The sequence below is a fragment of the Cyanobacterium sp. IPPAS B-1200 genome (genome assembly GCF_001747005.2).
Lineage (GTDB): Bacteria > Cyanobacteriota > Cyanobacteriia > Cyanobacteriales > Cyanobacteriaceae > Cyanobacterium.
Genome location: NZ_CP182899.1, coordinates 2,998,919 through 3,056,589 on the forward strand (window position 1 = coordinate 2,998,919; position 57,671 = coordinate 3,056,589).

Genomic DNA, 57,671 nt, shown 5'->3' on the forward strand with positions numbered 1-57,671 from the left:
TACAAGTTAGCGAAAGAATCCCCGCCATTGTTTTAACCGTTTTAATCGTCTTTTTAGGCATAAATCCCACATGGCTAACCATGCTTAATTAGGGTAATTGATAATTGATAATTGATAGTTGAGAATGGATAATTACTTTGTTACACATTTTCAATACTATTAATATTTTAAAATCCCTAATAATTCTATATTCCGATTTGTTTAGCACACCTTAATTAAAGGTAAAAAGTCCCTCAAAATTGGGGGATTTAGGGGGCAAAAAGTGATCTTTGTTATAACTGATTACTCGGACTTGATATAACAAGGGGCTTAAGCCCCTTGCCCCTTGCCCCTTGCCTCTTACCCCTTGCCCCTTGCCTCTTACCCCTTGCCTCTTGCCTCTTACCTCTTGCCCACCTTAATAACAATATTGAACAAAAAATCATATTAATTTAAAACCATGAATACCATCAACCAAACCAAATTACCCCCATCTAATCATCCCTTTGCTGAAATTGTCCATCGCCTTGAGGCTGGGCAGTCGATGTTACCAGATACCCCCGAAAACTTAAAACAAATTATCGGTATTTACAAAGCATACGCCATTCCTATGGACTTTTATTGGCGTGACTTACTCTACATTGCTGAGAAAGTTTTTCTTAATCCTTTTCCCTTTTTTAAATACTTTATATCTAAAGAATATTTAGATATGCCTAACCATTATGCAGGGGAAAATGCAGATTTACAAGTATGGCGAGGAAAAGCATCTGCACACCCAGAATTGCTGGAATTTATGAGTAAAGGTAAGACTACCAAAATGCCAAAATTATTTCATCATTTATTGCACGATCGCATTAATATGGAATTTGCAGAAGCCTGTATGAGAGCTATGTTTTGGCATGGAAAAGATATGAATATGGGAGGTTTTGATGCTTATTTAGACACTGAAGAATATCGTAACAATGCAGATATAGCTATTAAGGCTTACTTTAAATCTAACCCCGTTATGTTAGGTGTATATAAGCTATTTCCTGATATGTTTTTAGAACAGGTAAAACAATTATCTTATTATTCCAATTTAGGATTGTTTTGGGAGGTAATGTGTCCAGTATTTTTGGAAATGTCTGATTTATATGATGAAGGAAAAATGACTACCGTAAAAGAAGCCATGGACTTTTTAGTTAATGGTATTTTTGCGGTGGCGAGTCGCCCCATTTATCACCATGCCTATATCGGTGGAAAGTGTTATGAAATCATCCCCAAAAGTAAAGGCTTTAACTGGTTAAATGATGCCGCCTTACCCTATGTGGAATCAGTATTCTATCGCACCTCCCCCTTCCGTGGTACAAAATCCTACAATGCCCAAGCCCGTCAAGTGCCACAAAACCAAAAAGAATTTCACTATGGTATTTTATACGCAGATGTTTTTCCTGTGGGTGGTGCTGGTATTCCTCCCACTCTCTTGATGGATGATATGTTGCATTTCTTGCCCCCTTATCTGGTGGATTATTACCGTCAACATTGCCGAGGAGAAGAAGATATGTTAATTCAATTGGGGGTAACTTTCCAGCGCTCGATGTACAATGTAACTTCTGCGGTAATTCAAGCCCTACGCACGGCAACCTGTCATCCTTTAGATGATGAAAACCCAGAAAATTTATTAAAAAATCGTCAGTTTTATGAGCAACAATTAGACCGATTTTTACGCCCTGAAGCCCGTTTAAAGGATATTCAAAGTCCAGACTATCGTTAACATTTTAATCCCCCTAATTCTCTTTTCCTGTGAGTGATGGGGGGAAATACTGTGTAAAAAAGGTTAAGCAAAAAAGATGGTTAGACTGGATAATATAAAAACTTCTGTCCATTCTACCGTGGCGCCGTAGGTGTCTCCTGTATGCCCTTTTAGTTGCCAGTTAAACCAACCTCCCACAGCTAAAGCAGTGGTTAAACATAAAAAGTTGAGCAATAAAATAGTTTGCCATGGTTGATGGTAGATAAAAATTTGTAGCAAAATCAGGGGGATGATGAATAGACTACCCAGAAGCCAATCTTGGGGAAGATTTAAGGATTGTTTGAGAAATTGTCCTTTGCCTTTTTCTTTGAGATAAGGGTAAAGTGCGATCGCACTTAGTTGTGCCCAACGACTCCAGGAAGTAGCCAAAAGTATCGCCAGATAAATCATAGAAGTCATTTCACTGAGGGCAAATATCTTCAAACCGAGGACAAAAATACCAGCCATCACCCCATAAGCACCTGTCACACTGTCCGCCATTACTTCTAAACGTTTTTCCGGGTTTTGGGTTGCCAAACCATCCGCCGTATCCATTACCCCGTCTAGGTGTAACCCCCCTGTAATATATACCCATGCCCCCACCACTAATCCTGCTTTGGTAAGAGGGGGCATAGATAAACTCGAGAGCAAAAAATCAGTTACGATCAATAAACCACCAATCAATAACCCAATCCATCCTAACCATAGAGGTATTTTCTGAAAATTTAAATTTAGCCCTTTAGGAATTGGAATTATGGTGTAAAAGGCGATCGCACTTAGAAACGAATTAAGAATTATTATCATTAAGAATAAATAATTTCAAGAAAACTGAAAAAAAACGTTAAAATACCTGAACAAAAATGATATTTTAAGTTAAGATTGTGTCGTAGCATACCGTAAAAAATAAAAACATCTGATCTGAGAAAAGATCAAAAAGAGAAATCTTAAGACGGTGGATGAAAAAAATCAGGCTCATTGGTAAACCATAAAAACAAAACAGATAACTGATCTGTTTTTACCAAAGTCAGAAAAATTAAGGCGACCATAGACAACAGATAACCCTGTCAAACATAAGTGGCGATCGCCCTTTCATCATAACCATAAACACAATGATTAAATAAAAAGAAAATTGTGTCAACTTAAGAAAGAAAAAATAGAATTAAGTCAGAGTTTTTATTTATGTGTTAAGACATAGATTAATTGACTACCAAACAATATAGTAAGAGCGAAAAAAAAGGGTTAACAATTATGAAAAATCATCAGAACTATTGTCCACTACCAGCACCATGTATTATTGAGTCTGGCATTCTAGTTAACAAAGAAGACATCAAAAAATTAATAAATGACTTAACCCAAGTTCGCTATATTCACACCCTCGATGGCAGAGTACAAAACCAAGGAAAAGGATGGATACTAGAAGTATTCAACGATGCCACTCAAGCCACTATGGTAGTCAACAGCAGTCTCTACATCAACATTCAAAGTTTTGACTACCTACAAATCAATCAAGTATCTCCCCAAGAAGCTCATTTTAACCTCGTCCAAGACAATCGCACCCTTACCCTCATTCCCCTCGTAGCAGCCAGTCAAGACTCTTGTGCGGCAAAAGATTTCAGTTTTGAAAGTTTGGAAGCAATGCTCAACGAAGTTTTAGCCGCCAAACTAGACGTACAATTGGACGATGATTTTTAACCCGAAACTGTCAAGAAAAGTAGCACAGAGGGATAATTGACAATAAACCATGGACAATTGACAATAAAATAGAATTATTCTATTAACCATCCCGAAACACATAGTGAACTTTTCATACACCTCCGTTGCCTCCTGCTCTCATACCAAAGCTCGTGCAGGAATATTCCACACCCCTCACGGCATTGTTGAAACCCCCAAATTTATGCCCGTGGGTACGGTGGGTACCGTAAAAGGTATTACCCCCGCCCAACTAAAAGATGCCCATGCCCAAATGATTTTGGGTAACACTTACCACCTGCATATTCGCCCAGGGGAAGACATTGTCAGTAAAGCAGGGGGGTTACATGGTTTTATGAATTGGGAACAACCCATTCTCACGGATTCAGGGGGTTTTCAGGTATTTAGCCTTGCCAAAATGCGCAAAATTAGCGAAGAAGGGGTTAAATTTCGCTCTCCCAAGGATGGACAAATTATCAACATGACTCCCGAACATTCCATCCACATTCAAAATGCGCTCGGTGCCGATGTGATTATGGCGTTTGATGAATGCCCCCCCGCTACCGCTACAAGGGAGGAGGTAATTACTGCTACTGATAGGACTTACCGCTGGTTAAAACGCTGTATGGATGCCCACCAAAAGCCCGATACCCAAGCTCTTTTTGGCATTGTGCAAGGGGGAATTTTTCAAGATTTACGCAACCAAGCCGCCCATGATTTGGCAGGGTTAGACTTACCTGGTTATGCCATTGGGGGGGTAAGTGTGGGAGAAAAACCTGAGCTTATCCATGAAATTGTCCGTCAAACAACGCCCCTTTTACCCGTCCATAAACCCCGTTATTTAATGGGTGTGGGTACTTATAAAGAGATGGTAATTGCGATCGCCTCTGGTATCGATTTATTTGATTGTGTCATTCCTACCCGAGTGGGCAGACATGGTGCTGCCTTGGTGCAAGGGGAGCGCTGGAATATCAAAAACGCACGATTTAAAGAAGATTTTGGCCCTCTTGATCCAGAATGTAGCTGTTATACTTGTAAAAATTTTAGTAGGGCATATCTTAACCACCTCCTACGCGCCCACGAAATGCTGGGTTATATTCTCATTTCTCTCCACAACATCCACGAAATGATCAACTTTACCAATAAAATTCGAGCTTCCATCATTAACGATACTTTCCTCGAAGAATTTGGTCACTGGCTTTAATGTTAGAGGACGTAAAATCTTACGTCCATACAGGAGTAAGTTGAAATATTCGTACACAAAAAGTTCCATTATTCATTATTTCCCCCATTTCTTGGTCTGAGTTTTTCATCAAGCCCTAGGTAATCTTTTTATCAAAGAATAAAAAAAATTTTGTAGCTGAATAATCATAATTAAATTAAGTAATAAAATCCTAGAAAACAACTAGAAAAAGATAATAGATCAACATTAACTAAGATATAAATGGACGAATATAGATAAAATCAAAGAATAAAATTGTCCCAATTTGAAAAGAATGTTTTATCATGACATTAACGTTATCTAAACAAATCAGCAAACTGTAGCAATTTTTACTATTATAAAATTATGAACGAATCTTATAATAACGCCTTAGAAGAGCAATCTCTAAATCGTGATGAAAGAGTAAAACAACTCAAAAATACCATCGACACTTTGCACATTGCTGAACAAATTTCTCGTAATGGATATTTGATCACTAGCTCAGAGTTAGCTGATTTAATGGATATAAATGCCAGTGCCGTTACCAGTAGGGGAGAAGAATGGGCTTGGCGCAATTGGATTATTTCTAGGGTTAGGCGTGAAGGCAACCAAATTTTATGGCAATTAGAAAGGGTAGAAAAAATTTTAGATGATTAAATTCTCGTCAACCCAGACTCCATCATTAGAAGGCAAATTGTTGCCTTCCTTTTTTATTTGCTCAATCGGTTAGCCAGTCGTAGGATTTGCCCTGCCAACATGGCGGCTCCGAAACCGTTGTCGATATTTACCACTCCCATTCCCGTTGCACAGGAGTTTAACATAGTTAGTAAAGGGGCTACTCCTCCAAAACTTGTGCCGTAGCCGATGCTAGTAGGTACGGCAATGACAGGACAATTTGCCATACCAGCCACCACGCTAGGTAATGCCCCCTCCATTCCTGCTACCACAATCAACACGTCGGCGTTATCGATGATATGGCGATGGCTTAGGAGTCGATGGATTCCTGCCACTCCCACATCCCAGAGTCTTTCTACTTTAAAGCCACATAATTCGGCGGTAATGGCGGATTCTTGGGCTACGGGTAAATCGGCGGTACCTGCGGTGAGGATAGAGATTTTTCCTTGGTATGTTTGTTCTATTTGTCCGATCGCCCCTATTTTTGCCATGGGGTAATAGCGTAGATTAGGCACTTCGAGGGAGATAATATCTGCCACTTCTGGCTCTAATCGGGTGGTCATAATTAAAGGGCTACCGTGCGATCGCATGGCGTTCATAATTTGAATAATTTGGCTGGGGGTTTTGCCCTGACTCCAAATCACCTCGGGGAAACCCGTACGCAATTGACGATGATGATCAATTTTGGCAAAATCTTCTAAGGGTTGAAAACTTAAATACTGTAACTTTTCTAAACCCTCTTGGGGAGATACTTCCCCTTGGGCAATAGCCTGTAATAATTGTTCCAAGGAAGTGCGATCGCTCATTATAGCTATTCTCAAAAATTTAACTACCCCTATTATCAATTATCCACTATCAATTATCAATTACTAGATGAGTTTACCTGTCGTCTATCACCCCAATTATGTAACCCCTCTGCCCCAAGAGCATCGCTTTCCCATGCCCAAATTTAAGTTGCTCTATGAATTGCTACTCCATGATGGTATCACCACCCCAACCCTTACCTATGCCCCCTCCATGGCCACCGCCGAGACTTTACAATTAGTCCATCATCCCGACTATGTGCAGAAATATTGTGATGGTACATTAGATCCTAAAGCCCTACGACGCATAGGCTTACCGTGGAGCGAAGGGTTAGTAAAAAGAACCTGTACAGCGGTAGCAGGAACCGTTTTAACCGCCAAATTAGCCCTCGAACATGGTTTATGTTGTAACACAGCAGGAGGCACCCACCACGCCTTTCCAGAGTACGGTTCGGGGTTTTGTATTTTTAATGATTTGGCGATCGCCTCTCGTCATTTACTAGAAACTAAATTAGTAAAAAAAATTTTGATTGTTGATTTAGATGTTCACCAAGGAGACGGCACCGCCTACACCTTCAAAAATGAGCCGAGGGTGTTTACCTTTTCTATGCACTGTGATGCCAACTTTCCCTACCGTAAACAAACCAGTGATTTAGATGTTCCCCTGCCCATGGGCTTGGATGATGACGGTTATCTACAAATTCTCGCCTCCCATTTGCCCTCTCTTTTGCAAGAAATAAAACCTGATATAGTCCTCTACGATGGCGGTGTAGATACCCATAGGGGCGATCGTCTCGGCAAACTTTGCCTCACAGAAACAGGGATATATAGACGGGAAATGCAAGTTTTAAGCACCTGTTTAGCCCAAGGTTATCCCGTCGCCTGTGTAATAGGAGGGGGTTACAGTAAAGATATTAATGAGTTAGTTTATCGTCATTCTCTCTTGCATCGTGCCGCCCAAGAATGTCAGAAATTACTTTAGATACCTATTACCTATGAGTTAACTTAAAATAGAGATGATTAGCTTATCACTGTAGTTTAGACTAAGAAAAAATTGTAAGAGAATAAGTAAGCTAACAAAGATTAGCTCAAAAACGCTATAAATGAATTTAATAATGGCTTAAAAGTTATTTTTTTGGTCTTTTTTTAGTCTTAGATAAACGCTTTTTAACCGTAGGATAAACTTTAGCTTTGTTTCTTTTTCGACCTTTAGGCCAGCCATGGGATTTTCCCCGACTTTTAGGAGAAAGGGTAGGACTTCCAATGTCCATCAATAATGAAGTCATAGACAGAGCCACTCTTCCGGGGGTTAAATTCTGTTGAGGTTTTTGCCATGGCAGATGATATTCTTTGACTAAATCCTTGGATAACCATAACTGCCAAGTAATATTGACAATTAAATTGCTCCACCTTTGACAACTCTCAGGGGTGCGAAAATGGGGTAACGTCCAATGTAATCTTTGCTTGGCGAAACGATACCAGTGGTCCACACCAAATCGTCGGCTGTATTGAATCCAAATATTGGAAGAAGATAAAAATTGCTCTCCCACCCAGATTAACCACAGTGGGCGATGTAAAGCACCAGTTTTTTTCTGCTTCAATCGTTCAATTTTAAACAGGGTTAGCTTTTGTGAAGGGGCATTGTAGAAATGAAGTTCTTTCCATTTACTCATCCGTATTGTTCCTAGGGATGAGTCTTCCATTTCTAATATTTCATGGGCATGGGGAAAATGGTCACATTGATTTAATTTCAACTTTGCCCCATGTTTTTTCGGTCTGCCTCTACCGCTATAGGCTGGAGGATTACCATAAAGACATAGATTAGAACGTACTCTAATCAACTTACTGATTTCAATATCTGCGGTTTGCTTAATAAATTTGCCATTGCCATACTCACAATCCAACACCACCAATTTCGGTTTATTTTCTGGCAATTTTCTACACACTTGCCTTAGTTGCCATGTTGCTTTACCCAGAGGATTTTCAAAGGATGTGATTCTTTCATGTCTTAAAGGTAATGCCCAACTTCCTTTCTCATTCAATGGTGGTAACCAAGCGATGGTGCTATATCCTTGTCCTATGACCGATGAATTGATGGATGACGAAGAATATTGATAACCTCTATCTTTCATGGTGGGACTATCTTCAAACTTCCACTGAGTATGATCTATACCTAGTAATGTATATTCTAAGGTGTCTATTTCTTGAATATATCGTTTCATCAATTTGTTGCTGTTCGGACGACAATCTTTTATGGCTTCATAGGTACTACACCATTGCCGATGGAAAAAAGGTGATAAAGAAAAATCTGCCAAACTACGAGCATTTTCCGTGGTCATAACACTATCCATCAATTGAAAAGTGGCATCTTTACCTTTGACTAACATTTCATAGGTGTCATGACGGAAATTTTCCAGTCTGCTATATTTGTTCATAGAGAGAAGATTTTATTTTTGCTTATTTATATTTTCTCTCTATTTTTCTTTTATGTCTTGTCCTTCCTTGCTCCACTTTCCATTTAGTCTAAACTACAGTTATCAATGTATAACGATAAACCTTCAAAAACTGTTCCCCGTTCCCCATTCCCTCTTCCCAGCCCTGATTAGAATAGGATTTGGTATCAATTATTAACTAATTCCCTCAAAGATAATGCTTCCCTCACTAACTGAGAATTAGCATCGGGGTTATAACCATTTTCCGTGAGGTGACGTTTCCATATTTTTGTCCCTGGTTGCCCTGCAAAAATTTGCAACAGATGGCGCATGATAGTATTTAATTTTACATGGCGATCGCCCCAAGAATCCACATACTCTAAAACACTCTCAATAACTTCCTCTCTGGTTTTAATAGGGGTATCATCTCCATAAATTTCTTGGTCAAGGGAAGCTAAAACATAGGGATTATCACAGGCAACCCTCCCTATCATCACCCCGTCAACCATGGGAAATTGAGCCTTAATTTGTTCAAGGGTAGTAATACCGCCATTAATTTCGATGATGAGGTGAGGAAAATCCCGTTTTAGGTGATATACATCCTCATAACGTAGGGGAGGAATATTACGGTTTTCCTTGGGGCTTAAACCCTGTAGCCACGCTTTTCGGGCATGGACAACAAACCTCTGACATCCTGCCTCAGCAACAACTTTAACAAAGTTTGCCATATGTTCATAACTATCTTGGTTATCGATACCGATGCGGTGTTTTACCGTAACAGGAATATTAACAGCCTTCGTCATGGCTTCGATGCACTCGGCAACCTTTTGCGGTTGTGCCATCAAACAAGCTCCAAAATTTCCACTTTGTACCCTCGAACTAGGGCAACCCACATTAAGATTAACTTCGTCATAGCCCCAATCCTCGACAATTTTGGCACATTCTGCCAGTTGGGCAGGGTTGTCTCCCCCTAGTTGTAGGGCGACGGGTTTTTCAGCCAAGGAAAAATCTAATAATTTAGGGCGATCGCCATGTATAATGGCTTGAGTATTGATCATTTCTGTATAAAGTAGGCTTTTTTTGGTCATCTGACGCATAATGTAGCGAAAATGGCGATCGCTATAATCCATCATCGGTGCGACACTGACAAGATAACGAGGGGGAGAAGGAATGACCATAATGTAATGAAAAAGTGAAAGAATAAGCTATTTTGACCCAAAGAAAAGGGTACAATTAAGGATTGATAACTTCCATGATCGTATTGTTACCCAAAAAAGTCTATGGCTACCATTGAAAAGTTACAACCCGCCACCAAAGCCGATACCTTGATGTATCAACCCTATTATTCCAGAGAACAGCAGGAAATTCTACCCTATGCTCTCGCATTATATCAACAAGGATATTTAGAAGGGGAAAGAATTATTGATGGCGGTGATAGTATTCCTTTTGTAGCAATTTGGTATGTTTCTCGTTTACCTTCGGAGTTGACTAGATGTCGTTTACAGTTTGATGGCAGTGCTGATTTAAGTTATGAAATTAATTTACCTAATTCTGAATTTTTACAGTTTTTAATATTATTAATAAAAGAGTTTCAATCTTCCCGTAAAACAGATTTTTCTCAAAAATTTTATCGCAAACTATTACGTCTTGATGAAGAATGATTTAATTCTTAATTCTTAATTCTTAATTCTTAATTAGTCATTACCATTACCCAGTTTAGAAAGTCCACGGGGGCAGTAAATTCTATCTCTGCTTCGGGGGCTGGGCTACGGTTAATATTAAGAGAAACAACTTTACCGATGGGAATATCAGGGGGGAAAAGAGTGCTTAGATTAGAAGTAGTAATCAAATCTCCTTCCTCCACATCAGTTACTTTTTCGTAAAATTCCATAATGCCGATTTGGGTAGATTGCCCTTTGATAAAACCTTGATAACCAGTGCGGTTAAGGGTAGCGCCCACACGGCTATTATAATCACTAATGAGCAATACTCGGCTGGTATTGGGAGTAACTTGGGTAATTCTTCCTACCAAGCCACCAATGGCCATAACGGGATTATTCTCTTCGATGCCTTGATTTGCCCCAGCATCAATGGTAACAATTTGCCACCAAGAATCGGGGCTTCTGCCGATAATTCTCGCCGTTACTATGTTGTTTGGATTTTGGTTTTTATAATCTACTATTTCCCTTAATTGTCTATTTTGGATTTGCAATTGGTTAATTTCGTTTTCCAATTGTTGTACAAGGCGATCGCCATATAGCCTTTCTTGTTCTACACTAATGTCATAACGGAAAATAGAAGATGCACCATAAAGGACTTCATTTATTAATGCCCCTTGGGTTTGATAAAATGCAAATGCGATCGCCAAAGCCACCAAACTCCATATAAATTGACTACCTTTTTTGAGCCACCAACGCCGAATTATTCTCACAATACCATTAAATTTAGTAACAATTAAAACCTAAACTATCTATCACAAAAAATAATTTAAATCAACCTAAAACATATTTTCACTTTGTATATTTAAATATTTTCTATACTTAAAACTATGTAAAAATTTTATTTAAACAATGAACAAATTGTTTGTTATATAGTAACAAATAACTATATAAAAATAGCTATTTAGCAAATAAAGAAAATCAAAAATAGAGTTTTTAAGTAAATTAAGATCTTTTGCGACTAGCCCTTGCCAACCTGTCATAATCTTCCAAAACCTTACCAGTACCATAAACAACACACTGCAAAGGATTAGGGGCAATGTGAGTAATGATACCCGTTTCATTAGTAATTAAACTATCAATGCCTCGCAACAAAGCACCACCACCTGCGAGCATGATTCCCCTATCAATAATATCCCCCGCCAACTCAGGAGGAGTCCTTTCTAGGGTTTTCTTGATAGCCTCAACGATAACCCCCACAGGCTCAGAAATACAACCCCTAATTTCCTCAGAGGAGATAGTAACAGTTTTGGGTAAACCACTTACCATATATAAACCCCTGATTTCCATTTCCTTCTGATCATGATCACCAGGATAGGCCGAACCTAATTCTATCTTAATTTGTTCTGCGGTGCGCTCGCCAATAATAAGGTTATAAACCTTCTTGAGATGACGGACAATAGAATCACTAATTTCATCCCCCGCAACCCGCACAGAATCACTATAAACAATACCCTGATAACTCAATACCGCCACTTCCGTAGTACCACCACCAATATCCACAATCATACTACCCACAGCCTCCTCCACAGGCAAACCAGCCCCAATGGCAGCCGCAATAGGTTCATCAATAAATTCTATATTCTCAATGCCCCCAGAGCCTGAACTTTCCATGGCCTCCTCCACTGCTTTTCTTTCCACAGAAGTAATACCACTGGGTACACCAATAATAATACGAGAACGACTTAACGAATTATTACCCTTAACCTTCCTGATAAACTCCCTCAGCATCATCTCCGTAACCTTCACATCCGTAATCACCCCATCCTTGAGAGGACGGATAGTTTTTATAGAGGCAGGGGTGCGCCCTAACATATTTCTAGCACTTTCTCCCACAGCAACAGTGACTTGTTTTTCTATATCTACAGCAATCACAGAAGGCTCATTTAAGACAATATCTTTGCCTGGTACATAAATTAAGGTATTGGCTGTGCCTAAGTCAATGCCCATGTCTTGAGATTCAGAAAAACGATCAAAAAACCCCATTTTGCGATTAACTCCGAAATTTTATAACAATCAAGACAATATCTTAATCTAAATTCTAACTTTTTGTTTAATTCTAGGTGAAGTTAGGTAAATTTAGGGAGACAGAAATTACGTCAAGGATAATCAGTAATGATTTTGTGAGAATTTAAGTTTATGAATAATTGGTATAAGTTACAGTTCTCGGTATGATCAATAATGTAGATACCACTGGATCATAAGTAAAAAAAAGATGAAAGTCGCTCAAAATATTACCGAATTAATTGGCAAAACTCCTTTAGTGAGATTAAACCGTATTCCCCAAGCAGAAGGATGTGGGGCAGATATATTGGTAAAACTAGAAGGAATGAACCCATCAGCTTCGGTAAAAGATAGAATTGGGGTAAACATGATAAATGCGGCGGAAAAAGCTGGACTCATTACCCCAAATGAAACTATTTTAGTTGAGCCGACTTCTGGAAATACAGGAATAGCCCTTGCCATGGCAGCAGCCGCCAAAGGTTATCAATTAATTTTAACTATGCCTGAAACCATGAGTGAGGAAAGAAGATCTATGTTGAGGGCTTTTGGGGCAAAATTGGAGTTAACCCCTGGTAGTTTGGGGATGCGTGGTTGTATTTCTAGGGCACAGGAAATTGTGGAAATCATGCCCCATGCTTATATGTTGCAACAGTTTAATAACCCTGCGAATCCTGAAATTCATCGTCTTTCTACTGCCCTTGAAATTTGGGAAGATACTGATGGAAAAGTTGATTTTTTGGTGGCGGGGGTAGGTACTGGAGGAACAATTACAGGTATTAGTGAAGTAATTAAGAGCAAAAAGCCAGAATTTAAAACTATTGCAGTAGAACCTGTGAATAGTGCTGTAATTTCGGGAAATAAACCAGGTTCTCACAAAATACAAGGAATTGGGGCTGGATTTATTCCAGAGGTTTTGAGGGTTGATTTGATTGATGAGGTGATTACTGTCACCGATGATGAGGCGATTAATTATGGTAGAAGGTTGGCAAGGGAGGAAGGTATCCTCTCAGGTATTTCCACTGGGGCTGCGCTGGCTGCCTCCATAAAATTGGCTCAAAGACCAGAAAATAAGGATAAAATTATTGTGATGATTCAACCTAGTTTTGGCGAACGTTATCTTAGTACTCCTTTGTTTAAAGACTTTTAATAATTGACACTTGAATATTTGGGTGTTTAATTGTTGTTTTTACTATTGCCTATTACGGGATTTTTTTATTGAAGTCTAATTATTTTAAATTGATTTCCTGACACTTTATTGAGATTTCCTTTTATGGACTATTACCAAATTTTAGAAATACAATCTTCTGCTTCTGCCGAAGAAGTTAAACGGGCTTACCGTCGCTTGGTGAAGAAGTATCATCCTGATAGCCAAGAGGAAACGGCTAATCATGAGGAAATTATCAAGATTAATGCGGCTTATGAGGTGTTGGGAGATCAAAAAAATCGCTTGAATTATGATCGCACTTTAGCAAATAAACAATATAATTCGGTTAATTATCGACAATCTAAAAGTGAATCTGCTTCCCAATATTATCACGCCGAAAGGCGATCGCACCAAGCCCAAGATATATCTCAATTTGAATGGTTAAATAATGTTTATGCACCTTTAAACTATCTTATTGAGGAGATAATTAATCCTTTAGAAGATGAATTAGATGAACTATCAGCAGATCCTTTTGATGATGATTTAATGTCGATTTTTTGTAATTATTTAGATAATTGTCAAGGATATTATGAGCGGGGAAAATCTATTTTAAAATCTCAACCAAATCCCCGTCGATATGCTGGAGTAGCGGCCAATTGTTATTATTGTCTAAATCATATTAGTGATGCCATTGAGGAATTACAAAGGTTTACAATGAGTTACGATTATGACTGCTTACACACTGCCCAAGAGTTATTTAGATTAGCTATGGAAGTAAATGAAGAAGCCCGTTATATGGTTAACCAAACCAGTTATTAAGTATTAAAAAAAATTTATTTTTATGAATAATTATTCTGATGAGGTAGAGATATTAATAAAACTTAATTCGGTATATTTAGAGGAATTAACTAATATTTCTCAGAATAAACAAATCAGTCTTAATTCATTATTAAATGCGTTAATTGATGACTTTTTAGCAAATAAAAATAACTGCCAGAATACTCCAGAATCAAATTATAACGAGCAACAAATTAATGAAATAGTGCAAAGGGCGATCGCACCGTTAATTACCAGAATAGAAGAATTAGAAAATAATCATCTAAATAAACAAAGAAAATCAAAATCAAAAAATAGCAAAACACTACAACCTAGTAAAATAATTCCCGAAGAAAAAAGAAAATACTTACCCCGTCACGAAGTATGGCAAATTTTGAAAAAGACGAGCTTTGTCCAACACTCAGGGTACGATAACTTTTTGAAAGCTACCCCCCAAGAATTAGAAAGTTACGATATTTTTTTTGATACCGACAAAAAAAGATTTTATATCGAAGAAAAAAACCCCGATAGTAATTGAACATACCAGCGACGCTGCCCATTTAAACTAAAATTCGGATCTAAATCGATCAACCGCAAAATATTTGAACCCAAATAATTGACAACGGGTCAAACTTCATATTATGATCGTAAGTAATAAAGAACCATTTAAAAAAAATACAAGCAAAAATGTTTAAGAAAATAGGATTATTTTTATCTTCCTTAGTATTAGCCATGATGGTAGTAATCTCCGCAACTGCCCCCGCTAATGCTGCCACCGTAGAAGTTAAAATGGGTGCAGACAGTGGAATGTTGGCTTTCCAACCTGCTGAAGTAACCATCCAAGCTGGTGACACCGTAAAATGGATAAACAATAAACTAGCCCCCCATAACGTAGTATTTGATAGCTCTGCCCCTAATGCCGCAGCATTAAGCCATAAGGGTTTAGCATTTGCCGCTGGTGAATCCTTTGAGGCGACTTTTGATGAGCCTGGGGAATACAGTTACTATTGTGAGCCTCACCGTGGTGCTGGAATGAACGGAAAAATTATTGTTCAGTAGTATTTAGCAATAAAAAAACTATTGTCGAAACCCTCAATTATTTGGGGGTTTTTTAGTCTTCAAATTTATATCCTATCCCCACCACCGTTTTCAAAAAAATCGGCTGGGCTGGATTAATCTCAATCTTTTTACGTAAACGGCGAATGTGAGTATCTACAACCCTCTCATCCCCAAAAAAATCTGCCCCCCAAAGTTTATCAATTAATTGGGTGCGACTCCACACTTTATGAGGATAGCTGACGAAGGTGGACAGTAAATTAAACTCAAGGGCTGTTAAATCCAATTCCTCAATTTTTTCTCCCTCTAATTGTCTTGTGGCAGTATGTTCATCTAAATTGACGCTAAAATGGCTAGTCTGATATATTTGCGCCTGTTGCATTGCCCCATGGCGTAAACTACGACGCAACAAAGCCCTTACCCTTGCCACTAATTCTCTGGTGCTAAAGGGTTTTACTAAATAATCATCTGCCCCTGTAGAAAGCCCTACGATGCGGTCGATTTCTTCTCCTTTGGCGGTTAACATGAGAATATAGGGATCTTTTTCGAGGGGTTGATTTCGCAAACGGTTACACACTTCTAACCCGTCTAGTTTGGGTAACATCAAGTCTAAAAGGATTAAATCGGGCTGTATTTCCTTCGCTTTTTCGAGGGCTGATACGCCATCATAAACGATACTACAATGGAATCCTTCTCTCGTTAGGCAGGAGTTTATTAGTTGAGCGATTTCGTTTTCGTCTTCTACAATTAAAATTTCCATGGTTGATAATAGATTTTGAAAGATTGAGTGATAGCTAGTTTTTCATAAGCAATAATTTATTCTGCGTTAGATAGAAGAAGACACAGGGCCGATTTAAAACGGTGCTACTATTTGAAGTTTCATTGTCTATTGTCCTTTGTTGGTTGTCAATTTTTTGATTCTTTTTTCTTTTTTCTCAAAAATGCTTAATATTAATAAGCTATCAGCATATTTTGACTATAAATGAAATTATTAGTATTGAGTAATGGTCATGGAGAGGATACCATCGCCGTTAAAATTATTAAGGAATTACAGTTGATGGAGCCAGAAATGGCGATCGCCTCTTTGCCCTTGGTAGGGGAGGGTTTTGCTTATCGTCAAGCAAATATACCCATCATAGCCCCCGTAAAACAAATGCCTTCTGGGGGTTTTGTTTATATGGACAAAAAACAACTGTTAGGGGATATGAAACAGGGTTTAATACAACTTACCATGGCTCAACATAAAGCCGTCAAAAAATGGGCAAAGGGTGGGGGCAAAATCTTGGCAGTGGGGGATATATTACCCTTAATTTTTGCTTGGTTGAGTGGGGCAGAATTTAGTTTTGTACCCACGGCAAAATCAGAATATTTATGGAAAAATGAGAAGGGTTGGTTGCCCCATACCAATGGTTTGGATCGTTTTTTTGGCAGTGTTTTTTATCCTTGGGAAAGATGGTTGATGAGTCATCCCCGATGTAAGGGAGTGTTTCCGAGGGATAGCATTACCGCCCACAGTCTCCAAAACTTTAAGATTAATGCCTTTGATGTGGGTAATCCCATGATGGATGGTATCGCAGACCATCATTTTAACCTAGAATTTGATCCCTATGAAGATCATTTAAAAATAGTGCTTTTACCTGGTTCGAGAATGCCCGAAGCCCTAGATAATTGGCGACTTATTCTCAAGGCCGTGGATTATCTTTTAGAATCTACTAATTATCAATTTTTGTTCCTGAGTGCGATCGCACCTTCTTTGCCCTCTGAACCATTTATAGAAGCCCTTAACCCCCCGTGGCAAAGGATAGACAATCTTAAATCAGCCATTCCCATCAGAGATGAAAAAATAGTGAATTTTATTGCAAAACAAGGTAAATTAAGTATTAGTCAGGGTGCCTATGCCGATTGTCTTCATTATGGTGACATGGCGATCGCAATGGCGGGAACAGCTACCGAACAATTTGTAGGATTGGGGAAAAGTGCCATGGCAATTATGGGTAAAGGACCACAATTTAACCGTAAATTTGCCCAAAATCAAAGTTATCTCCTCGGAAATTCCATTCAACTACTAGAGAAACCCGAAGAAATAGTAAGTAAGATTAAAACAACCTTAGAAAATCCAGACTATTGGCAATTAGTAGCCGAAAATGGAAAAAAAAGAATGGGCAATCAAGGGGCATCTCGAAAAATAGCTCATCATCTAATTAACCAATTAATTTAATATCAAAAATATTCACTATGGACATTAAAGAATTAATAGAAAGATATGAAAAAGGAGAAACTAACTTTGAAAAATTAGATCTTCACGGTCAAGTTTTTATGGGTAACTTAAACTTAAGTCGTGCCAACCTCAAAGAATCCGACTTAAGCGGAGTGGAGTTTGTTAACTGCTCATTGACTGAAACTAACCTCAAAGGTGCTAACCTTCAAAATGCCACCATTCAAGGTGATTTAACAGGAATAAACCTAATCACATCTAATCTAACCAATTCTAACCTATCCAAATCCAACCTTACCGAAGCTAGTTTACGGGCGGCTAACCTCACAGAATCCAACCTTAGTGAATCAAAATTAATCTATGCCCTTCTCCATGATTCCATTCTCAAAGACGCAAATCTTAGTAAAGCTCAAATGACAAACTGTCTCTTGAGTAGGGCAAACCTCAGTGGTGCAAACCTACAGGGGGCAAATCTACAGGGGTGTAACCTTACCAATGCCCTTTTGCTCAATACTAACCTAGAAGGGGCAAACCTTTCTTTTGCTCAATTAAACAGCGTTAATGCTGTGGGTATCAATGCTAGTAAAGCCAATTTTAGCCATGCCAACCTCAGTGCAGGTAACTTTGCTAGTGGTATTTTTCATAGTGCTAATTTAACTGATGCCATGGTGACATGGGTGAGTTTACGTAGCGCTGATTTTACCAAGGCAAACTTTTCTGGAGCTAAGTTATCATGGTCTAATTTTATGAGGGCTAATCTTACTAATGCGAATTTAATTGATGCCCAAACTAATAATACTAATTTTGAAGGGGCTATCCTTGACGGGGTGGTTTTAAATTAACTGGGGAATTGAATAGTAGATAATTAGAGCAAGGGGCAAAAGATAATAATTAAAGTTAATTACCTTATGTTGTTATTACCTCTACTTCCCATTGTCATTTGCCTAAAACCTAAAATTTAAATCCAAACTAACCTGAGGTGAGGTTTTATGTAGTTTCGGGGAAGTGCTGATTTGTTCATTTAAACAAAAAATAGCTTTAAAAGTTAAAAACTTTCCCCTACCCGTAAACTCAATGATTGACTATTACGATTAATAATTACTTCGTTATCGTAGATACCCCCTAATGTCCATCCCGTAGAGGCGATCGCACTTCCCACCGCTACTCTTTCGGTGATATTATTAACATTAAATAGGGCAAATCCGCCCCCATCTGGTAGTTGAATCACACCAACTAAACCATTTTTTTTCTGACTATCTATCGATGAATTTCTTACCCCATTATCAACAGAAGAGTTTGTTGGCGGTGGTGGTAAACTATCTCCATTCAAAATTGGCACAGTTTCTGGACGAATGGGGCTTATGGGAGTCGGAGGAGGAGGTGTCGGTAAAGATTGAGGATTTTGGTCTGGAATTTTTATATTCGACTCTAGCAAAGGTGGTGGTGATAAATCTATGCCACTGGGTAAAGGAGGGGGTGTGGGAATTGGTAGAGCAGAAATTTCTGGGGGTAAATTATTTTTCTGAGAGGGTAAGGGAGGAATTTCTCCAGGATTAAGGTTTATGGAATTTTCTAATAAGGGATTATTATCTCCGACGTTTTTGTGTGTGGAGTTAACATTTTCTTGGCTAGTTTCTGCCAATGCTTGGTTATCAATAATGACTGATTGACGGTGTTGTCTATACAGCCAAGCACCAACCAAGATTAGGTACGTAGTCGCCCCCAAAAAGATTATCCTATCAACATAGGGAGGATATTTTATTTTCGTTTTCAATCTTAATTTATTCATTTCCTCTTCCTCATACACCACAAAACTATAATAATCAATTTTTCTGTTTTTATTGATCGATAATTATGGTTTCTTCTTTAAATTGACTATTTTCTTCTAGTTGCCAACAATATAATTCTTTTATTTCTTTTTCCACCACTGAAGTAATTATATAAGAATATTCCTGCCATGCGATCGCCCTGTCAAACTCTGAAGGAATAGCAGGATGATTAGGGTGGGAGTGATAAATGCCGATAATATCCAGATTTTCCCTTCTTACTTCTTTTTGTACTTGTAGCATGGTTTTAGGGGCGATCGCAAAATTTTCTTTCATGCCATAATCAGGTTTATCCATGACTTCCTTCAATAAATCCCGTTGACTTTCCCAATCATTAGCCGTAGGAATTACCCTAACCACTACCTTAATTTCTTTCTCTTTTTTTCCTATCAAAAAACCACAACACTCATAAGGATAATGTAAAATTGCTTCTGTTTTGATCAATCCCAAATCAACATTTTTAATCTTAATCATTATATTATGTAAATCGCTCAAAAATTTTACTTATTTCACTTTCATTATAAGGAGTAATTCCATATTCAACAGGGGAAAATATCACTCGACTACTAGCCCCCTTAGAAGAAAATTTAACTATTAAATTACCATTTTCATCTATCCCTAAGACAAGTCCTTCCATACCTTGATAAATAACAGGTTTACCTTGATAAACTAAATATTGGTTATACTTATCTATAAAAATATGTCCTCCTCTTTCAATATAATCATTATAGCCAGTAAAAATGCCCTTTATGATTATATTTAATAGGTCATTATAAGAATCAATTAAATAATTTTTAGTCTTTTTTATATAACTATCAATACTAACACTATTATCTAAATATATTTGATTTTTCCAATTAATACCTACCCCAATAATAGCATTATTTATTATACCATTTTGACTACTTACTTCTGATAATATACCCCCTACTTTTTTATTATCCAAAATTAGATCATTTAACCATTTAATTTGAATCGGCACATTATATTTATTTAATTCCTCCGCAATACCAACGCCACAAAAAAGAGTTAAATGATTTATATTAGTGAACACCATTTCAGGAGACAAAACCACTGTCAAATACAATCCTCCCAAGGAAGACTGCCAAGAATTACCCCTTTGTCCTTTTCCTGCAGTTTGTTGTGTTGCTAGCACTACAAAAGGTTTCTCAATATTTTTTTTACATAATTCCCATGCTTTAATATTAGTTGAAGTTACAATATCGTATATGTAACATCTAATTTCATTAAAATATCGAGAGTTAGTATTACAAGATAATTTAATAATAATTTCTTCCATGAACTATAGGTAAACTAATATAAGGAATGCCAAAAAATATTTATTATTTTTTTATATTGATGAGATAAAATCAATTTATTTACCATTAAATTATATGTCAACTGAACCACAAAATATATCACCAGAAACTTACAATTCATTAGACAACTATTTACAACTAATATATACAGGTTTATTAGCTTTAGATATTGAACATAAATTAACAACTTTTCCTAAGAACAAAACAGACATAAACTTTGTGATTACATCTATCATCAAAATAATCAAAAAAAATGATGAATTAATTCATCGTGCCGTCTCTCTTTTGGAGCAAATAGAAACCTCTGACGAGAAAGAATATTATGGAATAGTACAAAGCTATCTTAATACTTTTAATAAACTGGTAAGGGATAGTGATATATTTCAAAATAACTTACAAGAGGAAAGAAATCAATCAGTTATTGCTCTCAAAATATTAATAGACTTATTATTTTATAGTAGTATATCTGGGGAAAGGTTATTAAGAGATAAATTAGAATCATTATTTAACTGATATTACGCAGAAATATAATTAGTTTAAGATGGTAAAAACGTTGGATGTTCATATTGTGTTTGTACACGTGCTGGGTAAGGGGCTAGGAGTTGGGCAAGGGGCTAGGAGGAGTTGGGCAAGGGGCTTAAGCCCCTTGTTAAAATTTACAGATAAAACTTAACTTGTAAATGAGTGCGTAACGTCAGTTATTTAATACAAATTTTAAGGTAGAGGAAGATAATGAAATTTAAAGATTTAGGCGTAATTTTGGTTAGTGCTTCATCCGAGGAAGAAGCTCATAAAATAGCATCCATATTGATTGAGTCTCAATTAGCTGCCTGTGTCAGTTTTTCCCCTGTAACGGCGGTTTATACTTGGGAAGATAAGTTAAATTGTGACGAGGAATGGCAGTTGATTATTAAAACAGATTTAACAAAATTTGATGTGATTGTTACTAAGATTCAAGAGGCACATTCCTATGACATTCCGGAAATAATTGCTTTACCTATTGTGAAAGGCTCATCTCGTTATCTAGGTTGGATGGTAGAAGAATTGACAAAAGAGGTGGAATAATTAATAATCATTAAGGAAGTTTTTTCTTTTTTAAAAAGTAAATTTAGAAGTCTTTTGACAATTTTTCAAGTTTTAATATAAAGGTTTTATGGGCTATATTATCAGCACGGTAAATATGAAGGGAGGAGTGGGTAAAACTACTTTGACGGTTAACTTAGCTACTTGTTTAGCTAAAAATTTTAATAAGAAAGTTTTGGTGTTAGATTTGGATTCCCAAATTAGTGCCACCTTAAGCCTTTTAGCACCTCAAGAATTTAGTAAGTTACGCAAAAAAAGAAAAACTCTAGCTTATTTAATTGATAATATTATCCAACCAAATCCCTATGCTAAATTAACCATTGAAGATATTATCGCCGATTCTATTTGTGGTTTAGCAAATTTATCTCTTTTGCCAGGAGATATAGAATTATATGACGAATTTTTGGTATCGGAAATGATGCACCAAAAGTCTGTTAATTCTGATAATACGGACAATTTTGATGAGGTGTGGAATAATTTTGAAAGGGTATTAGTAGAACAAATTGTTCGCCCTATCGCTCCTAATTATGATTTTATTATTATGGATTGCGCCCCAGGATATAATTTACTGACCAAAAGTGCGATCGCCTCTAGTGACTTTTATTTATTACCTGCAAGACCTGAACCGCTCTCACTGGTAGGAATACAGCTATTAGAAAGAAGGGTGAGAAACCTAAAAAAGGTACACGCCAAAATAAACCCTCTTAACCTAGATTTACTGGGTATCGTATTCATATTATCAGAAGGAGGACTTTTTGGACGCTACGATCGCTATTATTCTCAAGTAAAAAGGAGAGTAGAGCGAGATTTTAGTTCAGAAAAAATGTTTCCCACAGATATTCCTATGGATGTAAATGTGGCTAAATCTTTAGATATGTTTATGCCTGTGGTGATGTCAGCCCCTAATTGTTTGGCATCTAAAGCCTTTAATAAATTAACGGAAGAATTTTTACAAAAAATAGCCCACTGTAAAACTAATAATGGCTAGAAACAAACAAGAGAGAATTAATAATTAAAAACCCGTTTAGTTCTCTTGTTTTAAATTATATTTAAACAATATCAGAAGGACTGTGATTAGATTTTACCCCACGATATTGGATATTTTTTTTAGGGATATTAAGAGCGGTTTGCTCAGGAGAATTATAATTTGAACCTCGATATATCATACTTCTAAAAAGACCATTACCTTCAGTTTTTTCTAGCTCTACTTTCTCTATTTTTTCTCTATTTTTTTCTTCGACGACATTAGTATCAGAAGTAGTCAGTTTATCAATGGATTTTTGAGTAAACATCATTCCAATGACTAAAATACCTAGCAAAATCGGAGTGGGTGCTGAGACTAAACCTACAATCAAAGCTATTACTAGACTGAAGACAGACACAGCTAGTCCGAAACAAATAATTAATTCCATGATGTATATAATTGAAAATGTATAGTTAACATTAATAATATATATAACTATATTAGAACATAATTGAACATAGGATAGGGAAATGGCAAAAGCAACTTGGAATGGGGCAATACTCGCCCAAAGCGAAAACTGCGAAATTGTTGAAGGTAATTATTATTTCCCCCCTGACAGCATCAATCAAGAATATTTAAAACCAACGGAAACCCATACTACCTGTGGCTGGAAAGGAGTAGCTAGTTATTACACCGTGGCGGTAAATGGAGAGGAAAATAAAGATGCTGCTTGGTATTATCCTCAACCGAAACAAAAAGCGGAAAACATCAAAAACTATGTTGCTTTTTGGAGAGGAGTAAAAGTTGAATCTTAATTCTAGCCATAAGTCTTTTCTCCCAAAAGATGCTTTTTCTGGTTTTAGTAATTGGTGGCAAAACCACTTACCTAGCCCGTCTTATGGTGGTTGGGTACTTTTGGGCATCGCCCTGAGTTTTTTTGGGGCAGCTACCAATACCATGGCTGGATGGTTATATGTACTCAGTGGCACCTCATTGGCTTTGGCGGGGTTAAATATTTTTATATCTTCCCAGACGGTTAAAAAATTGAAGATTAAACGTCTTCCCATAGAGCCGATTAGTGCAGGAGATGAGTTATTAATAGAGTTAACAGTGACAAATCCTACCAAATCTGGTCGAAACTTTGTGGAAATAGTGGATCACCTACCATTTCCTCTCTCTAAACCTGTTCATAGCTCCATAGAAAGCCTTGCTCCCGAAGAAACGAAAAAAATAACCTATTATGCTAATGCTCAAATTAGAGGCATTTATCATTGGCATAGTTTAGATATTAAAAGTGCTGCTCCCATTGGTTTATTTTATGCTCGAAAAAGACGTAATGTAGAAGCAAGGGCGATCGTCTATCCTCAGATTCTACCTCTTAAACAGTGTCCTCTCATCGATCACATTGGCAACGAGCAAACTCAACAACAACAGAGCGAAAAACTATATCAGAATGCTACTGAAGGAGTTACAAAAGCCATTAGACAGTACCGATATGGAGATCCCCCACGGCTTATCCACTGGCGTAGTAGTGCTCGTTTTGGTGAACTACAGGTAAGGGAATTAGAAACTATAACAGGGGGACAGGAAGTAATTATTTGTCTTGATAATAGTCAATCTTGGAATCAAGAATTATTTGAAAAAGCAGTAATTGCAACGGCATCTTTGTATTTTTATTGTAGTCGTCAGCAACTAGATGTTAAGTTATGGACTCCTAAAACTAACACCATAAAAGGTAATCATGTGGTCCTGGAGGCGCTCGCCGCTATACAGCCTATGGAAAAGAAGGAAGATGTGCAAATTCCCCCTGAGCCTTTAGTATGGCTGTCTAATAATCTCAGTAGTCTTTCCTCTTTACCTCAAGGCAGTCGATGGATATTTTTCCCTGAAAATGATGATATTAGTGGGGAACAAAACATTTCTACCTCTGGTCTTAGTTATCAATCAAATATGAACCTAGAAAATTTGTTACAAAAAACACTTAGATTATAAAAAAATCAATTTTCTTCTGTGTTTAAGGAAAAGTTAAGGAAATTTAACAAATAGTCCCAACTTTAGTAGAAAAAAAATATAATTAGTGTTAGGATAGCACTCAGGATAAACAAGATTCAGTTTAAGTCCTATATAAAATGTGTGAGGAAAACAATGAAAAAAATCTTTTGGAAATCTTTAAAAGTAACTCCAGCCCTTTTAGGTGCCAGTTTACTCGTAAACGCTCAAGCTCAAGCTAACGAAGACTTTACCGTTTCTCAGTCTTTTGAAAGCAACAGTGAAATTATTGACCAATTAGACCAATACAATGCTGAAGGAGTTTCTAATTCTCAAGGTCAGGTAACTTCCGTTAACCAACTCAGTGACGTTTCCCCTACAGATTGGGCTTATGAAGCACTACGTAGCCTAGTAGAACGTTATGGTTGTATTGTTGGCTATCCCGATCGCACCTTCCGTGGAAATCGTGCCTTAAGTCGTTACGAATTTGCCGCTGGTCTAAACGCCTGTATGCAATCCATCGAAAGACTAATTGGTACTGGTGGTGTTAGTGAAGAAGACATCGCAGCCCTCAGAAGATTAATTGCAGAATTTGAAACAGAATTAGCCACTCTAGGTGCAAGAGTTGACAACTTAGAAGGCAGAGTGGCTTTCTTAGAAGATCACCAGTTCTCCACCACCACCAAACTAAATGGTGAAGTGATCATGGCTTTAACTGGTTCTGACAATGACAATCAAACTGTTTTCGGTAACAGATTTCGCCTAGCGTTAGAAACTAGCTTCACTGGAAGAGATACTCTCGTTACCCGTTTAGCTGGTGGTAATCTTTCCACCTTTAGTGGCGGAAATTCTGTCATTGGAGATGCTGGTGGTACTTTAAATCAAACTTTTAACCTTGGTGAAAACGGAAATAACGTTGACCTAGATTGGTTAGCTTATTATGCTCCTATCAGTGTTGGTGACAGAGATATACAAACTTTTATCGCTGCAGCTGGTGGTATCCATAGTGACTACGCCGCAACTACTAACCCTTTCTTCGAAGATTTTGATGGTGGTAATGGTGCATTATCTACCTTCGCGTCCTCTAGCCCTATCTACAGAATTGGTGCAGGTGCAGGTGCCGGTTTATCAATTCCTTTCGGACAAAGATCTAACTTGACTGTTGGTTATTTAGCAAGTAATGGTAACGATCCTAGCCCCGGAGCTGGTTTATTTGATGGAGATTACTCAGCCTTAGCTCAATTAAACTTCGGCTTTGGTGAAAACTTAGACCTTGGCTTAACCTACGTTCGTGGTTTCCATAAGGCTGGTTCTCCTCTATTTGGTGACATTACTGGAACTTTGGTTGCTAACAATCCTGTTCTTACAGCAAGTCAGTTCTCGGATTACGAAAGTGATTCTTTTGGTGTTCAAACCGCTTTCCGTCTAAGCCCCAGAGTAAGTATCAGTGGTTTCTTTAACTATACTGATGTTAACCTTTCCACTGATAACCCTGTCATTTGCCCAGATAGTAACTGTAACGACAACATTTACAGCTATGGTGGTGGTGTTGCATTCTTAGACCTTGCAAAAGAAGGTAGTGTATTAGGTATCTTTGCTGGTGTTCAACCCTATAGCACCAGAGCTCAAGACTTTGTTGATCCCGTTGGTGAGCGTCCTTTAAATACAACACCTTTCCACATTGAAGCATTCTACAAATATCCTGTGAACGATAATATTTCTATCACTCCTGGGATCATTTACGTAGATTCCACTGATCAAACCAACAACAGTAGCTTCATTGGTACTCTAAGAACAACTTTCACTTTCTAAGATTAGCTTAGTTTTGATAATAAAGCCCTTCTCTTAATAAAGAGAGGGGTTTTTTATTGAAGATTCAAGATCAATTTTCGCAAGTATATGGATTTAAAGGATATTTAGCTAGACAAGCATTTTTTTCTGAGGTAGATAAATTTTGAACATTTACATCTCTCCTGAGAATCATACCGTTATGAGCCATTAATAAACGGGGTAATTGACTATTATTAATAATCTTTAGGGTTTTCATATCATAGGTGGTATAAGTGGTTAAATCAGGATTATCAAAGTTTATATCTACAACAGTTACATTTTTCATGGGCTGACTGTTTCCTGCTATTAATTGACGAGCGCTCCCACCCAATACTCCAGCGTGTAACATTTGTAAATTTCTTTTGTGAGCTGGATAATAAGCGTGATGATGACCACTAATATAGGTATGAACATCATTTAATTCCAAGAAATTTTGCAAAAATTCTGCCTCATCCAATACTTCTCCCTCTCTATCTCTACCAGTAGCAACTCCATAAAGGGGTAAATGCCCGATCGCAATGCGCATTTTAGCCTGTTTAGCTACAGGAGATTGCAACGCTTCCCCTGCCCATGTCAATTGTTGAGACGAAATATTACGAAAAGAGGCATCCCACACCAAAAAGAAAATATCCTTTTCCATAAAGGTATAGTAAAAGGGAAAGTGAGTGCGATCAATAAAATTGACCTTGGGATTATGATTTTGCCAATACTCTTTTGCTAAATCTCGATCTCTTTGATGAAAAAATCTGTTTTCCCGAGAACTAAAACTTCCTGAGCCATCGTGATTGCCTATGGTAAAACCAAAGGGTATGTCTAAATCTCGCAGGGGTTTGGCAATTTGAGCATCAAAGGCATTCCACATCGCTTTTACTTCAGCATTGCTGAGAGAAGCCTTTTGCCCTGCAATCATATCTCCCCCAGATAAAACCACATCAGGATCCCAGAAGGGTACTAATTTTAGGGCTTGATGTACTTCCTGTTCATATTCCGTAGAGCCATAGGCACTATTTAAATCACTGATAACTAACAGCCTTACATCTCCCCTAGGAGGTTGATAAATCTGTTGTTGAGATATTTCTGTGGGTGTATTAAAGGCATAACTACTAAATGACCATACACAAAAAGAGGCGATCGCCCATAATAAGAATATATTTTTTTTCATAAGATTAATATCATCGTTAATTATCTACTCATCATACTCGGCTAATTATCAAGATAGTGAACATATTTAGTCTTTGGGACACACCTTCTCAGAAATTATCCATTGTTCATTGTTAACAGATCCATTACTATAGTCATAGGGTTAAATTAAACAAAACCCACTATATATTTATCTATTTATATTTAAACTAATTATCTAATTGTTATTAACTTACAAAAATGGGTCAACATCAGAGCATAGTCTCGGCAGAATGGCTCAAAGATAACCTAAACAATCCCGACATCAAAATTATTGACTGTCGCTTTCGTCTTCCAGACGCTAACTGGGGTTATCAACAATATAATCACAGCCATATTAAAAATGCCTATTATTTAGACTTAAATAATCACCTTTCTAATACAGTTACTGACCATGGGGGTAGGCATCCTTTACCCGATAATAAATTATTAGCCACCAAATTCGAGCAAATTGGCATTATTAAGAACAAGACAACCGTCGTTGTTTATGATGATTCTCGCTTTGCCTTCTGCGCTCGTCTATGGTGGTTATTACGTTTTTTAGGACATCATCAGGTTTTCATTCTCGATGGTGGTTGGCATCATTGGCAACAGCTTAACTATCCAACGGATAACGTTATTCCTTCTGATGGTCAAGGTTCATTTATTCCTGAGCCAAACTTTGATTTAACCGTTGATATTCAGCAGGTAAAACAAGCTCAAACATCCCCCACCGTAGCAACCATTGATGCTCGTTCGGGCGATCGCCATTTAGGAAAAACAGAACCCATAGATCCCATTGCAGGAAGTATTCCCCATAGTCATAATGTTTTTTGGCAACAAAACAGCACCCCAGAAGGATTTTTAAAATCCAAATTAGACTTAGAAACCATCTGGCAAGCATATCTAAAATATCCTGAAATAATCGCCTACTGCGGTTCAGGGGTGACTGCCTGTGTAAACATTTTTGCCCTAGAAACCATTGGTTATCATAACTGTAAATTATATGCAGGAGGATGGAGCGACTGGTGTTCCTATCTTCAAAAATCAGAAAATCTCATTTCTCATAATTGAGGTTAATTTTTATCAGGACCTTAATTAAAAATAGATTTTGAATAAATAAAATATTACTAATTTAATTATTATTTTTAGCAATATATATTGTTTCATTAACTTATTTATTACTTAGATCAAAAACTAAATTTATTTTATAAATAAAAAAATGTTGTACTTAATACAGTTCAAATATGAATAACTAAACTTAATAATAAAAAAAGTACCATGCCAAATATTTAATTGCAAATTTACAGCTTTAAGTTTGCTATGTCTTTTTGTACTCATTAATCTTAGAAACTTTTGTTATGAATACTAACTCGTACATAAAGCAAAAATATTATGTTATTAATAATAAAGTTTAACTTTTAGACTTTTATTTTTATCCTATATTTTGCCTTTTCTAGTAGGACTAAAATTTTTAAAAATCAATAATGGTTTGCTTAATATGACTTGTCATCTTTTCTAATTTATGGGTCTAAATAAATTTAATTTGGATAGAAACTAATATATTTATCCACTCAAATTAGTAAGAAATATGACTATCATTATTTGTTAAGACTTAAATATCTATATTGAGAAACTGTAGAAGTTTATTTTTTTAATTATTTAAAACAGCTATAGAAATTATTATTTTAACTTTAAAAGGTTAAAAACTTTATTTATAAAAACAATTATTATGACTAATTTTAACTTCAATAACGGAAAGTATAGTATTAATGACTATACTAATTTAAATGGTGTTAATCAAAATAAAGATTCGGAAAACGAGTCAGATAATGATCCCGAATTGAAACTAGAAACCAATGAAAATCCTATTCTTAATCCTCGTCCTCAACTAATACCAAGACCTGAGTATAATCCAGAACCACAGGTAAATTCAACTACTATAATTGCTCCTAATTCAGAAATAAATAATACTAATCACTATAACTATGTAAATAATATAAATAACCATCGTTTGCGAGATAGAATCTCTATATTTGTTGACGGTAATAATATGTTTTATGCTCAACAAAAAAATGGTTGGTTTTTTGATCCTCGTAAAGTCATTGATTATTTTTCCGAAGAATCGGGATTTATGTTAATCAATGCTTTTTGGTACACGGGTTTAAAGGATTCTCAAGATCAGCGGGGTTTTCGAGATGCTTTGATTAGCTTGGGTTATACTGTGCGAACAAAAATACTGAAGGAATATTATGATGATAGTTCTGGTCGATTTTCCCAAAAAGCTAACCTTGATATAGAAATTGTTGTCGATATGTTTAATACCGTTGACCAATACGACCGAGTTGTTTTATTTAGCGGTGATGGTGACTTTGAAAGGGCGATCGAGCTTTTACGCTCCAAAAATACCCACATAACAGTGGTTTCCACAGAAGGGATGATTGCCAGAGAATTACGTAATGCCACTGACCGCTATTTGGATTTAAATGAAATCCGCCCTTGCATTGAAAAACGAGATTTTTGAGAATTTATCTAACTATTTACATATTTTTTTTGGGGCATAACATTCATCAGCCCCTTTTTTTGTAAAACACGAGTAATGTAAACTTTTGCTTTGAATATTAGGCAAATGCTCTAAATGTTTGATATATCTACCCTAGAAGGTTTTTTATCCATTGAAATAACCTAATAACTGTAAAGAAATGTAACAATAATGCTGTTAAAATGGGATAACGCCTTGACAGTAAAAAAGAAAATAGTTAAAGTAATTCATATAGCACTTGGGCATATCAAATAAGCCAATATGCAAGAAAAGCAAAAAGTTACTCTCTATTTACCACCAAACCTGCATAGACAGTTAAAAGTTAAGGCAGCTATCGACACTGACTCTATGTCAGCATTAGTTGAGAAGGCAGTTAGCTTTTATCTAAAACATCCTGAAACAGTGGAAGAGGTCGAAGCAGGTTATGGTAAGACTCACCAAATCCATGTATGTCCAGAATGTGACACTCCCATGTTAATGCGTGATGGTGAAATGGTCTCATTGAAAAATCAACCCACTGTTGTGGATGAGGAATTTCCTCTAATCGGCGACGGTGTACAGTTAGAAGATTCATCTGACCAAGAAGAGTTAATTCCCTGTTAGGACACTTGAGTACACTGAGAAACTAATATCGAGGTTCGGCATCATGAAAGAAGAGTTAAACATTCTCATCAAAGCTCAATATCCTTTGATTTATTTGGTTACTTCTGAAGAAGAAAGGGCTGAAAGTGCGATCGCTCGTATCGCCCAGGATCAAGAAACAAAAGAGCAAAAAAGCCGAGTCTTTGTGTGGACAGTGACTCACGGCATTGTAGAATGCAATAGCCAAGGTCGTCAGGGAGTACAACACAACACAGTTTCACCAGAAGCCGCCATTGAATGGGTAGTCAGACAAAAGGACGATGGGGTTTATATATTCAAAGATTTACATCCCTACCTAGACTCTCCCCCCGTCACCCGATGGTTGAGAGATGCTATCTATAGCTTTAAAAGCACAAACAAAGCGATAATTTTGATGTCGCCTTATCACAAAATACCCATCGAACTCGAAAAAGACGTTGTTGTATTGGATTTTCCTTTACCCCAATCCTCAGAGTTAGAAGCAGTATTAGAAAAAGCATTACAGCAATCTCGCCAGAAAAAACTTCTTCCCCAAGTCAAAGAAAAATTGCTCCGTGCAGCCCTTGGCTTAACCATCGATGAAGCTCAAAAAGTTTATCGGAAAGCTCAAGTAAAAGCGGGACAGCTCACCGAAGACGAAGTAGAAATCGTCCTCTCCGAGAAAAAGCAACTAATCCGTCGTAACGGAATCCTTGACTATGTAGAAGAAGACAAGACCATTGAGGCAGTGGGGGGGCTAGAGGAGCTAAAACATTGGTTAACCCAGCGTTCCGATGCCTTCACCGACAGAGCCAGAGAGTATGGACTTCCTCAACCCAAAGGGATGCTTATTTTGGGCGTACCTGGTTGTGGTAAATCCTTGATTGCCAAAACAACCTCCAGATTATGGGGCTTACCCCTTCTCAGGTTAGACATGGGCAGAGTTTATGATGGTTCTACCGTAGGCAAATCAGAAGCAAATCTTCGTAATGCTCTCAAAACCGCTGAATCAATCTCCCCTGCAATTCTCTTTATCGATGAACTAGATAAAGCTTTTGCTGGTAGTGGTGGTTCCGCCGATTCCGATGGTGGCACATCTAGTCGTATCTTTGGTTCATTTTTAACTTGGATGCAGGAGAAAACGTCCCCAGTATTTGTCATGGCAACTGCTAACCGCATAGAAAGATTACCCAGTGAGTTTTTACGTAAAGGTAGATTTGACGAAATCTTTTTCGTGGACTTGCCCAACGCCCAAGAACGACAAGCTATATATAAGATACATTTAACCAACCGTAGAAACGACATCGAAAGATTTGATCTCGGGCAACTAGCAAATGTATCAGAAGGTTTTTCTGGAGCCGAGATAGAACAGGCGATAATCGCTGCGATGTATGAGGCTTTCGCCCAAGAGCGGGAGTTTACCCAGTTAGACATCATTGCATCCATTAAATCCACCCTGCCTCTATCCCGCACCATGACTGAACAGGTAACAGCACTACGAGACTGGGCTAGAAAAAGAGCCAGACCTGCTTCAGCTTCCGTCGCTGAGTATCAGCGTATGGAATTTTAAAGGCTTTCATCGGATGGGGGAGGAGTAGTCCCCCGCACTTCCGGGAAAGGCTAGTAATCCACTAGCAGTTTTAACAAAAGCACTCAAAGTGCATATCGTATCACATTTTTAAACAGTTGTCTTTAATCTCTTAGGAGGAAATATCCATGTCTCATTTTAGCACCCTACGCACCAAAATCTCTTCTGCTGAAATTCTCACCAGCTCTTTGCGAGATCTCGGCATCAACGTAAAAACTGATGCTGATGTACGTGGCTATAATGGCCAACGTCTCCGTGCCGACATCGTAGCCGTATTAGAAGGCGAGTATGATTTAGGTTGGTCTCGTAATGCTGATGGTAGTTTCGACTTGATTGCAGATCTTTGGGGCGTTGCTAAAAAACACAACCAAACTGAGTTAATTAACTCTATCAACCAAAAATATGCCGTAAATAAAACCCTTGAAGAGGTTAAACAACGTGGTTTACAGAATGCTAATGTGAAGTTAGTTCTTCAGTAATCCTCAACAATTTACCTAATAAAGTGTATTCTCAATCATTTGAGCTAGTTGGAATCTATCCAACTGGCTTTTTTTTGTGAGAGCAGGCGCTATGATTTCATTGTATATTTTCTCGGATTGATAATGTTGCAAATAAAAAATTTAACTAAGTTTTTCGGCAAAAGAGCGGTTTTACAAGATTTAAACCTCAATATTGAAAAAGGAGAAATATATGGTTTATTGGGAGCCAACGGTGCAGGAAAAACTACTACGATTAATATTATTTGTGGCTTGTTAAATTATGATGATGGCTTAGTAAACATTAATGGTGAAAATTTATCGGTAAGGAGTAAGTATTTGTTAGGGGTTGCTCCCCAAGAAAATTTATTATACCCGAGCCTTAGTTGTGCTGAAAACCTCTCTTTTTTTGGCAAAATTTACGGTTTAAAAGGTACTAAGTTAAAATCAGCAATTCATAGCAGTTTACAGGGGGTAAATTTATTAGATAGAAAAGATAGTGCGGTGGATACCCTTAGTGGGGGTATGCAAAGAAGGTTAAATATTGCTGTGGCGTTGATTCATAATCCTAAGTTGTTGATTTTGGATGAACCTACCACGGGGTTAGATATTGAGGCTAGATACGAAGTTTGGCAACTTATTACCAGTTTAAAGGAGCAAGGTATGACTATTCTTTTGACTACTCACCTACTGGATGAAGCTCAGAAACTGTGCGATCGCATCGGGATCATCAAAAACGGTGAAATCATTGCGGAGGGAACATTAAAAGAGCTAAGGAAAAAAGTCTTGGCCCAAGAAATTATTATTATTAAAACTGATGATGAAGAAAAAGCCATCCTCAAAGCTCAAGAAAAGGGTTTTGAACATCGTTATTATGGAGGAGATTTAGCTTTTCTATTACCTACCATCTTACCTTTGGAAGAATTAATAAAATATTTTGATCACATAAATCTAACTTCTATTACCCGTCAACCTGTCAATCTTGATCATATTTATCTCGAAGTTACTCAAAATATTGAATAGGGATAAAAATCTAGGGGCGATCGCCTTTACTAATAAATAATATAATTGAATTAAAAAGCATCTATTCATGTCATTAACAACCATAAAACTGCAACCCTTAACCGAACAACATTTATCAGAAGTTATCGAATTAGATCAAATTTGCTTCGGTGGATTATGGAGTTTAGAAGGTTATAAAAGAGAAATAGAAAGCCCTAATAGTACCCTATTGATCATTACCACGGATATAAAAAATGAAGAAAGAATAATCGGTTTAGGCTGTTTTTGGGCAATTGTAGGGGAAGCCCATGTGACCATTTTAGCCATTCATCCTGATTTTCAAAGACAGGGATTAGGCAAAATGTTATTAGAAGAGTTACTAAAACAAGCAAAAGAAAAAGGGTTAGAAAGAGCAACCCTCGAAGTTAGTGAACACAATCAAAGTGCGATCGCACTATATGAAAAATTTGGTTTCGCCCTAGCAGGAAGACGTAAAAAATACTATCAAGCTACTGGGGCAGATGCCCTAATTTTTTGGAAGAAATTAACCTAACACCTAATACCCACAAACTAACCTTCCACGTTGATAAAGGGTAATAAAGCCAACAAACGAGCTTTTTTAACTTCTCTGGTTAATTCTCTTTGTTGATGGGCAGTTAAACCAGTAATACGACGAGGCAACATTTTGCCTCTTTCAGTTACAAACTTGTGTAACAACTCTAAATCTTTATAGTCAATTTCTTGACTGGTGGGAATGGGAGATAGTCTTTTACGAAAATAAGCCATAATCTAATTTTTTAATACTTACTATTTACTTATGGAAAATACAAACTCAGAAACTAAATTATTTAATTTCTTTGTGGATAGTGTGCTTGTTGCAGTGAGTACAGAATTTTTTAAGTTCCATTCTGCCAGTGGTGTTACGTCTGTTTTTCATAGTGGTGTAACGAGACACACCTTTAGAGCGTTTGTCAGAATTTGTACGACACTCTGTACACTCTATGGTAATGATAATGCGAACGCCTTTTTTACTTGCCATGGTTTTAGCTGATAGTTACTATAACAGTAATTTTATACACAATCTACTATTATCTTATATACCTGACTCTTTTGACAAGGGGGTAAATAATTGACAGTGGATAATCGATAATTGATGATTAGAATTCCCAAGAAGTCGAGACGCTCTACCCTTATAACTCAACTTTTTCATAAGTCTGTAACTATATAATGGTATGTAACAAAGTCAGTTAAAGTAATCTATGTCACCAACACTCTTGATTTCCAAAGAAATACCCAACCTATCATATCAGCCCAAGGGCGATCGCTTCGACATTTCATGGCAACAACCCCTATCAACCCTTTTAGGAATGGGAAGAGCCGCAGGAGCAGACTTTGTAGAATTTTTCCTTGAAAAATCAAACTATATCAACTGCTTAGCCGAAGATGACACCATCACCAGCATCACCCCCAGACTAGCCACAGGGGCAGGGGTAAGAGTATTTAGAGGAAAAGCAGACTGTTACGTTAGTACCAATGATTTAACCTTCAACGGTTTAAAACAAGCCCTAGAAAAAGCTCTCTCTATCTTAGGATTAACTATTCCCCAAGGTTCTGCTTTTATTCCCGAAATTAACCTTGAACTATTCCGAGACTATGCCACTCTCAAAAATAAAGATATGTGGTTAAGTCAGTGCAGTAATATGCAGGAAATGGGGGATGTATTATTAAGTGCTAATCAATTTATTGAAAAAAAAGCATCTAAAGTGCGATCGCGCCGTGCCGCCTACTTCCGAGACTGGCAAGAAGTATTAGTCGCCTCCACCGATGGCACCTTCGCCCGAGATATTAGACTTGCCCAATCCGTCGGCTATAACCTCCTGTGCGCCGACGGACAAAATCGCTCCTCCATTGGTAAAAGAGACGGAGACACCAGCAACCCCGACTTCCTACGCCAATGGAACTATCAAAATGTAGCCGAGGAAGTAGCCGAATCCGCAGGAAAAATGCTCTATGCCGACTACGTCGAATCAGGACAATATCCCATTATCATGGCAAACCAATTCGGCGGAGTAATCTTCCATGAAGCCTGTGGACACCTGCTCGAAACCACCCAAATAGAAAGAAAAAGTACCCCCTTCATTGACAAAAAAGGAGAAAAAATCGCCCACGAAAATCTCACCGCATGGGATGAAGGACTATCCGACAAAGCCTTCGGCACCATCGACATGGACGACGAAGGAATGCCCCCCCAACGCACCCTCCTTATCGAAAACGGCATCCTCAAAAACTTTATCGCCGATAGGGCCGGTTCCATTCGCACAGGACACCCCCGCACGGGTAGCGGCAGAAGAAGTAACTACAGCTACGCCGCTGCATCCCGTATGCGTAACACTTACATAGCCCCTGGCGAATACACCTTAGATAATATCTTCTCCTCCGTTGACAAAGGAATATACTGTAAAAAAATGGGCGGAGGCAGTGTTGGGCCTACTGGAGAATTTAACTTCGGTGTTGACGAAGCCTACCTCGTAGAAAACGGCAAAATCACCAAACCCCTAAAAGGGGCAACCCTCATCGGAGAAGCCAAAGAAATCATGAAAAAAATCTCCATGTCATCCCAAGACTTAGGACTAGCTGCAGGATTCTGCGGCTCAGTAAGCGGTAGCATTTATGTCACCGTAGGACAACCCCATATAAAAGTTGACTCCATCACCGTAGGTGGAAGATAGACTTCCGTTTAAAATATGCGTATAGTCTTTCCCCCCTTACTAAGGAATAAGAAAGGGGGGCTAGGGGGGATGTCCTGATAGTTTAGCCCCCCAAATCCACAAAATTTGAGAAAGTTGCAACTCTTAACGACACCATGAGCCTTAACAAACTAAAAACAAAAATCATCCCATGGTTATTCCTTAGCCCGGCCCTAATTCTTCTCACCATCTTTCTCTTTATACCCATCCTTTATCTTATTTACCTTAGCTTCACCAACGGAAGCCTCACCGCCACTAAATGGATAGGGTTAAACAATTACAGAAGACTAACCATAGACTCCGATTTTGCCCAAATTATAATTAACACTATTTACTTTTCCATCACTAGTATCATTCCAAGTATCCTTATCCCCTTATTATTAGCAGTTCTTCTTAACCAAAAAATAATCCTCAGAAGTTTTTTTCGTACCAGCTACTTTATCCCTTCCATAACCTCCCTTGTTGCCATGGGCTTAGGGTTTCGTTGGCTATTTCAAAACAATGGACCTGTTAACCAACTGCTTCAACAAATAAATCTAACCCCTATTTCTTGGCTAAATAGTCCCCTTTGGGCAATGCCTGTTGTTATTCTATTTAGTACATGGCGACAAATTGGCTTCAACCTTGTTGTATTTTTAGCAGGATTACAAGCAATTCCCAAATCTCGCTACGAAGCCGCAGAATTAGACGGAGCAGATTCATGGGCAAAGTTTCTATACATAACCTTGCCTGGTTTAAAACCTACCCTAATTTTTTGTACCATCACCACCGCCATATTTACTTTTCGCTCTTTTGAACAAATATACGTAATGACCAATGGGGGGCCTGCCAACAGCACTAATATTCTTGCTTACTACATATACCAAGAAGCCTTCCGTCAATTTAACTTCGGTTACGCCGCTGCCGCTACCAGTATCTTATTACTAATAGCTTTTCTTCTGGTATATGTTCAAATCCTCATCACCAAAGAATAATCTCTCATACAAATAACTCCATTTAAAAGAAAGTCAAAACGGAAACCTGTCGCTTGTTGAGAAGGTAAAAACACAAAAGCCAACACAAAAAAGGAGCAATCAAAAGAAAAAAGAAAAAAGAAAAAAGATTAGGAAGCGAAAGCCTTATTCTGTAGTGATTGTGACAGAATTGAGAAAAAAGATTGAGAAAAAAGTTGCCATTTTAGAAAAGGTTAGTTATATTAGTATATGTGCGATTGAGAGCAACAAACTCTCCTGACATACCACGAACCTCGACAATTCAATAGTTTGAAAGCCATTTTTCAAGTATTACATATATCCTTGTCAAAATAACTTTATTTAAAAAAAACGAAAGTCTTAAACTTCGGTTTAAGCATTGCCAAGAAAGAGCAAGTAAAACTACTTCAAATTAAAAGGATTAAGTCATCTTAGGGTGATAGAAACTTTACAATGGAGAGTTTGATCCTGGCTCAGGATGAACGCTGGCGGTATGCCTAACACATGCAAGTCGAACGGTCACCTTAGGGTGATAGTGGCGGACGGGTGAGTAACACGTGAGAATCTGCCCTTAGGTCGGGGACAACAGTTGGAAACGACTGCTAATACCGGATGAGCTGAAAAGTAAAAGATTTATCGCCTAGGGAAGAGCTCGCGGCTGATTAGCTAGTTGGTGGGGTAAAAGCCTACCAAGGCAACGATCAGTAGCTGGTCTGAGAGGATGAGCAGCCACACTGGGACTGAGACACGGCCCAGACTCCTACGGGAGGCAGCAGTGGGGAATTTTCCGCAATGGGCGAAAGCCTGACGGAGCAATACCGCGTGAGGGAGGAAGGCTCTTGGGTTGTAAACCTCAAAACTTAGGGAAGAAGAAAGTGACGGTACCTAATATAAGCATCGGCTAACTCCGTGCCAGCAGCCGCGGTAATACGGAGGATGCAAGCGTTATCCGGAATCATTGGGCGTAAAGAGTCCGTAGGTGGCACTTCAAGTCCGCATTTAAAGACCGAGGCTCAACCTCGGGTAGGGTGTGGAAACTGAAGAGCTAGAGTACAGGAGGGGTAGAGGGAATTCCTAGTGTAGCGGTGAAATGCGTAGAGATTAGGAAGAACACCAGTGGCGAAGGCGCTCTACTGGACATGTACTGACACTGAGGGACGAAAGCTAGGGTAGCGAAAGGGATTAGATACCCCTGTAGTCTTAGCGGTAAACGATGGATACTAAGTGTAGCGGGTATAAACTCCTGCTGTGCTGAAGCAAACGCGTTAAGTATCCCGCCTGGGGAGTACGCACGCAAGTGTGAAACTCAAAGGAATTGACGGGGACCCGCACAAGCGGTGGAGTATGTGGTTTAATTCGATGCAACGCGAAGAACCTTACCAAGACTTGACATCCGATGAATTTTTCTGAAAGGAAAGAGTGCCTTAGGGAACATCGTGACAGGTGGTGCATGGCTGTCGTCAGCTCGTGTCGTGAGATGTTGGGTTAAGTCCCGCAACGAGCGCAACCCTCGTCCTTAGTTGCCAGCATTAAGTTGGGGACTCTAGGGAGACCGCCGGGGAGAACTCGGAGGAAGGTGGGGATGACGTCAAGTCAGCATGCCCCTTACGTCTTGGGCTACACACGTACTACAATGGTTAGGACAAAGGGATGCGAAACCGCAAGGTGAAGCGAAACCCATCAAACCTAGCCCCAGTTCAGATCGTCGGCTGAAACTCGCCGGCGTGAAGGAGGAATCGCTAGTAATCGCAGGTCAGCATACTGCGGTGAATCCGTTCCCGGGTCTTGTACACACCGCCCGTCACACCATGGAAGTTGGTAACATCCGAAGTCGTTACTCCAACCCTTTTGGGGGGAGGACGCCGAAGGTGGGACTAGTGACTGGGGTGAAGTCGTAACAAGGTAGCCGTACCGGAAGGTGTGGCTGGATCACCTCCTTATAAGGGAGACCACATATAGTGGTCAGCAAGGAATGTGATGGAAAATGGTATTTCAAACTAGAGATTGGGTTCATGGGCTATTAGCTCAGGTGGTTAGAGCGCACCCCTGATAAGGGTGAGGTCCCTGGTTCAAGTCCAGGATGGCCCATAGGTGGGGGTATAGCTCAGTTGGTAGAGCGCCTGCTTTGCAAGCAGGATGTCAGCGGTTCGAGTCCGCTTATCTCCAGTGAGAAAACTTAGCACTGTTTTAGCGAACAAATGCTGAGGAAAAAGTCTCAGTAAGAACCTTGAAAACTGCATAGAAAAAAAAGTAAGTAGGAAGTCTGTATTAAACAGATAATTAGGTCAAGCAATCAAGGGCTAATGGTGGATACCTAGGCACACGAAGGCGAAGAAGGACGTAGCAACCTGCGAAAAGTCTCGGGGAGTTGGAAGCAAACATTGAGCCGAGAATGTCCGAATGGGGCAACCCTAAAAACACATCTTTTAGGAGATGATGAGCGAACCCGGTGAACTGAAACATCTTAGTAGCCGGAGGAAGAGAAAACAAAAGTGATTCCCTTAGTAGCGGCGAGCGAAACGGGAGAAGCCTAAACCAGTGTTTACGAATACTGGGGTAGTGGGACATCGATATCAAGAGTGGATGTTAGACGAACTAGCTGAAAACTAGACCGAAGAAGGTGAAAGTCCTGTAGTCGAAAACAGAAGTAATTGTAGGTGAATCCCGAGTAGCACGGTATAAGAGAAATCCCGTGTGAATCAGCCACGACCACGTGGTAAGGCTAAATACAAAGTGTGACCGATAGTGAAAAGTACCGCGAGGGAAAGGTGAAAAGAACCCCGGGAGGGGAGTGAAATAGAACATGAAACCATTAGCTTACAAGCAATGGGAGTCCGATAGAACGGATGACCGTGTGCCTGTTGAAGAATGAGCCGGCGACTTACAGGCAGTGGCAGGTTAAGACGGAAAGTCGAAGCCAAAGAGAAATCGAGTCTGAAAAGGGCGCTAGTCACTGTTTGTAGACCCGAACCCGGGTGATCTAACCATGTCCAGGATGAAACCCCCGTAACAGGTGGTGGAGGTCCGAACCGACCAATGTTGAAAAATTGGCGGATGAGGTGTGGTTAGGGGTGAAATGCCAATCGAACCCGGAGCTAGCTGGTTCTCCCCGAAATGTGTTGAGGCGCAGCGGTGTGGAATGTCATGGGGGGTAAAGCACTGTTTCGTTGCGGGCTGCGAGAGCGGTACCAAGATGAGACAAACTCAGAATACCCATGATTGTAGCACTAGTAAGACGGTGGGGGATAAGCTTCATCGTCGAAAGGGAAACAGCCCAGACCATCAGCTAAGGTCCCCAAGTAAAGACTAAGTGATAAAGGAGGTGGGAGTGCAAAGACAACCAGGAGGTTTGCCTAGAAGCAGCCATCCTTGAAAGAGTGCGTAATAGCTCACTGGTCAAGCGCTCCTGCGCCGAAAATGAACGGGGCTAAGTCTTTCACCGAAGCTATGGACTCATATTGAGTGGTAGGGGAGCGTTCTCTATTGGGAGAAGCATTAGCGGCAAGCAGATGTGGACGATAGAGAAGTGAGAATGTCGGCTTAAGTAGCGAAAATTGAAGTGAGAATCTTCAACCCCGAAAGCATAAGGGTTTCTCCAGAAGGTTCGTCCGTGGAGAGTTAGCCCGGACCTAAGGCGAAGCGAATAGCGTAGTCGATGGCAAGCAGGTAAATATTCCTGCGTGGTTTTACAGGAGCTATTAAAGGGACCCATGAAAGATAAACTCATCCTAAGTGGATTGGAAGCAACCTCGGTTGCGAGAGTGTAAGGATAGTGGCAAGAAAAGCTTTAATAGTGTTGAATGTAGAATCCCGGTACCCGAAACCGACACAGGTATGCAAGTAGAGAATACTAAGGGGAGCGAGTTAACTCTCTCTAAGGAACTCGGCAAAATGACCCCGTAACTTCGGGAGAAGGGGTGCCACCGAGAGGTGGTTGCAGTGAAAAGGCCCAGGCGACTGTTTAGCAAAAACATAGGTCTCTGCAAACTCGAAAGAGGAGGTATAGGGGCTGACGCCTGCCCAGTGCCGGAAGGTTAAAGAAGTTGGTCAGTCTTAGGATGAAGCTAGCGACTGAAGCCCCGGTGAACGGCGGCCGTAACTATAACGGTCCTAAGGTAGCGAAATTCCTTGTCGGGTAAGTTCCGACCCGCACGAAAGGCGTAACGATCTGGGCGCTGTCTCGGAGAGAGGCTCGGCGAAATAGGATTGTCTGTGAAGATACGGACTACCTGCACTTGGACAGAAAGACCCTATGAAGCTTTACTATAGCTTGGAATTGTGTTCGGGCCTGCTGTGCGCAGGATAGGTGGGAGACGATGAGATTATCCTTGTGGGGATAATAGAGTCAATGGTGAGATACCACTCTCAGAAGGCTAGAATTCTAACTCTTAAATGAGGACAGTTTCAGGTGGGTAGTTTGACTGGGGCGGTCGCCTCCAAAAAGGTAACGGAGGCGTACAAAGGTTACCTCAGACTGGTTGGAAATCAGTCGAAGAGTGCAAAGGCAGAAGGTAGCTTGACTGCGAGACATACAGGTCGAGCAGGGTGGAAACACGGTCTTAGTGATCCGACGGTGCTGAGTGGAAGGGCCGTCGCTCAACGGATAAAAGTTACTCTAGGGATAACAGGCTGATCTCCCCCAAGAGTTCACATCGACGGGGAGGTTTGGCACCTCGATGTCGGCTCATCGCAACCTGGGGCGGAAGTACGTCCCAAGGGTTGGGCTGTTCGCCCATTAAAGCGGTACGTGAGCTGGGTTCAGAACGTCGTGAGACAGTTCGGTCCATATCCGGTGCAGGCGTGAGAATATTGAGAGGAGCCTTCCTTAGTACGAGAGGACCGGGAAGGACGTACCGCTGGTGTACCAGTTATTGTGCCAACAGTAAACGCTGGGTAGCCATGTACGGAGTGGATAACCGCTGAAAGCATCTAAGTGGGAAGCCCACCTCAAGATGAGTATTCTGGTGTAAGGTCACGGGAAGAACACCCGTTAATAGGCACAAGGTGGAAGTGCAGTAATGTATGGAGCCGAAGTGTACTAACAGACCGTCAGCTTGACCTATTCCAAACTTACTTATAATTATCTATGCAGTCTTGAGGGTTTTTAACCTCATAATCTTGGCAGGTGTATCTAGCGTTGTGGAACCACTACGACTCCATCCCGAACTCGTGGGTGAAACACAGCAGCAGCGACGATACTACGGGGGTAGCCCCTTGGGACAATAGTTCTATGCCTGCCTTAATAATCACAAAAAACCGCCCCATCACACGGCGGCTTTTTTTTTGCTTAATTTTAATTGTGAATTAGGATAGGGGAAGAAGAATCGATACGCCATAATTCGTCGAGGCGATTGGCTGGAATTGTTAAATATAGAATGTCATTTTCTTTTAATTTTATTTCTAATAAGTTCCAACTATGAATGTTTTTATTCCCTCTTGTGATGTAGAGGGGAACGAAATCAGCTTGACTGGCAATATGTTTAATTTCTTGACCACAAAAAGGGTGATTAGGAGTAATCATGGTGGCTAGGGCTACCCAAAGTAAGTCTTGAGTCATGCCATTTCCGAGGATTCTTCCTCCTAGGGCCGCAGCGGCAAAGGAATGGGTTGCAAGTTCGGCGGGGGATAGTACGGTTTCGAACTGAAATACGTCCTGGACTGATTGGGCAAATTGACTTTCCTGTACTCTCAGGGTTACGGGTAAGTTGGGAGCGAGCGCCTTTACCGTGAGAGCTATTTCTACGTTTAGCATATCATTACTGGTAACCACTAGCAGAGCGATCGCCCGGCGCACATTAGCAGTATTCAGGGTATCAGATAATGTAGCATCTTCAACTATTATCGGTACTCCGAGAGAACGTACAGAGTGGAGAAAACGATTATTCGGATTGGGTTCTATTACTACCACATCTTGCCCTTGACGGTGTAATTCTTGAATAATTTCAATGCCAACATTACCCAAACCACAGACAATATAGTGATTTTTACTGGGTATTTGTGCCACATCCCAAGACTGTTTTAGACGACTACCGAGGACAAAATCGTTAATAAGAGCGTAACAAATACCAATTATTCCAGCGCCCACAATCATCATAAAAGCGGTAAATATTTTGATGATGTCAGGAGCATTTTCGGCCACCTCTTCCTTACCTCCAGCCCCTGTAATCATGCCCACACTAAAATAAAGAGCATCCACGGGGGAAATATTCCAGTTAACAAAAACATAGGTAAAAGTGGCGAGAAAAATTAACGATAGTAATATAAGGGTAATAATTATGACAGGACGGGCATATTGTTTATATTTACCGATGTTGAGAAAAACCTTTAAAAATTTGATGAGAAAATTTCTTGATTTATTATTTATCTTGGCTTTAGTAGCAACGATTAAATGATCTCCTAGTTGTAGGGTTTTACCTTCAATGACGGCAGAAACGAGGTCAATTTCTCCCTGTTTAGGTAAATAGTAGATTAACATCTGCTCTAGGTTATCCCACAGTTGAGATAGTTTTAGCCCTAACCAAGGATGATTTTCGTCTATAACTTCTTCCTGCAATGCCCATGTTTTATCCAATAACTTTAAATGCCCGATCGCCCTGTTTCCCGTAGCAGCAAAGGCAAAAATAGGCGCAGCGAGGGCAGGGACACTCATGGTAAAGTGATCTGGTAGGGTGTGATCTAACCTTGCCCCAAGGGTACGATTGTAGAGACGATTAATGATTCTAATTTTGGGGTTGAGGGTTCGCGCTTCGGTGAGAATTGCGACATTGAGGGCATCATCATTACTAGCTAAGACAATGGTATGAGCTTCCGTAATCCCTGCATCCATTAACACTTGGGGGGATCTCATATTACCCACAACTATATGATCATTTTCTTGGGTAGTCAAGGGGCGATCGCTTATTCCCACCACATTAGCCCCCTGTTGCTTTAACAGATTATAGATTTTATAACCTGTCCTACCTAAAGCACAAACAATGATAAAAGGTTTCATTTTGAGTTGGATTTAAAATTTGGTCAACAAGTTATTATTAACCTATTCAGTTCTTTTTTTATTATCTCTTATAGTTTGAAACCTAATTGTGATTTACTATACTAGAAAAAATATGGGGTGGGCATCGCCCACAAGTTCGATAATTACATTACCATACCACCATCAACATTGAATACTTGTCCTGTGATATAACTAGAAGCCTTATCAGCTGCTAAGAAACGAATCATCCCCGCAATTTCTTCTGGCTTACCATAACGGGCGAGGGGAATAAATTTTAAAATTTCATCGGCTTCTAATCCGCTTGTCATATCAGTTTCAATAAATCCAGGAGCCACAGCATTAACAGTGACACCACGACTGGCAAATTCTTTGGCAAGGGTTTTGGTTAAACCGATTACCCCTGCTTTAGCGGCGCTGTAGTTAGCCTGTCCGGGGTTGCCCATTTGCCCTGCCACGGAGGAAATATTAATAATTTTACCGCTTCTTTGTTTGAGCATCATTTTACTAACGGCTTTACAACATAAAAATACCCCTGTGAGGTTGAGGTTGATGACCTGTTGCCAATCTTCGAGTTTCATCCTTAACATGAGGGTGTCACGGGTGATTCCTGCATTGTTTACGAGGATGTCGATTTTGCCGAATTGTTTGACGGCTTCTTTGAAAAGATTATCTACTTCCTCGGGGTTAGACACATCGGCCTTAATGGCGATCGCACTTCCCCCTGCTTCGGTAATTTCCGTTACTACTTTATCCGCTGCTTCGCTGTTACTGGCATAGTTTACCACAACTTTTGCTCCTTCTTCGGCAAGGGCGATCGCACTGGCTTTTCCGATGCCACGGGAAGCCCCTGTAATAACCGCTACTTGGTCTTTTAATTTCTGTAAATTATCAGGTAATAATTCCATATATAACCATCTACTATCATTAAACTGCACGGATTAGTTTACCAGAAATTTGAATAGTGAAGTATTGGAAAGACAGGGAAATAAAACAAATTTGATTGTTAATTGTTTGCTGTCAATGATTTGTGTTGCCAAGGGTCATTAAAAAAGTGTAAATTGTGAAAATACAATATTAATCCTCCGTCATAATTATCAAACATGAGAATTCGCCGTCAAGAGCCTTCCCCCTCCGTTGCCATTGAGAGTTTATGCTATCAAGTAAAAGTGCCAGAAGGTGAACCTCAAAATATCCTCGAAGAGATTGTATGGTATAAAGAGCAAGAGGTGGAGAAAATGCGCGATCGCCTTTCTCTGTTAGATTTAAGGGTACAGGTTAAAAAACTCACCAATCAACCCAAAGACTTTTTAGGAGCGTTGCATAATAGTCCCCATCAACCTGCCCTCATTGCCGAGGTCAAAAAAGCCTCCCCCAGTAAAGGGGTTATTCGTGCTGATTTTGAACCAAGTGCGATCGCCACTGCTTATGAAAAAGGAGGTGCGGCTTGTTTATCAGTGTTAACCGACAAAAAATTTTTTCAAGGTAGCTTTGAAAACTTAGTCATAGTTAGAAACACCGTCAATCTACCCTTATTGTGCAAAGAATTTGTCATTTACCCCTACCAAATTTATCTTGCTAGGTTAAACGGCGCTGATGCCGTCTTACTCATTACTGCCATCCTCAAAGATAGCGACATCAAATATTTTCTCAAAATCATCGAAGGATTAGGTATGACAGCCCTTATCGAAGTACATACCCTCGAAGAATTAGACAGAGTTTTAGCCATTGACGGAGTAAAATTAATCGGTATTAACAACCGCAACCTCGAAGACTTTACCGTTAGCCTTGACAACACGAAAGAAATTCTTGCTCAAAGGGCAGACATTATCAAGGAAAAAGGAATTACCATCGTTAGTGAATCAGGTTTATACACCAAAGAAGACTTACAATTTGTACAACAGGCAGGGGCAAACGCCGTTTTAATTGGTGAATCTTTGGTAAAACAAGATGATATTACCTCGGCAGTGAAAAATCTTTACTAAATTGGTTTCTAGGTTAAATCAAACACTACCCATAAAAATCCCCCATGATTATGGGGGGCAAAATAATCTTGAACCGTAAATAAATTTGTCAAAAAGACAGTAAATAATATCAGAAAAATCTAATTAGATAAATAAAAGATGATTAACATTTGGGAAAATCAGGAGATAATTAATTGGAGTCAAATAATACTTAATAGCTACAAAAAATTTGTAGAAAAAGACTTAATAGAAAAAAAAGGAGATGAATTAGCCCAAGCAAAAAACCTTTTTTATGCCCCCATGGTAGTATTTAGCCACAACACATTACCAGATCCAACCTATAATTATGGTAATGAAAAAGGCTTAATTTTATGGGATATGTCATGGGAACAATTAATAAAGACCCGCTCTCGTACTACGACAGAGCCTTTATTAAGGGAAGAAAGAGAAAGACTTTTGCAAGAAACAAACACTAAAGGTTACGTGTCAAATTATGAAGGGGTAAGAATTTCTCGCACGGGTATAAAATATCATATTAAAAATATTACTACGTGGAATTTAATGGATAATTCTAATAATTATTGTGGTCAAGCTGCTACTTTTTCTCGGTGGGAAAAACTCTAGTTTTTCTTATTATTATCAGTATTTTTCATGGGCGATCGCCCTTTTGCTGACATCTAATTGTGAAGTTTTGTAAAATTACTGTAAGCTAGAAGTAGTATTGCCTAAGAAGATATTGGCAATGGGAAATAAAAAATAGCAATTTTTATGATGTCAGATAAACGATTAGGCTGGTCATTAGATTATAGAGATCCAGAAACGATAAAAAAGGTAATGCCATTTTGGGAATTTTTATATAAATATTATTTTCAAGTAAAAACCGATGGCTGGGAATATATCCCCAATACTCAAGTGTTGTTCGTAGGTTCTCATAATGGGGGGTTAGGCGCCCCTGACATGACCATGATGATGTATGACTGGTTCAAACGTTTTGGGGTAGAAAAGCCAGTATATGGACTGATGCACCCCAGTGCTTGGAAAGTTTATAGTACCGTGATAGATTTAGCGGCACAATGTGGAGCGGTGGTAGCCCATCCAAAAATGGCCATAAGGGCGATCGAGTCTGGGGCTAGTGTTTTGGTGTACCCTGGGGGCGCTGAGGATGTGTTTCGCCCCTACAGTGAGAGGGATAAAATTAAGTTGGTGGGTAGAAAGGCTTTTATTAAATTAGCCCTTAAATATTCTTTGCCCATTGTGCCTTTGGTGTCCAAGGGCGCCCATGAAACTTTGTATGTATTGACGGATTTGTATGAACAGGCGAAGTCTTTCCATGATTTAGGGTGGTTTGATTGGATTTTAGATGTTGATCCTCAAACCTTTCCTATCTATCTTGGTTTGCCTTGGGGTATTGCCTTTGGCCCTTTACCTAATATTCCATTACCTAATCCTATTCGTACCCGAGTATGTCCTCCCATCTATTTTAAACATTATGGAATGGATGCTAGTAAGGATAAGGATTATGTGGATGAATGTTATGACATGGTGGAGAAATCTATGCAGTATCAGTTAGATTTACTCTATGACAACTCCAATGACAAGTATGCCATGCTCTAATGATCTTGATACAGAGGATTTCAATTTCAAGTCTGGGATTTAAACCCCTTGTTAAGGGTTTTTTCGTTTCATTTTCTAACCAATAACAGTGCCAACTAAATCCATGTTACGAGTCAAAATGATCTTGTAAATCGTTGACCATAACTACATCCGTAAGGTTATATTGCAGGGGAGTGATGGTTATATAGTTTTGTTTGTGGGCTTGTACGTCCGTGGGGAGTTCGGGGGGTAAGTAAATGTGTTCTGGTTGGTCTAGTTCTTCCACTAATTCCCCTGCTAACCAATAATAGGTTTTTCCACGGGGGTCTGATCTTTTTTGGAAGTGTTCGATATATCTTCTTAATCCCTGTCTGGTGATTTTAATTCCTGCAATTTCTGATTCGGGGAGGGCGGGAATGTTGACGTTAAGAAGGGTTGAGTCGATGAGGGGTTTTTCTTGTAGTTGTTCTATTAATTTCAGGGCGAAGTTGGCGGCGGGTTGAAATTCTTTGATGGTGAAACTGGTTAGACTAAAAGCAATGCTGGTAATGCCTTCGATGGTGCCTTCCATGGCGGCGGATACGGTACCAGAGTATAGTATATCCGTTCCGAGGTTAGAGCCTTGGTTGATGCCTGAGAGGACGAAATCAGGGCGATCGCCCATAATGGCACTTAATCCGAGTTTAACACTATCGGAGGGAGTTCCAGAACAAGACCAAGCAGTGATACTAGGGTGATACAATCCTTCTATTTGTTCGGCTCTAATGGGGTGATGGAGGGTTAAACCATGACCAGTGGCTGATCTTTCAATGTCGGGGGCTACCACTGTTACATCATGTCCTGCCTTAGCCAAAGTGTCGGCTAGAGTACGAATTCCTTTGGCAAAAATACCGTCGTCGTTACTGATTAAAATACGCATCTAAATAATTGATAATGGATAATGGATAATAAAAGTCTGCTCAATAAATCAGAAATTACAAGTACCAAGGGTTTAAGGATACTAGAAGTATTAAGGAATATATCAAAATTTAACAAAAAAACAGTTAAAAAAGCATAATAACAGATACTATACCAGTCAATTAAAGTAAGAAAACTATTTCCCATTCTCTATTGCCCACCTTCACTACTTCATTTTTTAAACACCGCCTTAGTAATGCTTTATTGTGACAATTTAATTTGTTGCCTAGGGGGAATGTTAGGCGAAAATAACTAGATTATGATGTTTACTATCAAGCAAAACATTAAGTTGATAATTTGACCATTAACGAAAATCCTTTGTTATTTGTTTATTTTAGACTCTTTGAGCCTATCTAGTAAAATTACAACATATAAAATTAAAAAATAAAAAGTTATGAGTAATATAGAATCTAGTAAATATTTAAACCTTAAATCTTTAGCTGGGATGTGGGATTTTATTCCTACAGAATTTGGTGATACTTTGGCATTACAAGATCCTCATAGTAAGCCAGAATTGAAGTTAAGTTATCAGGAATTGCATAGCAAAATCAAACAGTTTGCTACGGCTTTACAGGGTTTGGGTATTGAGAAGGGGAATAAAATTTGTTTGTTTGCCGATAATAGCCCCCGTTGGTTAATGGCAGATCAAGGTATTATTATGGCTGGGGCGGTGGATGCGGTGCGCTCTTCGGGGGCAGAAAAAAACGAACTACTCTATATTTTGGATGATAGTGATAGTGTGGCGTTGGTGGTTCAAGATTTAGAGTGTTTACAAAAGTTGCGTCCTGAGTTAGACACTTACCCTCTCAAGGTGGTTATTTTACTTTCTGATGAAGTGTTTGAGGGGGATTTTCCCTGTCCCGTATATAATTTTTCTGGTTTCATGGATTTGGGAGTAGGGGCAAGTTTTACTTCTGTCGAGGGAGAAATTGATGATTTGGCAACTCTTATTTATACCTCTGGTACTACAGGTAAGCCCAAGGGGGTAATGTTAACCCACCGTAATTTGTTGCATCAGGTGCGTAATTTGGAGATTATTATTCAACCAGCTAAAGGCGATCGCATCTTAACCATTTTACCCAGTTGGCACTCCTACGAAAGAGCCGCTGAATATTTCCTATTATCCCGTGGTGCAACCTTAATTTATACCAGTATTCGCTACTTTAAACAGGACTTGAAAGATTACAAACCTAACTATATGGTAGGTGTTCCCCGTCTGTGGGAATCCATCTATGAAGGAGTACAAAAAAACTTCCGTGATAGTGGCAAACAAAAATTAGTTAACTTTTTCTTCGGAATGTCCCAAGGTTACTTAGACGGTAAACGAGCCCAATCAGGATTAGACTTACAAAACCTCAACCCTAGCGGTATGGATAAATTTGTAGGAACATTAAAAACAATAGTTTACTATCCCTTCCATGTGGTCGGTGATAAATTAGTTTATACCAAAGTAAGAGAAGGTGTTGGTAATAGCATTAAAGCATGGATTAGTGGCGGTGGCTCCTTAGCAAAACACATTGATAACTTTTTCCAAATAGTTAATATTCCCCTCTTGGTGGGCTATGGCTTAACGGAAACTTCCCCCGTAACCAATGCCCGTCGCATGAATCGTAATATTGTCGGTGCTTCTGGGCAACCTCTCCCCGAAACCGAAATTATGATTGTTGATGCTGAAACCAAAACTCCCCTACCCCAAGGGCAAAAAGGACTCGTATTTATTCGGGGTACACAGGTAATGCAAGGATATTATAAAAAACCCGAAGCCACCGCAAAAGCGATTAATGAAGATGGCTGGTTTGATAGTGGCGATTTGGGTTGGATAACTCCTAAAGGTGACCTTGTGATCACAGGCCGGGCAAAGGATACTATTGTTTTGAGTAATGGGGAAAATATAGAACCTCAACCCCTTGAGGATGTCTGTTTACGCAGTCCTTTCGTTGATCAAATCATGTTGGTGGGACAAGATCAAAAATATTTGGGGGCTTTGATTGTACCGAATCTTGACGCCTTGAGTGGGTGGGCAAAAGAAAATAAAGTTTCCCTAAAAATTCCTGATGCTGGAGCTCCCAGAGAGGAGATAGAAAATAGTGATCTTTATTCTAAGGAGGTTACGAGCTTATTTAAACAAGAGTTGAACCGTGAGGTTAAAAATCGCCCTGGTTATCGTCCTGATGACCGTATCGCTGTTTTTGAGTTGATTTTAGAGCCTTTTTCTATGGCTAATGGTATGATGACCCAAACCCTGAAAGTGAAGCGCCCTGTTGTAACGAACCATTATCAGGATATGATAAACGCAATGTTTTAATGGAATTTATCGTTAATATAATTTTATGCAGTTAAATTTAAATACTTCTGGTTTAGTTCTCAAGCGTCCTGTTAATGTGAAGGTAATCGTTACCCCTGCATGGCAGGATGAGGCTCAAAAACAATTACAAAATCAGGTTAATCAGATTGATTCTCAACTCGCTCAACTTGAACAACAGGGGCAAAGGGCGATCGGCGAAATCCAAAAACAAGGTAGTATTCAAGCCGCCCAACAGATTGAAAATATCAATCAACAAGTTAATCAGAAAAAAAACGAACTTCTACAAAACAAAAATCAAATGTTACAGCAAATGCAACAGGTTCAATTATTAGAACTTGGGCAGGAAGTTGTACAGGCTCAGATGGAGAGCTTTTTTGAGGTAAAAGAAGGAGATAATCTTGTGGAAAAACTCAATGTAGAAGTTGTCCTCAGAGATGGAGTAATCGAGGAAATTAGAGGTAAAGTTTAAATAATTAACCATTTAATTTATCTTGCTTCGTAGGGTGGGCATTGCCCACCAAAATAACTTTCGTAAAAGCTACAATTACCCACGAAAAATACTATTGCTATAATTCAGTTATTGATACAGTAAAACTAAATTCATAAGTGTAATTGATATGACTAGCAATAATTCCCCCAATCCTATCCAACAAGGTTTAAGAATTGCCATTGGTGCTACTGCCTCCGCAGTGGAGACAATCCAAGATAGGGAGCGACTTAACCAAAAAATTACTGAATTAACCAGAGATTTACAAGCTAGATCTGAAATATGGGCGCAAAAAGGGGCTTTGACAGAGGACGAAGCAAAAAAAATGATTGAAGATTTTTTCAATCAAAAAAAAGATGTGCCTAAGTCTTCTAATACCAGTCCTTCTGGTGGTTCAACTCCTTCTAGCCAAGATTTACGAAGTTTAACGCAGGAAGTAATTAACCTTCGAGAGGAGTTAAATAAGCTCAATAGTAAATCTTCTGAGAATTAATTAAGATTAAAAATCCAAAGCATCCTTATCATGTCTTAAATATATTCAAATTTTAATGGTGGGCATTGCCCACCCTACAAGTAACATATATAGTAAATTTATGATGTAAAGTCAGTTCATTAAGAATAAGATAAATTGGAAAAATTCAAATTTATTGATTTATTTGCAGGAATAGGGGGATTTCATTTAGCTTTTCATTCCTTGGGTGGGGAATGTGTCTTCGCTTCAGAAATTGACACTCATGCTAGAAAAACCTATCAACATAATTTCTATTCCATCAACCCAGAATTATTTGAAAAAGGGATGTTTAATGATGATATTCGCAAAATATCTCCCCACGAAATTCCTGATTTTGACATACTATGTGCTGGATTTCCTTGCCAACCATTTAGCCAAGCAGGATATAAAAGAGGATTTAATGATAATCATAAATCAGAACGAGGAAATCTTTTTTTCAATATAGTTGATATTTTAGAAATTAAAAGACCAAAAGCATTTTTCTTAGAAAATGTCAGGGGTTTAATTAGTCATGATAAAGGTCAAACATTTAAAATTATTAGAGAAATTTTAGAAGAAGAATTAAACTACAGTTTTTATTATCAAATAGTCAAAGCCTCAGACTACGGGCTGCCACAATTAAGACCTAGAACTTTTATTATTGGCTTTAGAGATGAAGGATTTTTAAAAGGATTTAACTTTCCTCCGACTAAGCCTCTAAAATTTAATATGTCAGATGTTTGGGAAGGTCAATGTTCGCGGGAAATTGGTTTTACTTTAAGAGTTGGTGGACGAGGTTCTAACATTAATGATAGAAGAAATTGGGACTCTTATTTAGTTGACGGTGAAGTAAGGCAATTAATGCCTGAACAGGGGAAAAAAATGCAAGGATTTCCTGATAGTTTTGAGTTTCCTGTTTCCAAAAAAGAGGCTATGAAACAGTTAGGAAATAGTGTCGCAGTCGATGCAATTTTGGAATGTGGGAAAAGTTTATTAAATCATTTAAATGTTATTGAATTGCAAAGTTTAGATATGAAAAAAACAAAAAATAAGGGTGAATGGACTGAAATATATTCATTTTTTAAGGTGATTAATGATAAAAAACTTACTTTATCAGATAAAGATTTAAATAACACACAAAACTACTTTTCTGTTTCTAAAGTATCTACTCTTAATTTGGATAAAGATATAATCTTAACTGATACTGATTTAGTTTTTATAGAGAATAAAATTACCAAGCAAAGAAAACAAGTTAATATAGGAGGACTTATTAATAAGGATATTTTAGAAGATTTAAGTAATCAGATTAAACAAAATAAAGGTACATTTGAAATTGATGATATAGTAGCAATACAAAATGAATTAGGAATTTCTATTATTAAAGGGGGTAGAAGTAATCAAAAAAGCGATATTGTTTTAGATATAAATAAAGATAATTTTTATAAAATTAATGAAGGATTTGGTATTAAGTCTTATTTAGGTAGTAAACCAACTTTATTGAATGCTTCTGGAAAAACTAATTTTATTTTTAAAGTTGGTAATTTATCTAAGGGAGATTTGGATAACATTAACAGCACTAAAACCTTAAAAGATCGTCTTAATAAAATAATTGAATTTGGAGGGATTTTTTATTTTCATCAAATTGAACAAGAAACTATGTTTTACAATCTTAGAATTATTGATTCGATGATGCCTGAGATTGTAGCACAAATGTTATTGGAGTTTTTTGTTGAGAGAAATAATATCCTCTCTGAAAATTTAGTTTCTGTTTATAATAAAGGATTATTAGATAATATTACTGATGATTTATCCTCTCTGACTATTAAAGTAAAACGATTTTTAGTTAGTGTTTTGTTGGGCTTTTTCGCTGGAACTAAATGGGATGGAAAATATGCTTCAAATGGTACAATAGTAGTTAAAGATGATGGCGAACAATTAGCTTTCCATATCATAGATCTTTCTTCTTTAGAGGACTATTTATTTGAAAATATAGTTTTTGACACTCCTTCAACAACTAGACATCGTTATGGTAAATTAATTTTAGAAAATGATGGTAATTTGTATTTTAAACTTAATTTACAGCTTAGATTTCGTTAATTTTGAAAAAACTTAAGTAAAAAATGTGTATGCTTTCCCAATTCCACTGAGTTGTTTTGGAAAGTGATAGAAATAATTGAGGTGGATTTTCATCCACCTTTTAGCTTAAATTACTCTTAATTTGCTTTTCCATAGATATTAAGAAAGAGCAAAAAATAGGGTTATTGAGCAGAAACATTATCACTTTTTTTAGGTGATAACGGTGGGTTTGTCTCTATTGGTATATTTCTTGATGTGGGCAATTTCTTCTGCCACTTGAATTAAGTCACCGAGCGCCTCTTGGGTGTCTAAATTTTGCTTGGTGGTGTCAGGTTCATAACTTTCTAAATACACTCTTACCGTGGCGCCTTTTGTACCTGTGCCAGAGAGACGGAAAACAATTCTTGAGCCGTCGGTAAAGCCTATGCGTACTCCTTGTTTTTCTGATACGCTACCATCTACTGGATCAGTATAACTGAAGTCATCGGCATATTTGACGGTATATTTACCATAGGTTTTGCCCACGAGGGTATCGAATTGGTTGCGTAGTTGGTTGACTAATTCATTGGCGCCTTCACTGGCGACTTCTTCGTAGTCGTGACGGGAGTAGAAGTTGCGTCCGTAGGTTTTCCAGTGGGATTTGACGATTTGCTCCACGGATTCCTGTCTAACGGCGATGATGTTTAACCAGAAAAGCACTGCCCAAAGTCCGTCTTTTTCTCTGATGTGGTTGGAACTTGTGCCAAAACTTTCTTCTCCACAAATGGTGGCTTTGTCGGCATCGAGGAGATTACCGAAGAATTTCCACCCTGTGGGGGTTTCGTAGCAGTCAATGCCTAGTTTTTTGGCAACTCTATCCACGGCTTCGCTGGTGGGCATGGAACGGGCAACCCCTGCTAGTCCTTGTTTGTAGCCTTTTACTAAGTGGGCATTGGCGGTGATAACGGCTAAACTGTCGCTAGGATTGACGAAGAAATGTTTACCTAAAATCATATTGCGATCGCCATCACCATCGGAAGCAGCACCAAAATCGGGAGCATTATCCCCAAAAAGAATATCCACTAATCCTTTAGCATAAACCAAGTTAGGGTCTGGATGTCCCCCCCCAAAATCCTCGAGGGGAACACTATTTATTACGGTTCCAGTGGATGCCCCTAGTTTTTGCTCAAAAATTGCTTTTGCATAGGGTCCTGTGACGGCGTGGAGGGAATCCATGCACATTTTGAACTGACCACCAGTAAGGAGTTTTTTGATTAAATCAAAGTCAAATAGAGACTCCATTAATTCAGCGTAAGGCTTGACCGAATCTACCACTTCTACCTCCATATCACCTAGTTTAAATGAACCTTGGCTATTTAAGTTTATATCAGCAGATTCGAGGATAGAATATTCTTTGATGGTTAAGGTGCGCTGGTAAATGGCTTCGGTAACTTTTTCGGGAGCAGGACCACCATTAGTAACATTGTACTTAATGCCAAAATCACCGTTTTCTCCTCCGGGGTTGTGAGAAGCTGAAAGAATGATACCGCCATAGGCATTGTTACCACGGATAAGGCATGAAGCAGCAGGGGTGGATAAAATACCATCACAACCCACCAAAACCCTTCCTACACCATTGGCAGAAGCCATTTTGAGGATAGTTTGGATTGCTTGGCGGTTATAATAACGTCCATCTCCTCCCAATACAAGGGTATTCCCTTTTAATTCGGGAAGACTATCGAAGATTGATTGAACAAAGTTTTCTAAATAGTGGGGTTTTTGAAATACGGTGACGGCTTTGCGCAAGCCTGATGTCCCCGGTTTTTGGTCATTAAAGGGAGTTGTAGAGACTTTTATAATACTCATAAATAATCAATTTGATTACTCTATTGTGTTCCCTAAAAATGTTAACAGAAAGCTCCCACTAAAATTTAACTTAAATCTGTGGTTACATCTGAAGCCATTTCCTCCGTGGTTTCTTCACTAGCGGGGGGTACTAAAGCCACCGCTGCGATCGCATCATCCCCATCCAATTTCTGCACCCTTACTCCACTAGCGTTACGGGATTGGAGAGAAACCGCATTAACATCACAACGAATAATAATACCCCTTGTGGTGATAATCATAAACTCATCATCAGCATTGACGATGTGCAAAGCCGCTAATTCTTCCGTAGATTTACGGAAACGAATGGCTCTCAAACCTAAACCAGCCCTTCTTTGTAGCCTAAACTGAGATACAGGAACTCTTTTGCCATAACCGCTAGTAGTTACCGCCAAGGCCCAGGGAGCATCTTTGGCAGTATCATTGGTTAATTCTTCTTCCGTGTCATTATCAGGCTCATTATCATCCGCCTCCCCAATGGTAGCCACCACCTGAGAAGGAATAATATCCATACTAATTAATTGATCTCCTTTCCGTAGCTTCATGGATTTAACCCCTTTAGCCGTACGACTGAGGGGGCGTAGTTGATCATTATCAGCGTGGAAATGGATGGCCATACCTCGACGAGAGCCAATTAAAATGCTATCTTCTGCGGTAGCTAGACGCACCCAACGCAACTCATCCCCTTCAGCGAGGGAAATGGCAATTAACCCATTACTGCGAATATTAGCAAAGGCAGAGAGGGCAGTTTTTTTGATATACCCATTTTGGGTTAACATGACCAAATATTCATGATCTGTAAACTCACTTACTGCGAGAATAGAGGTGATTTTTTCCGCCGAGGAGATGGGCAACATCTGAATGATGGGCATACCACGGGCATTACGAGAGCTTGAGGGGATTTGATAGGCACTGAGGGCATATACTACGCCCCTATCGCTAAAGAAAAGGACGGTGTCATGTTCACACCCCGTTAAAAAGTGTTGGACTTCGTCATTTTCTTTCATTTTTGCCCCTGCTTTACCCCTAGTGGCTCGGTTTTGAGCTTCAAAGGTACTAACAAGCATTTTTTTCAAATACCCTTGTTCGGTTAAAATAATGGCTACTTGCTCATTGGCAATTAAATCAATATCCACTAAATCTCCATCCCCTTGGATAATTTCGGTACGGCGGGGGGTGGCATGGATAGTTTTGATTTCGATTAATTCTTCTTCGATGATGGCATCGATTCTTTCTCTACGCTCGAGAATATCCCGTAAATCGGTGATTTGAGTTAGTAAGTCTTGATGTTCGGCTTCTATTTTCTCGGCTTCTAGGGCGGTGAGTCTTCTTAGTTGCATTTGTAAGATA

Annotated in this window: 54 protein-coding genes, 2 tRNA genes and 3 rRNA genes (2 of these 59 running past the window's edge); 40 read left to right on the plus strand and 19 right to left on the minus strand. The window is 38.9% G+C overall.

The genetic code is table 11. The annotated features are described in order from the left end of the window. Positions 1-92, plus strand: partial view of an NADH-quinone oxidoreductase subunit M gene (locus tag A5482_RS13920; protein WP_069791355.1) — the final stretch only. The gene continues 1,342 nt to the left of window position 1, outside the view; the window shows 92 of its 1,434 coding nt (coding positions 1,343-1,434); the start codon falls outside the window, past its left edge; the stop codon is at positions 90-92. 347 nt (positions 93-439) lie between these two features. Further along, positions 440-1,732 (plus strand): CO2 hydration protein, encoded by a 1,293-nt coding sequence (locus A5482_RS13925; RefSeq protein WP_069791354.1) that lies wholly within the window; start codon positions 440-442, stop codon positions 1,730-1,732. Positions 1,733-1,795: 63 nt separating this feature from the next. Here A5482_RS13925 and cobS read toward each other — a convergent pair whose 3' ends face one another. Continuing rightward, complete coding sequence (gene cobS, locus A5482_RS13930) at positions 1,796-2,554, minus strand: adenosylcobinamide-GDP ribazoletransferase (protein ID WP_069791353.1); 759 nt, start codon at positions 2,552-2,554, stop codon at positions 1,796-1,798. Positions 2,555-2,998: 444 nt separating this feature from the next. Here cobS and A5482_RS13935 point away from each other — a divergent pair, with 444 nt between their 5' ends. The 3 genes from A5482_RS13935 (at position 2,999) to A5482_RS13945 (ending at position 5,297) form a co-directional block, all read left to right on the plus strand. Further along, complete coding sequence (locus tag A5482_RS13935; protein WP_069791352.1) at positions 2,999-3,442, plus strand: hypothetical protein; 444 nt, start codon at positions 2,999-3,001, stop codon at positions 3,440-3,442. Between the two features lie 103 nt (positions 3,443-3,545). Then, positions 3,546-4,643: a tRNA guanosine(34) transglycosylase Tgt gene (gene tgt / locus A5482_RS13940; RefSeq protein WP_069791351.1), complete on the plus strand. Its 1,098-nt coding sequence runs from the start codon at positions 3,546-3,548 to the stop codon at positions 4,641-4,643. 363 nt (positions 4,644-5,006) lie between these two features. Continuing rightward, positions 5,007-5,297 carry a hypothetical protein gene (locus tag A5482_RS13945; protein ID WP_069791350.1) on the plus strand — a complete coding sequence of 97 codons (291 nt, stop codon included), beginning with the start codon at positions 5,007-5,009 and terminating at the stop codon, positions 5,295-5,297. Between the two features lie 53 nt (positions 5,298-5,350). Here A5482_RS13945 and larB read toward each other — a convergent pair whose 3' ends face one another. Further along, positions 5,351-6,121, minus strand: coding sequence for a nickel pincer cofactor biosynthesis protein LarB (larB, locus tag A5482_RS13950; protein WP_069791349.1), 771 nt, complete (start codon positions 6,119-6,121; stop codon positions 5,351-5,353). 67 nt (positions 6,122-6,188) lie between these two features. Between larB and A5482_RS13955 the strand changes: the two genes are divergently transcribed. Then, entirely contained in the window at positions 6,189-7,100 is a 912-nt protein-coding gene (locus tag A5482_RS13955) for a histone deacetylase family protein (RefSeq protein WP_069791348.1), read from the plus strand. Positions 7,101-7,245: 145 nt separating this feature from the next. Here A5482_RS13955 and A5482_RS13960 read toward each other — a convergent pair whose 3' ends face one another. Further along, positions 7,246-8,553, minus strand: coding sequence for an NF041680 family putative transposase (locus tag A5482_RS13960; RefSeq protein WP_446684748.1), 1,308 nt, complete (start codon positions 8,551-8,553; stop codon positions 7,246-7,248). 185 nt (positions 8,554-8,738) lie between these two features. Then, positions 8,739-9,728, minus strand: coding sequence for a tRNA dihydrouridine(20/20a) synthase DusA (dusA, locus tag A5482_RS13965; RefSeq protein WP_069790899.1), 990 nt, complete (start codon positions 9,726-9,728; stop codon positions 8,739-8,741). Positions 9,729-9,830: 102 nt separating this feature from the next. Here dusA and ebsA point away from each other — a divergent pair, with 102 nt between their 5' ends. After that, entirely contained in the window at positions 9,831-10,211 is a 381-nt protein-coding gene (gene ebsA / locus A5482_RS13970) for a type IV pilus biogenesis protein EbsA (protein ID WP_069790900.1), read from the plus strand. Between the two features lie 29 nt (positions 10,212-10,240). Here the strand turns inward: ebsA and mreC are convergent, their stop codons facing one another. Beyond that, a complete protein-coding gene (gene mreC / locus A5482_RS13975; RefSeq protein ID WP_069790901.1) occupies positions 10,241-10,981 on the minus strand; it encodes a rod shape-determining protein MreC in 741 nt (246 codons plus the stop codon). A gap of 232 nt (positions 10,982-11,213) precedes the next feature. Continuing rightward, positions 11,214-12,254: a rod shape-determining protein gene (locus A5482_RS13980; RefSeq protein ID WP_069790902.1), complete on the minus strand. Its 1,041-nt coding sequence runs from the start codon at positions 12,252-12,254 to the stop codon at positions 11,214-11,216. 229 nt (positions 12,255-12,483) lie between these two features. Here A5482_RS13980 and cysK point away from each other — a divergent pair, with 229 nt between their 5' ends. The 4 genes from cysK (at position 12,484) to petE (ending at position 15,291) form a co-directional block, all read left to right on the plus strand. Then, the gene (cysK, locus tag A5482_RS13985) at positions 12,484-13,419 is read left to right on the plus strand and encodes a cysteine synthase A (RefSeq protein WP_069790903.1); all 936 of its coding nucleotides are present in this window, start codon (positions 12,484-12,486) and stop codon (positions 13,417-13,419) included. Positions 13,420-13,542: 123 nt separating this feature from the next. After that, complete coding sequence (locus tag A5482_RS13990) at positions 13,543-14,235, plus strand: DnaJ domain-containing protein (RefSeq protein ID WP_069790904.1); 693 nt, start codon at positions 13,543-13,545, stop codon at positions 14,233-14,235. Positions 14,236-14,257: 22 nt separating this feature from the next. After that, positions 14,258-14,770, plus strand: a complete 513-nt coding sequence (locus A5482_RS13995) for a hypothetical protein (RefSeq protein WP_069790905.1) — start codon at positions 14,258-14,260, stop codon at positions 14,768-14,770. 149 nt (positions 14,771-14,919) lie between these two features. Next, the gene (gene petE / locus A5482_RS14000; protein ID WP_069790906.1) at positions 14,920-15,291 is read left to right on the plus strand and encodes a plastocyanin; all 372 of its coding nucleotides are present in this window, start codon (positions 14,920-14,922) and stop codon (positions 15,289-15,291) included. 52 nt (positions 15,292-15,343) lie between these two features. Here the strand turns inward: petE and A5482_RS14005 are convergent, their stop codons facing one another. After that, positions 15,344-16,048, minus strand: coding sequence for a response regulator transcription factor (locus A5482_RS14005; RefSeq protein ID WP_069790907.1), 705 nt, complete (start codon positions 16,046-16,048; stop codon positions 15,344-15,346). A 222-nt stretch (positions 16,049-16,270) separates the two neighbouring features. On the opposite strand from A5482_RS14005, the gene A5482_RS14010 reads away from it, so the two are divergent. Further along, positions 16,271-17,506, plus strand: a complete 1,236-nt coding sequence (locus A5482_RS14010) for a lipid-A-disaccharide synthase-related protein (RefSeq protein WP_069790908.1) — start codon at positions 16,271-16,273, stop codon at positions 17,504-17,506. Positions 17,507-17,523: 17 nt separating this feature from the next. Continuing rightward, positions 17,524-18,345: a pentapeptide repeat-containing protein gene (locus A5482_RS14015; protein WP_069790909.1), complete on the plus strand. Its 822-nt coding sequence runs from the start codon at positions 17,524-17,526 to the stop codon at positions 18,343-18,345. Positions 18,346-18,548: 203 nt separating this feature from the next. Here A5482_RS14015 and A5482_RS14020 read toward each other — a convergent pair whose 3' ends face one another. Genes A5482_RS14020 through A5482_RS14030 form a run of 3 tightly spaced genes read right to left on the minus strand, consistent with a single transcriptional unit; the run spans position 18,549 to position 20,629 of the window. Next, entirely contained in the window at positions 18,549-19,292 is a 744-nt protein-coding gene (locus A5482_RS14020) for a hypothetical protein (protein ID WP_141712679.1), read from the minus strand. A 49-nt stretch (positions 19,293-19,341) separates the two neighbouring features. Continuing rightward, positions 19,342-19,803 carry a M67 family metallopeptidase gene (locus A5482_RS14025; protein WP_069790911.1) on the minus strand — a complete coding sequence of 154 codons (462 nt, stop codon included), beginning with the start codon at positions 19,801-19,803 and terminating at the stop codon, positions 19,342-19,344. Between the two features lie 4 nt (positions 19,804-19,807). Beyond that, entirely contained in the window at positions 19,808-20,629 is an 822-nt protein-coding gene (locus A5482_RS14030; RefSeq protein WP_069790912.1) for a biotin--[acetyl-CoA-carboxylase] ligase, read from the minus strand. Between the two features lie 94 nt (positions 20,630-20,723). Between A5482_RS14030 and A5482_RS14035 the strand changes: the two genes are divergently transcribed. The 3 genes from A5482_RS14035 (at position 20,724) to A5482_RS14045 (ending at position 22,719) form a co-directional block, all read left to right on the plus strand. Next, complete coding sequence (locus A5482_RS14035) at positions 20,724-21,161, plus strand: DUF3038 domain-containing protein (protein ID WP_069790913.1); 438 nt, start codon at positions 20,724-20,726, stop codon at positions 21,159-21,161. Between the two features lie 219 nt (positions 21,162-21,380). Then, the gene (gene cutA, locus A5482_RS14040; RefSeq protein WP_069790914.1) at positions 21,381-21,713 is read left to right on the plus strand and encodes a divalent-cation tolerance protein CutA; all 333 of its coding nucleotides are present in this window, start codon (positions 21,381-21,383) and stop codon (positions 21,711-21,713) included. An 88-nt stretch (positions 21,714-21,801) separates the two neighbouring features. Continuing rightward, on the plus strand, positions 21,802-22,719 hold the full coding sequence (locus tag A5482_RS14045) for a ParA family protein (protein ID WP_069790915.1): 918 nt from the start codon (positions 21,802-21,804) through the stop codon (positions 22,717-22,719). A gap of 61 nt (positions 22,720-22,780) precedes the next feature. Here the strand turns inward: A5482_RS14045 and A5482_RS14050 are convergent, their stop codons facing one another. Further along, positions 22,781-23,143 (minus strand): hypothetical protein, encoded by a 363-nt coding sequence (locus A5482_RS14050; protein WP_069790916.1) that lies wholly within the window; start codon positions 23,141-23,143, stop codon positions 22,781-22,783. 82 nt (positions 23,144-23,225) lie between these two features. On the opposite strand from A5482_RS14050, the gene A5482_RS14055 reads away from it, so the two are divergent. From A5482_RS14055 to A5482_RS14065, 3 genes are all read left to right on the plus strand, one after another. Further along, positions 23,226-23,510, plus strand: coding sequence for a DUF427 domain-containing protein (locus A5482_RS14055; RefSeq protein WP_069790917.1), 285 nt, complete (start codon positions 23,226-23,228; stop codon positions 23,508-23,510). Then, the gene (locus A5482_RS14060; RefSeq protein WP_069790918.1) at positions 23,500-24,687 is read left to right on the plus strand and encodes a DUF58 domain-containing protein; all 1,188 of its coding nucleotides are present in this window, start codon (positions 23,500-23,502) and stop codon (positions 24,685-24,687) included. The genes A5482_RS14055 and A5482_RS14060 overlap by 11 nt, the downstream gene beginning before the upstream one ends. 153 nt (positions 24,688-24,840) lie before the next feature. Next, complete coding sequence (locus tag A5482_RS14065) at positions 24,841-26,496, plus strand: iron uptake porin (protein WP_069790919.1); 1,656 nt, start codon at positions 24,841-24,843, stop codon at positions 26,494-26,496. Positions 26,497-26,566: 70 nt separating this feature from the next. Here the strand turns inward: A5482_RS14065 and A5482_RS14070 are convergent, their stop codons facing one another. Then, on the minus strand, positions 26,567-27,676 hold the full coding sequence (locus tag A5482_RS14070; protein WP_069790920.1) for a metallophosphoesterase family protein: 1,110 nt from the start codon (positions 27,674-27,676) through the stop codon (positions 26,567-26,569). 218 nt (positions 27,677-27,894) lie between these two features. Between A5482_RS14070 and A5482_RS14075 the strand changes: the two genes are divergently transcribed. The 7 genes from A5482_RS14075 to rimI all read left to right on the plus strand — a co-directional run bounded on the left by A5482_RS14075 (position 27,895) and on the right by rimI (position 34,433). Continuing rightward, the gene (locus A5482_RS14075; RefSeq protein ID WP_069790921.1) at positions 27,895-28,746 is read left to right on the plus strand and encodes a sulfurtransferase; all 852 of its coding nucleotides are present in this window, start codon (positions 27,895-27,897) and stop codon (positions 28,744-28,746) included. A 925-nt stretch (positions 28,747-29,671) separates the two neighbouring features. Beyond that, on the plus strand, positions 29,672-30,196 hold the full coding sequence (locus tag A5482_RS14080) for a LabA-like NYN domain-containing protein (protein ID WP_069790930.1): 525 nt from the start codon (positions 29,672-29,674) through the stop codon (positions 30,194-30,196). Between the two features lie 279 nt (positions 30,197-30,475). Next, positions 30,476-30,817 carry a ribbon-helix-helix domain-containing protein gene (locus tag A5482_RS14085; protein ID WP_069790922.1) on the plus strand — a complete coding sequence of 114 codons (342 nt, stop codon included), beginning with the start codon at positions 30,476-30,478 and terminating at the stop codon, positions 30,815-30,817. Between the two features lie 43 nt (positions 30,818-30,860). Further along, on the plus strand, positions 30,861-32,384 hold the full coding sequence (ycf46, locus tag A5482_RS14090; RefSeq protein ID WP_069790923.1) for a stress-responsive protein Ycf46: 1,524 nt from the start codon (positions 30,861-30,863) through the stop codon (positions 32,382-32,384). A gap of 146 nt (positions 32,385-32,530) precedes the next feature. Continuing rightward, positions 32,531-32,881, plus strand: a complete 351-nt coding sequence (locus A5482_RS14095; RefSeq protein ID WP_069790924.1) for a DUF1257 domain-containing protein — start codon at positions 32,531-32,533, stop codon at positions 32,879-32,881. 123 nt (positions 32,882-33,004) lie between these two features. Next, positions 33,005-33,901, plus strand: coding sequence for an ABC transporter ATP-binding protein (locus A5482_RS14100; protein WP_069790925.1), 897 nt, complete (start codon positions 33,005-33,007; stop codon positions 33,899-33,901). A 67-nt stretch (positions 33,902-33,968) separates the two neighbouring features. Next, positions 33,969-34,433 (plus strand): ribosomal protein S18-alanine N-acetyltransferase, encoded by a 465-nt coding sequence (gene rimI, locus A5482_RS14105; protein WP_069790926.1) that lies wholly within the window; start codon positions 33,969-33,971, stop codon positions 34,431-34,433. A gap of 17 nt (positions 34,434-34,450) precedes the next feature. Here the strand turns inward: rimI and rpsR are convergent, their stop codons facing one another. After that, positions 34,451-34,666: a 30S ribosomal protein S18 gene (rpsR, locus tag A5482_RS14110; protein ID WP_069790927.1), complete on the minus strand. Its 216-nt coding sequence runs from the start codon at positions 34,664-34,666 to the stop codon at positions 34,451-34,453. A 58-nt stretch (positions 34,667-34,724) separates the two neighbouring features. Then, entirely contained in the window at positions 34,725-34,919 is a 195-nt protein-coding gene (rpmG, locus tag A5482_RS14115; RefSeq protein WP_071891713.1) for a 50S ribosomal protein L33, read from the minus strand. Positions 34,920-35,139: 220 nt separating this feature from the next. Here rpmG and A5482_RS14120 point away from each other — a divergent pair, with 220 nt between their 5' ends. The 7 genes from A5482_RS14120 to rrf all read left to right on the plus strand — a co-directional run bounded on the left by A5482_RS14120 (position 35,140) and on the right by rrf (position 42,837). Continuing rightward, on the plus strand, positions 35,140-36,609 hold the full coding sequence (locus A5482_RS14120; protein WP_069790928.1) for a TldD/PmbA family protein: 1,470 nt from the start codon (positions 35,140-35,142) through the stop codon (positions 36,607-36,609). Positions 36,610-36,743: 134 nt separating this feature from the next. Then, the gene (locus A5482_RS14125; protein WP_069790929.1) at positions 36,744-37,601 is read left to right on the plus strand and encodes a carbohydrate ABC transporter permease; all 858 of its coding nucleotides are present in this window, start codon (positions 36,744-36,746) and stop codon (positions 37,599-37,601) included. Between the two features lie 447 nt (positions 37,602-38,048). Continuing rightward, positions 38,049-39,538: ribosomal RNA gene (locus A5482_RS14130) — 16S ribosomal RNA — on the plus strand. Between the two features lie 74 nt (positions 39,539-39,612). After that, positions 39,613-39,686 (plus strand) — tRNA-Ile (locus A5482_RS14135). 5 nt (positions 39,687-39,691) lie between these two features. Beyond that, a tRNA-Ala gene (locus tag A5482_RS14140) sits at positions 39,692-39,764 on the plus strand. A 117-nt stretch (positions 39,765-39,881) separates the two neighbouring features. Further along, positions 39,882-42,660, plus strand: a 23S ribosomal RNA gene (locus tag A5482_RS14145). Between the two features lie 59 nt (positions 42,661-42,719). Continuing rightward, a 5S ribosomal RNA gene (gene rrf / locus A5482_RS14150) occupies positions 42,720-42,837 on the plus strand. Together the 16S, 23S and 5S rRNA genes with 2 tRNA genes alongside form the textbook arrangement of a ribosomal RNA operon. 54 nt (positions 42,838-42,891) lie before the next feature. Here the strand turns inward: rrf and A5482_RS14155 are convergent. Together A5482_RS14155 and fabG are read right to left on the minus strand one after the other, a co-directional pair. After that, a complete protein-coding gene (locus A5482_RS14155; protein WP_069791333.1) occupies positions 42,892-44,589 on the minus strand; it encodes a potassium channel family protein in 1,698 nt (565 codons plus the stop codon). A 143-nt stretch (positions 44,590-44,732) separates the two neighbouring features. Next, positions 44,733-45,494 (minus strand): 3-oxoacyl-[acyl-carrier-protein] reductase, encoded by a 762-nt coding sequence (gene fabG / locus A5482_RS14160; RefSeq protein WP_069791334.1) that lies wholly within the window; start codon positions 45,492-45,494, stop codon positions 44,733-44,735. Between the two features lie 195 nt (positions 45,495-45,689). Here fabG and trpC point away from each other — a divergent pair, with 195 nt between their 5' ends. The 3 genes from trpC to A5482_RS14175 all read left to right on the plus strand — a co-directional run bounded on the left by trpC (position 45,690) and on the right by A5482_RS14175 (position 48,164). After that, on the plus strand, positions 45,690-46,571 hold the full coding sequence (trpC, locus tag A5482_RS14165; protein ID WP_069791332.1) for an indole-3-glycerol phosphate synthase TrpC: 882 nt from the start codon (positions 45,690-45,692) through the stop codon (positions 46,569-46,571). 138 nt (positions 46,572-46,709) lie between these two features. Continuing rightward, entirely contained in the window at positions 46,710-47,174 is a 465-nt protein-coding gene (locus tag A5482_RS14170) for an MEKHLA domain-containing protein (protein WP_069791331.1), read from the plus strand. A 147-nt stretch (positions 47,175-47,321) separates the two neighbouring features. Then, positions 47,322-48,164, plus strand: a complete 843-nt coding sequence (locus A5482_RS14175; protein WP_069791330.1) for a glycerol acyltransferase — start codon at positions 47,322-47,324, stop codon at positions 48,162-48,164. Positions 48,165-48,270: 106 nt separating this feature from the next. Here A5482_RS14175 and surE read toward each other — a convergent pair whose 3' ends face one another. Further along, the gene (gene surE, locus A5482_RS14180; protein ID WP_069791329.1) at positions 48,271-49,062 is read right to left on the minus strand and encodes a 5'/3'-nucleotidase SurE; all 792 of its coding nucleotides are present in this window, start codon (positions 49,060-49,062) and stop codon (positions 48,271-48,273) included. A 432-nt stretch (positions 49,063-49,494) separates the two neighbouring features. Here surE and A5482_RS14185 point away from each other — a divergent pair, with 432 nt between their 5' ends. The 4 genes from A5482_RS14185 to A5482_RS14200 all read left to right on the plus strand — a co-directional run bounded on the left by A5482_RS14185 (position 49,495) and on the right by A5482_RS14200 (position 54,479). Further along, positions 49,495-51,405, plus strand: a complete 1,911-nt coding sequence (locus A5482_RS14185) for a long-chain fatty acid--CoA ligase (protein ID WP_069791327.1) — start codon at positions 49,495-49,497, stop codon at positions 51,403-51,405. Between the two features lie 25 nt (positions 51,406-51,430). After that, complete coding sequence (locus A5482_RS14190) at positions 51,431-51,874, plus strand: YlqD family protein (protein ID WP_069791326.1); 444 nt, start codon at positions 51,431-51,433, stop codon at positions 51,872-51,874. A 148-nt stretch (positions 51,875-52,022) separates the two neighbouring features. Continuing rightward, positions 52,023-52,385: a hypothetical protein gene (locus A5482_RS14195; protein ID WP_069791325.1), complete on the plus strand. Its 363-nt coding sequence runs from the start codon at positions 52,023-52,025 to the stop codon at positions 52,383-52,385. 135 nt (positions 52,386-52,520) lie between these two features. After that, the gene (locus A5482_RS14200; protein WP_069791324.1) at positions 52,521-54,479 is read left to right on the plus strand and encodes an HpaII family restriction endonuclease; all 1,959 of its coding nucleotides are present in this window, start codon (positions 52,521-52,523) and stop codon (positions 54,477-54,479) included. A gap of 189 nt (positions 54,480-54,668) precedes the next feature. On the opposite strand, the gene A5482_RS14205 is transcribed toward A5482_RS14200, so the two are convergent. Both A5482_RS14205 and gyrA read right to left on the minus strand, forming a co-directional pair. Beyond that, positions 54,669-56,303 carry an alpha-D-glucose phosphate-specific phosphoglucomutase gene (locus A5482_RS14205; protein WP_069791323.1) on the minus strand — a complete coding sequence of 545 codons (1,635 nt, stop codon included), beginning with the start codon at positions 56,301-56,303 and terminating at the stop codon, positions 54,669-54,671. 65 nt (positions 56,304-56,368) lie between these two features. Continuing rightward, on the minus strand, positions 56,369-57,671 hold the 3' portion of the coding sequence (gene gyrA / locus A5482_RS14210) for a DNA topoisomerase (ATP-hydrolyzing) subunit A (RefSeq protein ID WP_069791322.1). Its footprint extends 1,280 nt past the window's final position; only the last 1,303 of its 2,583 coding nucleotides appear in the window; the start codon falls outside the window, past its right edge; the stop codon is at positions 56,369-56,371.

Bases quoted from the DNA above. Each gene is read 5' to 3' on its own strand.
- A5482_RS13925 (WP_069791354.1), top strand. From the start codon at position 440: ATGAATACCATCAACCAAACCAAATTACCCCCATCTAATCATCCCTTT.
- cobS (WP_069791353.1), bottom strand. From the start codon at position 2,554: ATGATAATAATTCTTAATTCGTTTCTAAGTGCGATCGCCTTTTACACC.
- A5482_RS13935 (WP_069791352.1), top strand. From the start codon at position 2,999: ATGAAAAATCATCAGAACTATTGTCCACTACCAGCACCATGTATTATT.
- A5482_RS13945 (WP_069791350.1), top strand. From the start codon at position 5,007: ATGAACGAATCTTATAATAACGCCTTAGAAGAGCAATCTCTAAATCGT.
- larB (WP_069791349.1), bottom strand. From the start codon at position 6,121: ATGAGCGATCGCACTTCCTTGGAACAATTATTACAGGCTATTGCCCAA.
- A5482_RS13955 (WP_069791348.1), top strand. From the start codon at position 6,189: ATGAGTTTACCTGTCGTCTATCACCCCAATTATGTAACCCCTCTGCCC.
- A5482_RS13960 (WP_446684748.1), bottom strand. From the start codon at position 8,553: ATGAACAAATATAGCAGACTGGAAAATTTCCGTCATGACACCTATGAA.
- dusA (WP_069790899.1), bottom strand. From the start codon at position 9,728: ATGGTCATTCCTTCTCCCCCTCGTTATCTTGTCAGTGTCGCACCGATG.
- ebsA (WP_069790900.1), top strand. From the start codon at position 9,831: ATGGCTACCATTGAAAAGTTACAACCCGCCACCAAAGCCGATACCTTG.
- A5482_RS13980 (WP_069790902.1), bottom strand. From the start codon at position 12,254: ATGGGGTTTTTTGATCGTTTTTCTGAATCTCAAGACATGGGCATTGAC.
- cysK (WP_069790903.1), top strand. From the start codon at position 12,484: ATGAAAGTCGCTCAAAATATTACCGAATTAATTGGCAAAACTCCTTTA.
- A5482_RS13990 (WP_069790904.1), top strand. From the start codon at position 13,543: ATGGACTATTACCAAATTTTAGAAATACAATCTTCTGCTTCTGCCGAA.
- A5482_RS13995 (WP_069790905.1), top strand. From the start codon at position 14,258: ATGAATAATTATTCTGATGAGGTAGAGATATTAATAAAACTTAATTCG.
- petE (WP_069790906.1), top strand. From the start codon at position 14,920: ATGTTTAAGAAAATAGGATTATTTTTATCTTCCTTAGTATTAGCCATG.
- A5482_RS14005 (WP_069790907.1), bottom strand. From the start codon at position 16,048: ATGGAAATTTTAATTGTAGAAGACGAAAACGAAATCGCTCAACTAATA.
- A5482_RS14010 (WP_069790908.1), top strand. From the start codon at position 16,271: ATGAAATTATTAGTATTGAGTAATGGTCATGGAGAGGATACCATCGCC.
- A5482_RS14015 (WP_069790909.1), top strand. From the start codon at position 17,524: ATGGACATTAAAGAATTAATAGAAAGATATGAAAAAGGAGAAACTAAC.
- A5482_RS14020 (WP_141712679.1), bottom strand. From the start codon at position 19,292: ATGAATAAATTAAGATTGAAAACGAAAATAAAATATCCTCCCTATGTT.
- A5482_RS14025 (WP_069790911.1), bottom strand. From the start codon at position 19,803: ATGATTAAGATTAAAAATGTTGATTTGGGATTGATCAAAACAGAAGCA.
- A5482_RS14030 (WP_069790912.1), bottom strand. From the start codon at position 20,629: ATGGAAGAAATTATTATTAAATTATCTTGTAATACTAACTCTCGATAT.
- A5482_RS14035 (WP_069790913.1), top strand. From the start codon at position 20,724: ATGTCAACTGAACCACAAAATATATCACCAGAAACTTACAATTCATTA.
- cutA (WP_069790914.1), top strand. From the start codon at position 21,381: ATGAAATTTAAAGATTTAGGCGTAATTTTGGTTAGTGCTTCATCCGAG.
- A5482_RS14045 (WP_069790915.1), top strand. From the start codon at position 21,802: ATGGGCTATATTATCAGCACGGTAAATATGAAGGGAGGAGTGGGTAAA.
- A5482_RS14050 (WP_069790916.1), bottom strand. From the start codon at position 23,143: ATGGAATTAATTATTTGTTTCGGACTAGCTGTGTCTGTCTTCAGTCTA.
- A5482_RS14055 (WP_069790917.1), top strand. From the start codon at position 23,226: ATGGCAAAAGCAACTTGGAATGGGGCAATACTCGCCCAAAGCGAAAAC.
- A5482_RS14065 (WP_069790919.1), top strand. From the start codon at position 24,841: ATGAAAAAAATCTTTTGGAAATCTTTAAAAGTAACTCCAGCCCTTTTA.
- A5482_RS14070 (WP_069790920.1), bottom strand. From the start codon at position 27,676: ATGAAAAAAAATATATTCTTATTATGGGCGATCGCCTCTTTTTGTGTA.
- A5482_RS14075 (WP_069790921.1), top strand. From the start codon at position 27,895: ATGGGTCAACATCAGAGCATAGTCTCGGCAGAATGGCTCAAAGATAAC.
- A5482_RS14085 (WP_069790922.1), top strand. From the start codon at position 30,476: ATGCAAGAAAAGCAAAAAGTTACTCTCTATTTACCACCAAACCTGCAT.
- ycf46 (WP_069790923.1), top strand. From the start codon at position 30,861: ATGAAAGAAGAGTTAAACATTCTCATCAAAGCTCAATATCCTTTGATT.
- A5482_RS14095 (WP_069790924.1), top strand. From the start codon at position 32,531: ATGTCTCATTTTAGCACCCTACGCACCAAAATCTCTTCTGCTGAAATT.
- A5482_RS14100 (WP_069790925.1), top strand. From the start codon at position 33,005: ATGTTGCAAATAAAAAATTTAACTAAGTTTTTCGGCAAAAGAGCGGTT.
- rimI (WP_069790926.1), top strand. From the start codon at position 33,969: ATGTCATTAACAACCATAAAACTGCAACCCTTAACCGAACAACATTTA.
- rpsR (WP_069790927.1), bottom strand. From the start codon at position 34,666: ATGGCTTATTTTCGTAAAAGACTATCTCCCATTCCCACCAGTCAAGAA.
- rpmG (WP_071891713.1), bottom strand. From the start codon at position 34,919: ATGGCAAGTAAAAAAGGCGTTCGCATTATCATTACCATAGAGTGTACA.
- A5482_RS14120 (WP_069790928.1), top strand. From the start codon at position 35,140: ATGTCACCAACACTCTTGATTTCCAAAGAAATACCCAACCTATCATAT.
- A5482_RS14125 (WP_069790929.1), top strand. From the start codon at position 36,744: ATGAGCCTTAACAAACTAAAAACAAAAATCATCCCATGGTTATTCCTT.
- A5482_RS14155 (WP_069791333.1), bottom strand. From the start codon at position 44,589: ATGAAACCTTTTATCATTGTTTGTGCTTTAGGTAGGACAGGTTATAAA.
- fabG (WP_069791334.1), bottom strand. From the start codon at position 45,494: ATGGAATTATTACCTGATAATTTACAGAAATTAAAAGACCAAGTAGCG.
- trpC (WP_069791332.1), top strand. From the start codon at position 45,690: ATGAGAATTCGCCGTCAAGAGCCTTCCCCCTCCGTTGCCATTGAGAGT.
- A5482_RS14170 (WP_069791331.1), top strand. From the start codon at position 46,710: ATGATTAACATTTGGGAAAATCAGGAGATAATTAATTGGAGTCAAATA.
- A5482_RS14175 (WP_069791330.1), top strand. From the start codon at position 47,322: ATGTCAGATAAACGATTAGGCTGGTCATTAGATTATAGAGATCCAGAA.
- surE (WP_069791329.1), bottom strand. From the start codon at position 49,062: ATGCGTATTTTAATCAGTAACGACGACGGTATTTTTGCCAAAGGAATT.
- A5482_RS14185 (WP_069791327.1), top strand. From the start codon at position 49,495: ATGAGTAATATAGAATCTAGTAAATATTTAAACCTTAAATCTTTAGCT.
- A5482_RS14190 (WP_069791326.1), top strand. From the start codon at position 51,431: ATGCAGTTAAATTTAAATACTTCTGGTTTAGTTCTCAAGCGTCCTGTT.
- A5482_RS14195 (WP_069791325.1), top strand. From the start codon at position 52,023: ATGACTAGCAATAATTCCCCCAATCCTATCCAACAAGGTTTAAGAATT.
- A5482_RS14205 (WP_069791323.1), bottom strand. From the start codon at position 56,303: ATGAGTATTATAAAAGTCTCTACAACTCCCTTTAATGACCAAAAACCG.